Here is a 56090-nt window from a genome sequence, read left to right as displayed (position 1 = left end):
GGCCACCCTGCGCGCCCCGTCCCCCGCGGCGCTGCCCAAGGGCCTCAGCGCGCCGACCCTGGAGCGGGTGTCGGTGGCGCTGCGGGACTGCGCGGAGGGGCTGACCGCCACCGGCCTGGCGGAGTCGGTGGGCATCTCCCGGATCACGGCGCGGCGGTATCTGGAGCATCTGGTGGACGCGGGCCGGGCGGCCCGCAACCCGCAGTACGGGACCGTGGGGCGGCCCGAGTTGCAGTACCGGTGGGTGAAGGAGGAGCGAGGAGAGTCGGATCGGGCGCGATAGATCGCCGCACACTCATTGACCTGACTAGACCACTCCTCCTACGTTCACCGCACATCCATCGGCCGACAGTGTCGTAGGCCAGTAGGAGGTCGTGCTCGTGCGCCCCACCGCCGCTCGCCCCCGCTCAACCGCCCCTCTCACAGCGCTGGTTGCCCTCACCCTGTCCGCAAGTGCCCTCACGGCGTGCGGCAGTGGCTCCGGCAGCGACCCGGACACCGTGCGGGTCTCCTTCAAGCAGTCCACGGACAACTCGATCCGCGTGATGGACGGCTATCTCGCGGACATGAAGAAGCAGTTCGAGAAGAAGTACCCGGGCAAGAAGGTCGAACTCGTCCCGATCAAGGCCCCGGACTCGGAGTACTACACCAAGCTCCAGCAGATGCTCCGCTCCCCCAAGACCGCCCCGGACCTGGTCTACGAGGACACCTTCCTCATCAACTCGGACATCACCAGCGGGTACTTGAAGCCGCTCGACCCGTATCTCGCCAAGTGGCCGGACTGGAACCAGTTCATCGACACGGCGAAGACCGCCGCCAAGGCCGAGGACGGCAAGACGTACGGCGTCCCGGACGGCACCGACACCCGCGGCCTCTGGTTCGACAAGGGCATCTTCAAGAAGGCCGGCCTGCCCGCCGACTGGCAGCCGAAGAACTGGGACGAGGTCCTCGCCGCCGCCCGCACGATCAAGAAGAAGGTCCCGGGCGTCACCCCCCTCAACGTCTACACCGGCAAGCCCGCCGGCGAGGCCGCCACCATGCAGGGCTTCGAGATGCTCCTGTACGGCACCGGCGACGGCACCACGGACCCGCTCTACGACAAGTCCAGCAAGAAGTGGATCGCCGGGGGCCAGGGCTTCAAGGACTCCCTCGACTTCGTCCACACCGTCTACCAGGAGAAGCTCGGCACCGACGTCGCCACCGCCCTCGACCCCAACATCCAGACCATCGTGGCCGGCGAGATGCTCCCCAAGCACAAACTGGGCATCGCCCTCGACGGCTCGTGGCTGCCACAGGCATGGCTGAAGGGCAGCGGCCACGAATGGCCGCAGTGGTCCAGCGAGTTGGGCCTCGCCCACATGCCCACGCAGCACGGCCAGGCTCCCGGCAAGGTGAGCATGTCCGGCGGCTGGACCTGGGCGATCCCCGCCAAGGCCGGCAACCCCGACCTGGCCTTCGACTTCATCAGGACGATGCAGACGAAGGCGAACGCCGAGAAGTGGTACATCACCAACTCCGGCATCTCGGTCCGCAAGGACGTGGCCGCCGACCCCGCGTACGCCAAGGCGCAGCCCGGCATCAAGTTCTTCACCGACCTGGTCGCCAGCACCCACTACCGGCCCGCCTACCCGGCGTACCCGAAGGTCTCCACGGCGATCCAGGAGGCGATGGAGGGCGTGACGACGGGCGACACGTCCGTCGACAAGGCGGCGAGCGGCTACGACGACGCGCTCAAGGACGCCACGGACAACCAGGTCGTCAAGAAGTGATCGGCGGCCACCACCGATGACCGCAGCAACACCGCGCACCGGGGCGGGCCTCGAGACCACCGAGGTCCCCCCGGGCCCGCCGGCTCCCCGCCAGGCCCATGACCCGCGAACTCCCGTCGCACGCGGGCTGACCCGGGCCCTGCCGGTCGCCCCCGCCCTGGTCCTGCTGCTCCTGTTCCTCGCGGGACCGATCGCCTACTGCGCCTACATCGCCTTCACCGACCTCCAGCTCACCGGCCAGGCCCACTCGTCCTTCGTCGGCCTCGCCAACTTCCGCAGGGCCTTCGGGGACGCGGAGTTCCTCAACGCCGTATGGCTGACGCTGGTCTTCACCGTCGTCTCCTCCCTTCTCGGCCAGAACACCCTCGGCCTGGCGCTGGCGACGCTGATGCAGCGTGCCTCGAAGCCCGTCCGCACGCTGACCGGCGGCATCGTCATCACCGCGTGGGTCCTGCCGGAGGTCGTAGCCGGCTTCCTCCTCTACGCCTTCTTCCGCCGTGAGGGCACCCTGAACGCCGTCCTGGACTGGCTCCATCTCCCGTCCCAGAACTGGCTGTTCACCCTGCCGATCCTGGCGGTGTCGTTCGCCAACGTGTGGCGCGGCACGGCCTTCTCGATGCTGGTCTACTCGGCCGCCCTGAACGAGATCCCCCAGGAGATCACCGAGGCGGCGGAGGTCGACGGCGCGGGCGGCTGGCGCCGTATGTGGCACATCACGCTGCCGATGATCCGCCGCTCCATCGGCACGAACCTGATGCTCAACACCCTGCAGACCCTCTCGGTCTTCGGGCTGATCTGGGTGATGACGAGGGGCGGCCCGGGCAACAAGAGCCAGACCCTCCCCCTGTTCATGTACGAACAGGCCTTCCAGAACAGCATGATCGGCTACGGCACCGCGGTCGCCCTGCTGCTGCTCCTGGTCGGCTCGCTGTTCTCCCTCGTCTATCTGCGCCTGCTGCGGACGGAGGTCTGACCGACACCATGGCCCTCACACTCGCCTCCCGCCGCAGAAGCCGCCGGCTGGCCGCGGACATCGGCCTGCTGGTGGTGGCAGCCGCGTTCGCGCTGCCGCTCGCCTGGGTGCTGCTGTCGTCGGTGGACCCGCACGCGGACCTCCGCGTGAAGGCCCCGGACGGCGTCACCTGGTCCAACTTCGACGCGATCCTGACCCAGGACATCACCTTCACACCGCTGCTGAACAGCCTGATCCTGTGCGGCGGCGGGACGCTGCTGACGGTGGTGTGCGCGGCCCTGGCCGCGTACCCGCTCTCGCGCTTCCGCTCCCGGCTGAACCGCCCCTTCCTGCTGACCGTCCTCTTCGCCACCAGCCTGCCCATCACGGCGATCATGGTGCCGGTGTACGCGCTGTTCGTGCAGGTGGACCTGATCGACACCATGCAGGGCACGATCCTGTTCTTCGCCGCCTCCCAACTCCCCTTCTCCATCTGGCTGATGAAGAACTTCATGGACGGCGTACCGAAGGAGCTGGAGGAGGCGGCCTGGACCGACGGGGCGTCGTCGATGCAGTCCCTGGTCCGCATCGTCCTGCCCCTGATGGGCCCGGGCGTCGCGGTCGTCACCGTCTTCTCCTTCGTCCTGATGTGGGGGAACTTCTTCGTCCCCTTCATGCTCCTGCTCACCCCGGACCAGATGCCGGCGAGCGTGAGCATCAACGAGTTCTTCGGCAACCGCGGGATGGTGGCGTACGGGCAGCTGGCCGCGTTCTCGATCGTCTACTCGACGCCCGTGATCCTGCTGTACGTGCTGATCGCCCGGCGGCTGGGCAGCGGATTCGCGCTGGGCGGGGCGGTCAAGGGGTGACGCCCGGCGGCAGGACGTCGGAAATGAGCCGCGGGTCGCCGACCCCGCCACGGCCCATCGGCGGGCCGGCGGTGGCGTACTCGTCTTCGACGCCCGCCCGCACGGGCGACACCCGCGGCCTCCCGCCCGCGCCCCGCGCCGCGGGATCCCGAAGGTCGGAGGGCCCGCGGGCGTCCACGCATATGCCCTCCGAGCTTGACTTTCACACATGCGCCACCGCGCGGAGCGCCCGCCCCAAGGGCCCTTCGAGGCCACCCGCCCCACCGGAAGACGATCTTCGACCGAGTCCGCACGAGCCGCACAGGTGGCCGAATCCGTACGTTCCTACAATCCGTGATCCTGGCCGAACAGACCGTAGTCAGGGCGTCACGGCCCGCCTACGTTGGCCCGCGTGTTCCCACGTCCGACCCGCCCGAACCAGCCCGCCCCGCCCTTCGACGCCCTCGCCGCCCGCCGGCTGCGCTCCGCGCTCGCCATGGGCCCCGAACACGTCGCCCACGGCCTGCGCACCTCGTACGGACTGCCGTACGTCACAGCGGACCTGGTCGACGCCTGGGAGCGCGGGCAGATTCCCCCCACCGGCCCCGAACTCGGAGCTCTGGCCGGGGTGTTGTGGTGCTCCCCCGGTGAACTCATCGGAAAGCCGCGCACGTTGCGCGAGCACCGCATCGCCCGCGGCCTCGCCCCCGAGGACGTCGCCCGTGCCGCCGGGCTCGAACTGCCCGCCTATCTCCACATGGAGGACAGCGTCTGGCGCGGCAACGAGCGCCAGTCCACCGCCCTCGCCGAGCTGCTGGAGCTGTCGGTCCCGGACTTCGTCACCGTCACCGGACGTGCGGCGAAGCTCGCCGAGATGCTGCGCAGCGCCGTGACCACGCGCTGGCAGGCCTACGTCCGTCCCGTGGCGAAGACGGTGCCCCTGGACCGGCGGCTGCTGGAGGACTCACTCCAGCAGCTGCACCAGGACTACCAGGGGCAGATGGTCGCCTCGCTGAACTGGGGCGCCGGGAACTCGGCGAGCGACGCCGGCGACGCCGGGCGCGAGTTCCTGGACCGGATCGCCGACCACTTCTGGGCCGCCGTCCAGGACAACTCCGAGTAGGGCGGCGGGTCTAGAAGACCGACTCCGCCTCCTCCATCCGGTCCTTGGGCACCGTCTTCAGCTCGGTCACCGCCTCCGCGAGCGGCACCATCACGATGTCGGTGCCGCGCAGCGCGGTCATCCTGCCGAACTCGCCCCGGTGCGCCGCCTCCATCGCGTGCCAGCCGAAGCGGGTGGCGAGGACGCGGTCGTACGCCGTCGGGACGCCGCCGCGCTGGACGTGGCCGAGGATGACCGGCTTGGCCTCCTTGCCGAGCCGCCGCTCCAGCTCGTACGCCAGCGCCGTGCCGATGCCCTGGAAGCGCTCGTGGCCGAACTGGTCGATCTCGCCGTGGCCGTAGTCCATGGTGCCCTCGGCGGGGTGGGCGCCTTCCGCCACGCACACGACCGCGAACTTCTTGCCGCGGGAGAAGCGCTCCTCGACCATCTTCACCAGGTGGGCGGGGTCGAAGGGCCGCTCGGGCAGGCAGATGCCGTGCGCACCGGCCGCCATGCCGGACTCCAGCGCGATCCAGCCCGCGTGCCGGCCCATGACCTCGACGACCATCACGCGCTGGTGGGACTCGGCCGTGGTCTTCAGGCGGTCCATCGCCTCGGTGGCGACCCCGACCGCCGTGTCGAAGCCGAAGGTGCGGTCGGTGGAGGAGATGTCGTTGTCGATCGTCTTCGGGACGCCCACCACCGGCAGACCGGCGTCGGACAGCATGCGCGCGGCCGTCAGCGTGCCCTCGCCGCCGATCGGGATGAGCGCGTCGATGCCGAAGGCCTCGACCATGTCCTCGGCCCGCTCGCAGGCCTCGCGCAGCCGGTCCCGCTCCAGGCGGGAGGAGCCGAGGATGGTGCCGCCGCGGGCCAGGATGCCGCTGACCGATTCCAGGTCGAGGCCGCGGTAGCGCCCGTCCAGCAGTCCGGCGTAGCCGTCCTCGAAACCGATCACCTCGTCGCCGTAGTGGTCGACGGCGCGGTGCACGACCGACCGGATCACGGCGTTCAGGCCGGGGCAGTCGCCGCCTGCGGTGAGAACTCCGATGCGCATCGTGCTGTGTCTCCTGCTCGCTTTCGGTGCCGGTGAGCCAGTGCGATTGTTTCATGTCCGCCACATGGGTGCCGATGCCGCCGGGGCCGCCGCACAGGGGCGCAGGTCCCGGCCGCAGGGACCCGGGCTGGTGGGCGCCTTATCCAGCCACGGAGGTATTGTCAAGAACGTTCCGCTCACCCCGGTGGGCGATGTCGCGAGCCCTCGCCCGACGCCAGACGCCAGACGAAACGGAGAGCACGCGTGACGCGCAGCGTGTACGTGACCGGAATCGACCGCGGCGACGGCCGCCAGGTAGTCGAACTGGGGGTCATGGAGCTGCTGACCCGGCAGGTCGACCGGGTCGGGGTGTTCCGGCCGCTCGTCCACCACAACCCTGATCGCCTCTTCGAGCTGCTGCGCGCCCGGTACCGGCTGTCCCAGGACCCGGCCACGGTCTACGGCATGGACTACCACGAGGCGTCCGCCCTCCAGGCCGAACAGGGCACGGACGAGCTGGTGTCGACCCTCGTCGACCGCTTCCACGTGGTCGCGCGCGACTACGAGGTGGTCCTCGTCCTCGGCACCGACTACGCCCACACCCAGCTCCCCGACGAGCTGTCCCTGAACGCCCGGCTCGCCAACGAGTTCGGGGCGTCGGTGATCCCGGTGGTCGGCGGCCGCGGGCAGAGCGTCGAGTCCGCGCTCGCCGAGACGCGCAACGCCTACCGGGCGTACGACGGACTGGGCTGCGACGTGCTGGCCATGGTGACCAACCGGGTCGCCCCCGACGACCGGGACGAGATCGCGCGGAGCCTCGACGCCCGGCTCCCCGTGCCGTGCTACGTCGTCCCGGACGATCCCGCGCTCGCCGCACCCACCGTCTCCCAGATCGGCCAGGCCCTCGGCGCCAAGGTGCTGCTCGGCGACGACGCGGGACTGGCCCGCGATGCCCTCGACTTCGTCTTCGGCGGCGCGATGATGCCGAACTTCCTCGCCGCCCTGACCCCGGGCTGCCTGGTCGTCACCCCCGGCGACCGCGCCGACCTCGTCGTCGGCTCGCTGGCCGCGCACAGCGCCGGCACCCCGCCGATCGCCGGCGTGCTCCTCACCCTGAACGAGGTGCCGAGCGCGGAGATCCTCACGCTCGCCGCCCGCCTCGCCCCCGGCACCCCGGTGCTCTCGGTGGCCGGCAACAGCTTCCCCACCGCCGCCGAACTCTTCTCCCTGGAGGGGAAGTTGAACGCGGCCACCCCGCGCAAGGCGGAGACCGCACTCGGCCTCTTCGAGCGGTACGTGGACACCGGCGACCTCCTCAAGCGGGTCTCCGCGCCCAGCAGCGACCGCGTGACGCCGATGATGTTCGAGCACAAGCTGCTCGAACAGGCCCGCTCCGACAAGCGGCGGGTCGTCCTCCCGGAGGGGACCGAGGAGCGCGTCCTGCACGCGGCGGAGGTGCTGCTGCGCCGCGGCGTCTGCGACCTCACCCTCCTCGGCCCGGTCGAGCAGATCCGCAAGAAGGCCGCCGACCTCGGCATCGACCTCGGCGAAGCCCAGCTGATCGACCCCGCCACCAGCGAGCTGCGCGACTCCTTCGCCGAGAAGTACGCCGTCCTGCGCGCCCACAGGGGCGTCACCGTCGAGCTGGCGTACGACGTCGTCTCCGACGTGAACTACTTCGGCACGCTGATGGTCGAGGAGGGGCTCGCCGACGGCATGGTGTCGGGTTCGGTGCACTCGACGGCCGCGACCATCCGGCCCGCCTTCGAGATCATCAAGACCACGCCGGACACCGACATCGTCTCGTCCGTCTTCTTCATGTGCCTCGCCGACAAGGTCCTCGTCTACGGCGACTGCGCCGTCATCCCCGACCCGAACGCGGCTCAGCTGGCCGACATCGCCGTCCAGTCGGCCGCCACGGCGGCCCGGTTCGGGGTGGAGCCGCGGATCGCGATGCTGTCGTACTCGACGGGCACGTCCGGCACCGGCGCCGACGTCGACAAGGTGCGGGAGGCGACGGAGCTGGTGCGGCAGCGGCGCCCCGACCTCATGATCGAGGGGCCGATCCAGTACGACGCCGCCGTCGAGCCGAGCGTCGCGGCCACCAAGCTGCCGGGCTCCGAAGTGGCGGGCCAGGCAAGCGTGTTGATCTTCCCGGACCTGAACACGGGCAACAACACCTACAAGGCCGTGCAGCGTTCGGCCGGTGCCATCGCGGTCGGGCCGGTGCTGCAGGGCCTGCGCAAGCCGGTCAACGACCTGTCCCGGGGCGCCCTCGTCTCGGACATCGTCAACACCGTCGCCATCACGGCCGTCCAGGCCCAGAACTCGAGCGAAAGGGCAGCCGCCCAGTGAGCGCGTCCCGCGTCCTCGTCCTCAACTCCGGCTCCTCGTCGGTCAAGTACCAGCTCCTCGACATGCGCGAGGGGAGCCGGCTGGCGGCCGGCCTCGTCGAGCGGATCGGCGAGCAGACGTCGCGGCTGAAGCACACCTGTCTCACCTCCGGCGACACCCGTGAGCGCTCCGGGCCGATCGCCGACCACGACGCGGCCCTCAAGGCGGTCGCCGAGGAGCTGGACCGGGACGGCCTGGGCCTGGACTCGCCGGACCTGGCGGCCATCGGGCACCGGGTGGTGCACGGCGGGATGTTCTTCACCGAGCCCACGGTGATCGACGACGAGGTGCTCGCCGAGATCGAGCGGCTGATCCCGGTCGCCCCGCTGCACAACCCGGCGAACCTCACCGGCATCCGCACCGCGCGGGCGCTGCGCCCCGACCTGCCGCAGGTCGCGGTCTTCGACACGGCGTTCCACACGACCATGCCGGAGTCCGCGGCCCGCTACGCCCTCGACCCGAAGATCGCCGACCGGTACCGCATCCGCCGCTACGGCTTCCACGGCACCTCGCACGCCTACGTCTCCCGGGAGACCGCCCGGCTGCTCGGCAAGGACCCGTCCGAGGTGAACGTCATCGTGCTGCACCTGGGCAACGGCGCCTCGGCGTCCGCGGTCGAGAAGGGCCGGTGCGTGGACACCTCCATGGGGCTGACGCCTTTGGAGGGGCTGGTGATGGGTACGCGGTCCGGTGATTTGGATCCGGCCGTCATCTTCCATTTGGCCCGGGTTGGCAAAATGTCCATGGACGAGATCGACACTCTTCTCAACAAGAGGAGCGGTCTGTTCGGCCTGTGCGGTGACAACGACATGCGGGAGATCCGGCGCCGGATCGACGAAGGTGACGAAGAGGCGCAACTCGCCTTCGACATATACATTCACCGCTTGAAGAAGTACATCGGCGCCTATTACGCCGTACTCGGCCGGGTGGACGCGATCGCCTTCACAGCGGGAGTCGGGGAGAACGCGAGTCCGGTGCGGGAGGCTGCCGTCGCGGGCCTGGAGGACCTGGGCCTTGCGGTGGACGGGGAACTGAACACCGTACGCAGTGACGAACCGCGGCTGATCTCGCCCGCGCACGCGCGCGTGGCGGTCGCCGTGGTGCCGACCGACGAGGAACTGGAGATCGCCACACAGACCTACGAACTGGTCGCGAAGAACAGCTAGGCGACAACGGCTGAGGAATACACCGCAGTAACACGCCTGAGCGCGGACCCGCCCATTTGTATCTTCCGCCAGACGGAATATTCCGCGGCGAAACAAACCGATAGGATCGCCCCCATGCGCCGTTCGAAAATCGTCTGCACTCTCGGCCCCGCGGTCGACTCACACGAAATGCTGGTCTCGATGATCGAGGCCGGCATGAACGTGGCCAGGTTCAACTTCAGCCACGGCACGCACGCCGAGCACCAGGCGCGGTACGACCGCGTCCGGGCCGCGTCCAAGGAAACCGGCCGGGCCATCGGTGTCCTGGCCGACCTGCAGGGCCCGAAGATCCGTCTGGAGACCTTCGCCGAGGGCCCGGTCGAGCTCGAGCGCGGTGACGAGTTCGTCATCACCGCCGAGGACGTCCCGGGCGACAAGTCCATCTGCGGCACGACGTACAAGGGCCTGCCCGGTGACGTCGACCGCGGCGACCAGATCCTGATCAACGACGGCAACGTCGAGCTCAAGGTCCTGGACGTCGAAGGCCCGCGGGTCAGGACGATCGTCATCGAGGGCGGTGTCGTCTCCGACCACAAGGGCATCAACCTGCCCGGCGCGGCCGTCAACGTGCCCGCACTGAGCGACAAGGACGTCGAGGACCTCCGCTTCGCGCTCCGCATGGGCTGCGACATGGTCGCGCTGTCCTTCGTGCGGGACGCCCGGGACGTGGCCGACGTCCACAAGGTGATGGACGAGGAGGGCCGCCGGGTCCCCGTCATCGCCAAGGTGGAGAAGCCGCAGGCGGTGGACAACATGGAGGACGTCGTGATGGCGTTCGACGCCGTCATGGTGGCCCGCGGCGACCTGGCCGTCGAGTACCCGCTCGAGAAGGTCCCCATGGTGCAGAAGCGTCTCATCGAGCTGTGCCGCCGCAACGCCAAGCCGGTGATCGTGGCGACCCAGATGATGGAGTCGATGATCACCAACTCCCGTCCCACGCGCGCCGAGGCGTCCGACGTCGCCAACGCGATCCTGGACGGCGCGGACGCGGTCATGCTGTCCGCCGAGTCGAGCGTGGGCGCCTACCCGGTCGAGACCGTGAAGACGATGTCGAAGATCGTCACCGCGGCCGAGGAGGAGCTGCTGAGCAAGGGCCTGCAGCCGCTCGTGCCGGGCAAGAAGCCGCGGACGCAGGGTGGTTCGGTCGCGCGCGCAGCGTGCGAGATCGCCGACTTCCTGGGCAGCACGGGCCTGGTGGCCTTCACCCAGTCCGGCGACACCGCCCGCCGGCTGTCGCGCTACCGCGCGCAGCAGCCGATCATCGCCTTCACCACGGACGAGGACACCCGCAACCAGCTGACGCTCAGCTGGGGCGTGGAGTCGCACATCGTGCCGTTCGTGAACAGCACGGACGAGATGGTCGACATGGTCGACCAGGAGATCGCCAAGATCAACCGCTTCCACCCGGGCGAGATCGTCATCATCACCGCCGGCTCGCCCCCCGGCGTCCCCGGCACCACCAACATGCTCCGCGTCCACCACATCGGCGGCAGCGGCAACTGACGGACCCGCAAAGGGCCTTGACCGCCCTTCTACGGCGCTGAGGGCGCCCCCTGCGACAGGGGGCGCCCTCAGCGTTTGTGCGGCTCCCGAACGGGCCTGTGGCGGCGCTCAGCCGGTTCCGTCGGTCGTGTACACGTGCATACCGGGCACGTGCAGGGTTCCGCCGAACTGCGCGGCCTGGACGACCTTCACGTTGGTGAAGTAGATCAGCGGGATGTTCAGCGGCGGCGGGCTGTCCGGGCTGAACGTGATCGGGATCAGACCGAAGAGGTTCCCGGAGATGGACTCCGTGTACATCGTCGTGTCGCCGTCGCGGATCGTGGACGTCGTGCCCGAGCCGGCCTGCACGTGGTAGGTCTTGCCCTGCTGCTTGTCCTTGACCGTCTGGTGCAGGTCGCCGATGTCGGTGCCGCCGGAGATGACGTACTTCAGCACCTTCTTGGTGGTGCCGTTGGCCGTCTTCACCTCGACGACGCCCTTGTAGTCGGCGCCCTTCAGCAGCAGCGAGCTGGCGTTCAGGTACCAGGGGTCGTCCGCCACCGGCACCTTGTTGTCGACGCCGCTCTGGTCGTCCGTGGCGGTGGGGCAATTCCCCGCGTCGGCGCTGGAGCTCGGCGAGGGGCTGGCCGTGGAGGTGGCCGAGTCGGCCGCCTTCTGGGCCGCCTTGGTGGCGTCGTCGGCCGCCTTGGACACCGTGCCGGTCGTGTCCTTCACGGTGCTGTTCACCGTGTCGGTGACCTTCTTGGTCGTGTCCTTGACGGTGCCCGTGAGGCCGGTGTCCGAGGACGACGCGTCCTTGCTCGCGCTCGCACTCGGCGAGGCGGTCGCGGACGGCGTCGCGCTCGTGCTCGAGGACGAACTGTCGCCGCCCAGCAGGCTGCCGAGCGCGTCGCCGACGCCGCTCAGCAGGCCGCCGCCGCTGCTCGCGGAGGCCGAGGGGCTCGGCGAGGCGGTGTCACCGCTCGACGTGTCCTTCGAACCGTCCGTGGCGGACGGCGTGGGCGTCGCCGTACCGGCCGAACCCGAGTCCGGCGACGAGGACTTGTCCGAGGAGCCCGTGGAGCTCTTCGAGGAGTCCTTCGACGCGTCCGCGGTGGTCGAGGGCGACGGCGTCGCCGTGGCGTCCTTCGTGCTCTCCGAGGCGGACGGCGACGGCGAGGCCGACGCGCCGTCGCCCAGTGCGGCCACGCAGTCCTTGTACTCGTCCGCGGTCAGGCTCTTCGCCGTCGGGGACGTCGAGCCGCCGCTGTCCGCGAGCGCGAGCGAGGACGTGAAGCCCATGCCCACGAGGACCGCCGTCGGCATCGCCGCGATGGCTATCGCCTTGCCGGCCGGCATGTGGAACCTGGTGAACAGCGGCTTCCTGGGGGCCGCGTGGCGCGGCCCGGATCTCACACGGGACTCGTCCACATCAGCCCCGTGGATCACCTCGTCAGCCGGCACTGTGCCTCCCGTTCGCCCCGTTGGCCGGGCTCGTTCCTGACAGATCGTTCGGCTCGCCCACCACGGGCTTGAGGATGGTGGTGTCGGGGTCCATGGCCGCGGGGGCACCGCCCGTCGCCGGGGTGTCCTCCCGCGCCTCGTCGGCGGGCGGCTCGCCCGGGGCCCAGGCCACGGCCATCGCCCCGCCGATCAGCGCGAGCAGGAAGCCCATCAGGAAGCCGCCGATGTTGGACACCGGGATGGAGACCAGCCCCAGCAGGATCGCCGCGATGCCCGCGAACGTGCGCACGTGCTTCTGGAACCACAGGCTGAAGCCCAGGACGACGAGCAGTACGCCGATGATCAGGGATCCGGCACCCGCGGTGGTGGCCATCGCCAGCGTCAGGTGACCCACCTGGAGGTGGGCGTAGGGGAAGTAGGCGATGGGGAGTCCGGCGAGCATGACGAACAGACCGGCCCAGAACGGCCGCTCGCCCCGCCAGGCGCGGAACTGCACCCTCCGGCGACTGAACTGGCCGGCGGGCTCGGCAGGAGTCTCGGCGCTCATGGAATACAGCTCCCTGGTGCGGCTTTGCTGTGGTGGTGGTGCTGTGGTGGTGGGTTGTACAGCGTGTGAAGAAAGTGCTGGAAGGTTGACGGGCGGGGGCGCCATCGGCTCCCCCGCCCGTCACGACGTGCTCAGAAGCACTCGTGGGTGCCCGTCTGCACGGACATCTTCAGCCCACTGAGCTTGAAGGTTCCGGCAGTGGTGGCCCACGCCGTCTGCTTCACGCCGGTCAGCGTGGCCGAGTCGGCCTGCTGTGCGAACCCGTACGGGTTCGCGGTGTCACCGCTGTGAATGCCGGGACCCTTGCTGGCGTCCTTGGCGGCCACACCGATGTCGATGTTCTTGAACGTCGCGTCGGCGCTCAGGTCATCGAGGTCGATGTAGAGGTTGTCGGCCTCCACCGGCGTGCTGCCGCCGCCGGCCTTCAGAACGAGGCTGACACTGCCGATCAGCGGGATGTCCGGGGTGACCACGGACTGGCACAGGCCCTTGATGCTCGCGGACTTGAATGCCGAGACCGCGACCGGGTGGGCCGTCTTCTTGCCGTCGAGGGTGTACCCCGAGTCAATGGCACCGTACTGAGAGAAGCCGGTGCCGGTCAGCTGGTCGGCCGTCACCTTGAACTGCTGGCCGGACACGCTGAACGACGCGGCGAGAGCGCCCTGCGCGAGGGCGACACCTATCGCGGCCGTAGCGGCGACGCTGGGCACCATGACCACAGCGAACCGCTTCCATCTGGTCCCGCCACGCACCTGGGACTCCATATTTCCTCCTTCTCGGACGTACATCTCCTGCTCCCGACCGCCACTGGTCGGCGGCTCGGTCGGGCAGGGATGGGAGAAGTGCTACGTCCTCGGGAAGGAGAGCGCCCGACTCGGAGGCGCGAACCGCGCACCGATACCGGCGATCACCCCCGAGCGACAACCACTGGTCGCGCCTGACACGCATCACGCACAACCTTGCTGGACAGGCTTCGCCGGGCGGGCGAAGACCCCCCTGCCCAAGAGCCGGCGCCAGTGACGTCGGCTCTGCTCGGTGGGGACCCAGGGAACTCGCGCAACCCAACCGGCTGTCGGGGTACGCGAATGGACCGAGCGTCGCCGATCGTGGTGCATTCTCGCCGCCCGCACAAGGGGCTTCGTTACTCGGTAGTAACGGCCGGATAACCGATGGACGACCCACAGGTCTCGGGCGACGACGGAGGGTGCAGTCCGGGGCCGAGACAAAACCGTTGATCATTGGACAGAAACCGACAGATCAACGGCCTGAACTTACTGGCAGTAACAGCGGCCGCGTTTACCAAGATTTGGTAAAGCGCGGCCGCACTGACGTTCCATCGGCAAATCTTTCACTTGGGCATCACATGCCCTGGCGTTTAGCGACTGGTCAGAACCGGCCCGTCACGCTGCTAGAACAGTGCACGCGCGAGTGCTCTGCGTGACGTCGCCACCCTCGGATCATCAGTCCCAACGACCTCAAAGAGCTCCAGCAGTCGCACACGTACCGCGTCCCGGTCGTCACCGACCGTGCGCCGGATCGTGTCGATGAGCCGCCCGAAGGCGTCCTCCACATGACCGCCGACCAGATCCAGGTCCGCCGCGGTGATCTGCGCCTGGGCGTCGGCCGGCTTGTCCGCGGCGTCCCTGCGCACCTGCTGCGGGTCCAGCCCCTGCACCCGCTGGAGCAACTCGGCCTGGGCGAGCCCCAGTTTGGCCTCCGGGTTGCCCGGGTCGTCGCTCAGCACGTTCTTGTACGCCTGCACCGCGCCGGCGAGGTCCCCCGAATCCAGGGCCCGCACGGCGGCCTCGAGGAGCGCGTCGTACGGCCCCGCGGGCACGGCCTCGGCCGCGGGCTGGGCGCCGCCCGGCTCGGCGTCGGGGTCGACCGTCAGACCGGTCAGCCCGAAGCGCTGCTCGGCGACCTGCACCAGCTGGTCCAGGGTCTGGCGGATCTGGGACTCGCTCGCGGCCCCCTGGAAGAGCGGCAGCGCCTGACCGGCGACGACCGCGAAGACAGCCGGGATGCCCTGGATCCCGAACTGCTGCATCAGCATCTGGTTGGCGTCGACGTCGACCTTTGCGAGAAGGAAGCGACCGCCGTACTCGACGGCGAGCCGTTCCAGGACAGGGCTCAACTGCTTGCAGGGCTCGCACCACTCGGCCCAGAAGTCGATGACGACGGGCACCTCGGTGGACCGCTGCAGGACGTCGCGCTCGAAGCCGGCCTCGTCGACGTCGATCACCAGGTCGGCCGGGGAGACGGCGCCGGGGCCGCCGCCCGTCCGTACCGCTTCCGCGCGGGCCTGCTCCGCCTTCGCCTTGGCCTCCTGGGCCGCTTTCACCGCGGCGAGGTCGACGACTCCGCTCATGGACATGTTCCGTGGCTGCATGCGTCTATCCTCCCCCGTCCGCCCGCGGTGTGTGAAAAGCCGTGTGAAAGCCGGTCGTACTGCGCTGTGTCCGGCGCCGGGTCCCCACCCCGCGCCACGCCAGTGGTTTCGCTACGAGTCGTAGCGTAATGGCACCGGGTGCCTCTCCGCGACCGCCCCCCGGTGATCTCCCTCACGGCATCACAACAACCGCCGGTTATGGTCGATGGATGCAGAGCCGTACTCCCGCCCCACGCGCCTCAGGACGCCCGCGCAGCGCCGAGGCCGATACCGCGATCCTCGCGGCCACGCGGGAGGCGCTGGTGGAGCTGGGGTGGTCCAAGCTCACGCTCGGAGACGTGGCGACGCGCGCCGGGGTCGCGAAGACGACCCTCTACCGCCGCTGGGCGGGCAAGAACGAACTGGTGGTCGACGCGGTGGCGGAGCTCTTCGACGAGCTCGTGCTGCCCGACCGCGGCACCCTGGCCGCCGACATCGAGGGCGTGGTCCTGCAGTTCGCGGCGATCCTGGCCCGCCCGGAGGCCAGGAGCGGACTGATGGCGGTGGTCGCCGAGGCCACCCGTGACGAGGCCCTGCGCGAGCGCATCCGCGACTCGATCGTCACCCGCCAGAAACGGCTGGTTCTGGAGGGTCGCGCCCGCGCCCAGCTGCGCGGCGAACTCCCCCCGGAGACGGACCCGTCGGAGGCGGCCCGCACGGTCGACCTGATCTTCGACGTGGTGGCGGGCGCGGTGGTCCACCGCACGCTGGTCAGCGCGGAACCGGCGGACGAGGAATGGGTACGCAGCTTCACGCGCGTGCTCCTGCTGGGGCTGACGGGGGCGTCCTAGCCCCCGCCCGCCCCGAGTTGCCCGCGCGGGCCGCGCGGCCCGCGGGCACGGGCGCCGGGCGCCTCAGAACCCGGCGGGCTCCGTGTACACGCCCCACTCGTCCCGCAGCACCCCGCAGATCTCGCCCAGGGTGGCCTCCGCACGCACCGCGTCCAGCATCGGCGCGATCATGTTCGAGCCGTCCCGCGCGGCGGCCAGCATGCCGTCCAGCGCCGTACGCACCGCGGCCTCGTCCCGGGCGGACTTACGGGAGGCCAGCACCCGCACCTGCTCCCGCTCGACCTCGTGGCTGACGCGCAGGATCTCCAGGTCACCGGTGACCGACCCGTGGTGGACGTTCACACCCACGACCCTCTTGTCGCCCTTCTCCAGGGCCCGTTGGTACTGGAAGGCCGACTCGGCGATCTCCCCGGTGAACCACCCGTCCTCGATCCCGCGCAGGATGCCGGAGGTGATCGGCCCGATCGGGTGCTTCCCGTCCGGATGCGCCCGCAGGCCCCGCTCCCTTATCTGCTCGAAGATCTTCTCCGCGTCCGCCTCGATCCGGTCCGTCAGCTGCTCGACGAACCACGAACCACCCAGCGGATCCGCGACGTTGGCGACCCCGGTCTCCTCCATCAGCACCTGCTGCGTGCGCAGCGCGATCTCCGCCGCCTGCTCGCTCGGCAGCGCGAGGGTCTCGTCCAGGGCGTTGGTGTGCAGCGAGTTGGTCCCGCCGAGCACCGCCGCGAGCGCCTCCACGGCCGTACGCACGACGTTGTTGTACGGCTGCTGCGCGGTCAGCGAGACACCGGCGGTCTGCGTGTGGAAGCGCAGCCACTGCGCCTTCTCGCTCTTTGCCCCGTACACGTCCCGCATCCAGCGCGCCCAGATGCGCCGCGCCGCACGGAACTTGGCGATCTCCTCGAAGAAGTCGACGTGCGCGTCGAAGAAGAAGGACAGCCCGGGTGCGAACACGTCCACGTCCAGGCCGCGGCTGAGCCCCAGCTCCACGTACCCGAACCCGTCGGCCAGCGTGTAGGCCAGCTCCTGCGCGGCCGTCGACCCGGCCTCGCGGATGTGGTAGCCGGAGACGGACAGCGGCTTGTAGGCGGGGATGCCCGCGGCGCAGTGCTCCATCAGGTCGCCGATCAGGCGCAGATGGGGCTCCGGCTGGAAGAGCCACTCCTTCTGCGCGATGTACTCCTTGAAGATGTCCGTCTGGAGCGTGCCGTTGAGCACGGCGGGGTCCACGCCCTGCCGCTCGGCCGCGACCAGGTACATGCAGAAGACGGGCACGGCCGGCCCGCTGATGGTCATGGAGGTGGTCACGTCGCCCAGCGGGATGTCCTTGAACAGGACCTCCATGTCGGCCGCGGAGTCGATGGCCACCCCGCAGTGCCCGACCTCGCCGAGCGAGCGCGGGTCGTCGGAGTCGCGGCCCATGAGCGTCGGCATGTCGAAGGCGACGGACAGGCCCCCGCCGCCGTTGCCGAGGATCATCTTGTAGCGCTCGTTGGTCTGCTCGGCGTTCCCGAACCCGGCGAACTGCCGGATGGTCCACGTCCGCCCCCGGTACCCGGTCGGATACAGCCCGCGCGTGAAGGGGTACTCCCCCGGCCAGCCGATCCGCTCGAACCCGTCGTACGCGTCCCCCGGCCGGGGTCCGTACACGGGCTCCACCGGGTCCCCGGAGAGCGTGGTGAAGTCGGCCTCTCGCTTGCGCGAAGCGTCGTACCGGGCCTGCCAGCGGCGGCGGCCCTCCTCGATGGCGTCAGCGTCCATACGATCCAATTTACTTGGACGTCCTAATAAATGTCGAGGTAGTAGGACGTCCTAATAAATCGTCGAGGGCATCCGCCGTGCGCACCCAGGCGTACGGCGGGGTGGGGATCAGGCCTTGACGACCGCCGGAGCCTCGTCGGCGACCTTGGCCTCCAGCTCGTGGCTGACCTTCCGCTCGACGAAGAAGGCGGCCGTCGGGATCGTCCCCGCGAGCAGGACCCACAGCTGCTTGCCGACCGGCCACTTCGCCTTGGAGCCCAGGTCGAAGGCGAAGATCAGGTAGACCACGTAGAGCCAGCCGTGCGCGATGGCGACGACGCGGGTGAAGTCCGCGGCGCCGTCGATGCCCAGGCCGTACTTGGCGATCATGCTCAGGCACAGCAGGACCAGCAGGACACCGGTGACGTAGGCCATGACGCGGTAGCGGGTCAGCACGCTCTTCTTCATGCCGTCGAGCGTAACCGCACGTTCCGGGAGATCTTGGGCCGGGTCGGCTCGCGCCCCGGCCCGGGTCACTCCTCGTCGAAGTCGTGGGCGGCCACGCGCAGCGGCCGCAGCATCGCGAAGATCTCCCCGCACTCCTCGGCGTCGTAGGCACCGAGGCCGAAGTCCATCGACATCAGGTCGCGGGTGGCCGCCTCGACCACCTCGCGGCCCTTGGCGGTGATGGACGCGAGGGTGCCGCGACCGTCGTTGGGGTTGGGGCGCTTGGCCACCAGGCCCGACCTCACCAGCCGGTCGACGGTGTTCGTCACGGAGGTGGGGTGCACCATGAGGCGCTCGCCGATCTTCGACATCGTCAGCTCGCCCTCCTTGGAGAAGGTGAGCAGCACCAGCGCCTCGTACCGCGCGAACGTGAGTCCGTACGGCTTCACCACCGCGTCGACCTCGGCGAGCAGGATCTGGTGCGCGCGCATGATCGAGGTGATGGCCGCCATCGACGGCACGTTTCCCCAGCGCTGCTTCCAGAGTTCGTCGGCGCGGGCGATCGGATCGAAGGGAAGACTGAGCGGCTTCGGCACGGCACAGACCTTACCGGCCGGTCATATGGTGGTCAGCCCCGTCTCGCCTTTCGGTCCGCCGGGCCTGAAGGGCGAGCAGCGCGCAGCAGGCCGCACCCAGTCCGCCGGCCCCCGCGACGGTGGCCGGCACCCCCGCGAACTCCGCCACGACGCCCGCCAGCGCCATCCCGACGCCCTGGATGGTCATCAGCCCCGCGGTGAGCAACGTCATGGCCCGGCCGCGCAGTTCGCCGGGCACGGCCCGGACGAACCACTGGTCCAGGCCGAGGGTGTACGCCGACCCCGCCCCCGAGACCACGAGCAGCAGGAGGGAGGGGACCAGGCCGGGGTGGAGGGCGTAGCCGAGGTACGGGAGGAGGGCGAGGGCGACCAGCGGGAGGGCGATGCGTTCGCGGGTGGCCGGGCGCAGGCGGGAGCCCGCGCAGAGCTCGCCGGCGATCGTGCCCACCGGCAGCGCGCACATCAGCAGGCCGAGGCCCACGGAACCGGCGGCGAGGTCGCCGGCGTAGGGGGCGGCCAGCGCCTCGGGGACGACCGCGAACATCGGGGGGATCCAGAAGAGCAGGAGCAGGGCGCGGACGCGGCGGTGGGCGAGGACCTGGCGCGCGCCCCGGAGGGAGTCCCGCACCAGGGGGTTGGCGGTGCCGGTGCGGGCGGGCCTGCGGCGGGTGCCGAAGCGCAGGAGGGCGGCCGAGGCGCAGAAGGTGCCGACGGTGATCAGCAGGGCGCGCCGCGGCGACACGGCGATCAGCAGCAGACCGCCGAGGCCGAAGCCGGCGAGCAGCGCGCTCTGCGACACGATCCGCAGCAGGGACCGGCCGAGCACGAACAGGTCGCCGTCGCCGAGGATGTCGGCGAGCGTGGCCATGCGGGTGCCCTGGAAGACGGGTGAGACGACGGCGAGGCAGCAGCGCAGGGCGAGGAGTACGGCGATGCGGTCGCCGGAGGCCACCATCAGCGCGACGCACGCGGCCTGTGCCATGTCACACACCACCAGCACCCGCCGGGCCGGGAAGCGGTCGGCGACGCCCGCCAGCAGCGTGCCCCCGACGACGTAGGGCAGAAAGCCCACCGCGAAGGCGAGGGCGCTCATCAGCGGCGAGCCGGTGAGGTCGTAGACGAGGACGGTCAGGGCGACCTCGCTGACGATCACGCCGAGCAGGGAGAGGGCGTGGGCGGCGAAGACGGCGCGGAACTCGCGGACGGCGAAGACGTCGGCATAGCGGCCGTTGCCGGCCGGGGCGGCGGCAGGTGGTGCGGGCAGGGTGGTCGTGCCCTCGGACTCGTCTGGCATGGGCAGCAGCGTGCTCGGGCGGGACGAGGCATCCTAGAGATTCGGCACGGGCCGAATGTTCCGGCTCGTCGTCCGCCGGGGGTGGTCATGCCGTCACGTCTGCACTTCGGGGAGGACGACTTCCTCCGCTGCCGCTTCGCCGTGTCCCCGCTGTGGGAGACGCAGGAGGTCGTGCGCATGCTCAAGCGGCCCGAGCGGCAGGGTTACCACGCGCACTGGCTGCGCCGCATGGGCCGGATCGCGGCCGGGCTCGACCTCACGGACCTGTGGCTGCTGATGCCGCAGCCCGGCTACTGCCCCGACTGGCTGTGCCCGCCCCCGATCGGGCCGGCGGCGACCTTCGAGGAGGAGATCGCGGCGGTACGGGCGAGCGATCCGGAGGCCGCCCGCGAGGAGACGGCACAGTCGCTGGCCGACACTCCGGGCGCGCTCGAACTGCCGCAGGCCCGCGCCTGGCTACGGCATCCCGCCCGCATGATCGAGCACCTGTCGGACCTCATGGAGGAGGCGTACCGCGCCCTCGTCGCACCGGACTGGCCCCGGCTGCGGGCCCTGCTGGAGGCGGACGTCGCCTTCCACTCGCGGCGGCTCGCCGAGGTGGGCCTCGGCGGGCTGCTGCCCGAGATCAGCCACCGCTTCGGCTGGCACGCGGGCACGCTGACCGTCGAGCACCGGGGCCGGCACGAGCGCCGGCTCGGCGGACAGGGCCTGGTCCTGATGCCCAGCGTCTTCATCTGGCCCGACGTCGTCAGCACCTTCGAACCGCCCTGGCAGCCGACCCTCGTCTACCCGGCCCGCGGCATCGGCGCGCTGTGGTCCGAGGCCGGCGACCGCGCGGGGGAGGTTCTCGTGCAACTCCTCGGACGCGGCCGGGCGTCCGTCCTCGCCGCCCTCGACGAACCCGCCACGACGACCGCGCTCGCACACCGCCTGGGCCTCGCCCCGTCGTCGGTCTCCGCCCACCTCACTCTGCTGCGCCGGGCGGGCCTGCTCACGGCCCGCCGATACGGCCACCAAGTGCTGTACGAACGCACGCCGTTGGGGATCGCGCTGGCATCCGGCGGCAGCTGACGCCGAGCCCGGCGTCTACTCGGCGAGGTGCCGCTCCACCGTCTCCACCTTGGAGGTGAGCCCGTCGGTCACGCCGGGCCGGATGTCGGCCTTGAGGACCAGGGACACGCGCGGCGCCCGCTCCTCGACGGCGGCGACGGCGCGCCTGACGACGTCCATCACCTCCTGCCACTCGCCTTCGATGCTGGTGAACATCGCGTCGGTGCGGTTGGGCAGGCCGGACTCGCGCACGACGCGAACGGCATCGGCGACGTACTCCCCGACGTCCTCGCCGACACCCAGCGGCGTCACGGAGAAGGCGACGATCATGCGTTCACGACCCCTTCCTGGCGGGCGCGCGAGGCGATGACCTCGTCCTCGGCGACGCGCTTGAGCTTGCGCTCGGCGAAGAAGCCGCCGGTCGGCAGGACGGAGAGGACGAAGTAGAAGGCCGCGGTCCGCAGCGGCCACTTGGTGCGGTTCCAGGCGTCGGCCCAGAAGATCACGTACAGGATGAAGAGCACGCCGTGGACCATGCCCATCACCGGCACCGCGTTGAAGTCCGTGGTCCGCTTCAGCACGGAGCAGACCAGCAGGAGCAGGAAGGACACGGCCTCGGGGGCCGAGACGAGCCGCAGGCGGCGGAGGGCGGTGGCGGTCTTGAGGTCCACGGGTCACCTTCGGTGGGAGACGGTTCGCTCTTTGTGAACGGAGGCACAAGCGTTCACCCATTCTGGCAAACACCCGGGCGGACATCGGCCGAGGGGTCGGACGACCGGGTGTGACATGCGTCCCCTAGGGGTCCGGACAGGGCTTTCTCCACCCGTCGGGCTCTGTTCGGTCCACCCGCGCGGCGGCTACCTTCGCAGCGTGGCGATGTTCCGACTTCAAGGCAGCAAGGTGCTCGCCGTCGACATGACCGGGGACGCCGTGAAGGCGAAGAACGGCTCGATGGTCGCGTACGACGGTCAGATGGCCTTCAAGAAGCTGAGCGGCGGCGGTGAGGGGCTGCGCGGCATGGTGACGCGGCGGCTCACCGGCGAGCAGATGACGGTGATGGAGGTGAAGGGGCACGGCACGTGCTGGTTCGCGGACCGCGCCTCCGAGATCAACCTGGTCGGTCTCCAGGGGGACAAGCTGTACGTGGAGTCGAGCAATCTGCTCGCGACCGACGCCGGCCTGCGGACCGGCACGACCTTCACCGGACTGCGCGGCGCCTCGCAGGGCAACGGCCTGTTCACGACGACCGTCGAGGGCCACGGCCAGGCGGCGATCATGTCGGACGGCCCGGCGGTGGTGCTCCGGGTGAGCGCGCAGTACCCGCTGACCGTCGACCCCGGCGCGTACATCGCGCACCAGGGGAACCTGCGGCAGTCCTTCCAGTCCGGTGTGACCTTCCGCACCTTCCTCGGCGAGGGCGGCGGCGAGGCATTCCAGATCAGGTTCGAGGGGGACGGGCTGGTGTACGTACAGCCGAGCGAGCGGAACACGATCGCGGGGGACGTCTGACATGCCCTTCCGTGAGATCAACTCCAAGATGGTCGAGGCGACGGTGCTGCCGGGCCAGCGGCTGTTCAGCCAGCGCGGCGCGATGCTCGCCTACAAGGGCGAGGTGTCCTTCACCCCCAACCTCCAGGGCGGCCAGGGCGGCATCATGTCGATGATCGGCCGCCGGGTGGCCAACGAGGCGACGCCGCTGATGAGCGTCGAGGGCAGCGGCACGGTGCTGTTCGGGCACGGCGGCCACCACGTCCAGGTCATCAACCTCACCGGGGACACGCTCTACGTGGAGGCGGACCGCCTGCTCGCCTTCGAGGGCACGCTCCAGCAGGGCACGATGTTCATGGGCTCGCAGGGCGGCGTCATGGGCATGGTGCGCGGCCAGGTCACCGGCCAGGGCCTGTTCACCACCACCCTCAAGGGACACGGCTCCGTGGCGGTGATGGCCCACGGCGGCGTCTTCGAGATCCCGGTCACCCCGCAGCACGCGGTCCACGTCGACCCGCAGGCGTACGTCGCCCACCACGGCGACGTACGCAACAAGCTGTCGACCGCCCTGGGCTGGCGGGACATGGTGGGCCGCGGCTCCGGCGAGGGCTTCCAGCTGGAGCTCAGCGGCAACGGCACGGTGTACGTCCAGGCCTCGGAGGAGAAGCTGTGAGCATGTACGGGGCTCCGGGCGGCCCGACGGTCCACGACCCCATGACTCTGCCGGTCGACGACAACGTGAACAAGTACACCTTCTGCGTGGAGCTCAAGGGGAGCCAGTGGTTCCTGCAGAAGGGGAAGATGATCGCCTACTACGGCTCGATGGAGTTCAACGGCATCGGGCACGGCCGACTCGACCGACTTGTCCGTACGTCCTTTCATTCGCCACTGCACGCCAGCGAGTGGGTCGTGGCGGAGGGCTCGGGCAAGATGCTCCTCGCCGACCGGGCCTTCGACGTCAATTCCTTCGACCTCGAGGACGGCAACCTGACCATTCGCTCGGGCAACTTGCTCGCTTTTCAGCCAAGTCTCGCTCTCAAGCAATCGATCGTGCCGGGTTTTCTGACCCTCATCGGAACCGGAAAGTTCGTGGCCGCATCTAACGGTCCGGTGGTGTTCATGGAACCTCCGATCCGGGTGGACCCGCAGGCGCTCGTCGGCTGGGCCGACTGCCCGTCGCCGTGCCACCACTACGACCACAGCTACTTGACAGGTGTAATGGGCGGTCTACGTGCGATGACAGGCCTCGGCGGCGCCTCCGGGGAGGAGCACCAGTTCGAGTTCGTGGGGGCCGGCACGGTCCTGCTCCAGTCCTCGGAAACCCTCATGGCCGAGCAGGCTTCGGGGGTGCTCCCGTCCGAGCCCGGGGTACCTGGTGGCGGTGGGGCACACACAGGTCCTTCACAGCAAGCCGGCGCACCGCGCCTTCCCGGACAGCTGGGGGACCTCCAGCGTCGCTTCGGGCTGTGAGCGGTAGTCTGCGGAGTGTGACGTCGAACGTATGCGCGCCGTCACGCCACCCCTCACTAGTTCGCCTTTCAACATTTTAGGTAGACTTCATTCATGGAGACCGAGACGGCCACGCCCTGGCTGACCGATGCGGAGCAGTGCGCCTGGCGCACCCACCTGGAGGTCAACAGGTTGTTGACGTACCAGCTCGAGCGGGACCTGCAGCCATTCGGCCTGACTATGAACGACTACGAGATCCTGGTGAACCTCTCCGAGTCGGAGGACGTACGGATGCGGATGAGCGACCTCGCGTCCGCCACCCTCCAGTCCAAGAGCCGCCTCTCCCACCAGATCACGCGGATGGAGAACGCGAACCTGGTCCGCCGCGAGAACTGCGAGTCCGACCGGCGCGGCCTCTACGCGGTCCTGACCGAGCACGGCATGGAGACGATGCAGAAGGTCGCGCCGCACCATGTGGCGTCCGTACGGCGGCACTTCATCGACCTGCTGTCCCCCGAGGCCCTGGCGGAACTCGACAAGGCCCTGAAGCCCATCGCGGAACACCTGCGCGGGCAGCGGGGACGCCCCTGACTCCGTCGACCACACCCTCGACGGGACCGACACAGCAGGCGGAGTCCGCACCGGACGCCGCCTGCGGGCGTTTCGGGGGCGGCAAGGAGCCCGAAGGATCCCGCCCCCTTCTTGCCTCTCCGTCACGCCGCCGGCACGGCCTCCTGGCTCTCCCGGTCGGTATGGGCGGCGCCCCATGCCGTCACCAGGGCGGTGAGCAGGGCCGCCGCGGCGGCCGCCGTGAAGCAGAGGGCGGTGGACAGACCGCCCAGGAGGACGCCCGCTCCGGCGGCGCCCGCCGTACTGCCCGCGTTCACACCGGTGTTGACCCAGGCGCCGGCCCGTACCCGCGCCTCGGGGGCCGCCGCCTCGTCGGCGGTCAGGTAGGCGGTGGTCAGGGCCGGGGCGACGAAGAACCCGGCGGCCGCGAGGGCGAGGGCCAGGGTGCCGAGGCCGGGGGCGAGGGCGGCCCCGAGCAGTGCCGGGGCGAGGCCCGCGACCGTGAGCGGCAGACGCGCGCGTGCCGGGGCGCGCCAGGCGACGGCCCCGTTGAGCAGCCCGCCGGCCGCGCTGCCGGCCGACAGCGCCGCCAGCGTCCAGGCCACGGCGTCGTCGCCGTAGTGCCGTTGCCCGGCGAAGGCCACGACCACGAGGTCCACCGCTCCGAGCGCGAGCCCGACCCCGGCCGCGGCGAGGACGGGCCGAAGGACGCCGCGCAGCGCACCCCGCGGTGCGGCGGCCCGGCGCCCGCGCGGCTCCCGCCCGGCGTGCCCCGCCGCCCGCACGGCCGGCGACCGCACGAACCCGGCGGTCCCGGCCGCCATCAGGCACGTACCGAAGACGATCCCGGCCGTCGGCGGGGCGAACCCCACCAGCACACCGACGATCAACGGCCCCGAGACGAACAGCAGTTCCTCGGCGACCCCGTCCAGGCTGTACGCGCGCTGCAACAGCGCCCGGTCCTGGATGAGTTGCCCCCACACGGCCCGCATGGTCGGGCCCAGCGGAAGGGTGCAGGCGCCGGCCGCGGCGGTCACGGCGCCCACGAGGAACGGCGGGACGGCGCCCGGGCGCCACACGAGCGCCGTCAGCAGACCCAGCAGGGCCGCGTAGGCCGCGGCCATCGGGACGAGCGCGCGGCGCGGCCCGTACCGGTCGATCAGGGCCGCCCGCGCGGGCGACAGGAAGACGCTGGTGCCGCCGAACAGCGCCATGGCGGTACCCGCCACGGCGTAGGAGCCGGTGGCCCGGGTGACGGCGAGCATCACGGACAGGGGGACGATCCCGTACGACAGCCTGCCGAGCAGGGCGGCCGCGAAGGTGCGGCGGGCGTACGGGAGATGGAGGACGACGGCATACGTCGGCCGTGCAACTGACTTGGTGGACACGGGAGTTCCTCGACTCAAGGCGGGAAAAGGGGACGCCTGATCGCCGCGCCGGCCATTTCCGCGGCCGCGCGGGCTCGGGCGAGCCCTATGCCAAGAGGAGGTACATACCGGTCAACGTACCAGCGGCACCGGGACGTTGACCACGCCGTCGACCGGCGTCAGCTCTCCGTGAGTCCCGCCACCAGCTCGTCCGCCGCGCGGTACGGGTCCAGCTCGCCGCCCACGATCCGCTCCGCCAGCGCGCTCAGCCTGCGGTCGCCGTGCAGGTCGCCGATGCGTTCGCGCAGGGCCGTGACGGCGATCGTCTCGACCTCGCGGGAGGCGCGGGCCAGCCGGCGCTCGGCGAGGACGCCCCGCTCCTCCATCCAGGCGCGGTGCTTCTCCAGCGCCTCGACGACCTCGTCGATGCCCTCGGCGCGCGCCGCGACCGTCTTGACGATCGGCGGGCGCCAGTCGCCGGGGCCCCTGGACTCGCCGAGCCCCAGCATGTGGTTCAGCTCGCGCGCGGTGGCGTCGGCGCCGTCGCGGTCGGCCTTGTTGACGACGTAGACGTCGCCGATCTCCAGGATTCCGGCCTTCGCCGCCTGGATGCCGTCGCCCATGCCGGGTGCCAGCAGGACGACCGAGGTGTCGGCCTGGGAGGCGATCTCCACCTCCGACTGGCCCACACCGACCGTCTCGACCAGGATCACGTCGCAGCCGGCCGCGTCCAGCACGCGGATCGCCTGCGGGGCGGCCCAGGCGAGGCCGCCCAGGTGGCCGCGGGTCGCCATCGAGCGGATGTAGACCCCGGGGTCGGAGGCGTGCTCCGACATGCGGACCCGGTCGCCGAGCAGGGCGCCGCCGGAGAAGGGCGAGGACGGGTCGACGGCCAGGACGCCGACCCGCCTGCCCTGCTTGCGATACGCCGTCACCAGCGCCGAGGTCGACGTCGACTTGCCGACGCCCGGGGAACCGGTCAGGCCGACCACGTACGCGTTCCCCGTCAGCGGCGCCAGCGCCTCCATGACCTCCCTGAGCTGCGGGGACGCCCCCTCGACCAGCGAGATCAGCCGGGCCACGGCCCGCGGCCGGCCTTCCCTGGCCTGGGTCACCAGGGTGGAGACGTCCTGCATCACAGCTCCGTTCAGAGGTTCACGTGCAACAGAGGGTTCAGGCCTTGGGTACCCGCACGACCAGCGCGTCACCCTGACCGCCGCCGCCGCACAGCGCGGCGGCGCCCACGCCGCCGCCCCGCCGCTTCAGCTCCAGCGCCAGGTGCAGCACCAGGCGGGCGCCGGACATGCCGATGGGGTGGCCCAGGGCGATCGCGCCACCGTTGACATTCACCATTTCCGTGGAGACACCGAGGTCCTTCATTGACTGGACCGCGACGGCGGCGAAGGCCTCGTTGATCTCGATGAGGTCGAGGTCGGAGACCTCCAGGCCCTCCTTCTTCAGGGCGTGCAGGATGGCGTTGGACGGCTGCGACTGCAGGGAGTTGTCCGGGCCCGCCACGTTGCCGTGGGCACCGATCTCGGCGATCCACTCCAGACCCAGCTCCAGCGCCTTGGCCTTGCTCATCACGACCACGGCCGCCGCACCGTCCGAGATCTGCGAGGCGGTGCCGGCGGTGATGGTGCCGTCCCTGGTGAAGGCCGGGCGCAGCTTGCCCAGGGACTCCGCGGTGGTGTCGCCGCGGATGCCCTCGTCCTTGCTGAACAGGACCGGGTCGCCCTTGCGCTGCGGGATCTCGACCGGGGTGATCTCGGCCTCGAAGATGCCGTTCTTCTGGGCGGCGGCCGCGCGCTGGTGGGACAGGGCGGCGATCTCGTCCTGCTCGGGACGCCCGATGCCCAGACGGGTGTTGTGCTTCTCGGTCGACTCGCCCATCGGGATGTTCTCCCACGGGTCGGTCAGGCCGTCGTAGGCCATCGCGTCGAGCATCTCGATCGCCCCGTACTTGAAGCCCTCACGGGACTTCGGCAGCAGGTGCGGCGCGTTGGTCATGGACTCCTGGCCGCCGGCGACGATCACGTCGAACTCGCCGGCGCGGATCAGCTGGTCGGCCAGCGCGATGGCGTCGAGGCCGGACAGACAGACCTTGTTGACGGTCAGCGCCGGGACGTTCATCGGGATGCCGGCCTTGACGGCGGCCTGGCGGGCCGGGATCTGCCCCGCCCCGGCCTGCAGCACCTGACCCATGATCACGTACTGGACCTGGTCGCCACCGATCCCCGCACGGTCGAGGGCGGCCTTGATCGCGAAGCCGCCGAGATCGGCTCCGGAGAAGGACTTGAGCGAGCCGAGCAACCGTCCCATGGGCGTACGCGCGCCCGCGACGATCACCGAGGTGTTCGTTCCAGATGACATGAGCTGCGATCCCCTTACCGGCTGCACAGCCGAGGAGTGAACGAGGGTTTACATCGAATGTACTGAGTGGCACTCCGTGCCGTCACCCGGCCGTCGATGTGATCGCTGGCACGTTGCGCAACCATGCCAGGCGCGCTGCACTGTCAAACATGCTGACGCGAATCGACCACATCGGGATCGCCTGCTTCGACCTCGACAAGACCGTCGAGTTCTACCGGGCCACGTACGGCTTCGAGGTGTTCCACTCCGAGGTCAACGAGGAGCAGGGCGTACGCGAGGCCATGCTCAAGATCAACGAGACGTCCGACGGCGGCGCCTCCTACCTGCAGCTCCTGGAGCCGACGCGGCCGGACTCGACCGTCGCGAAGTGGCTGGACAAGAACGGTGAGGGTGTCCACCACATCGCCTTCGGCACCGCTGACGTGGACGGCGAGGCCGCCGGCATCAAGGAAAAGGGCGTCCGCGTGCTGTACGAAGAGCCGCGACGCGGTTCCATGGGGTCACGGATCACCTTCCTGCACCCCAAGGATTGCCACGGCGTACTGACAGAACTGGTCACTTCGGCGCCTGTTGAGTCACCTGAGCACTGACCCTCGTACATATGGGCCGGTAGGGTTGGGGGCGGTCGCCTCTCGAACCGGGGTGGCCGGGTCCTGCCGTCAGGGAGGACAAACGCCGGGGTCCGGGTTTCGGGGGGCGAGCATCGGGGCAGCAGCCCGTGCTCCGCCGTTGATCTGACACCATTCCCCGGGGGCCCCGTTCGGCGGATGGACGGAGCTCGTTTGGCCAGACTTGCGACCAGGGGACGGATGGGACCGCGCAGTGCGGGGCTACGAACGCCAGGAGCGAGAGCCGGCGGCTGACGTCGACCACCTCTCTCGGTTCGAGGCCGAGATGGAGCGGCTGAAGACCGAGCGGGAAAAGGCGATCCAGCACGCCGAGGACCTCGGCTACCAGGTCGAGGTGCTGCGCGCCAAGCTGCACGAGGCGCGCCGCACTCTCATGTCCCGGCCCTCCTTCGACGGCGGTGACATCGGCTATCAGGCCGAACAGCTGCTGCGCAACGCGCAGATGCAGGCCGACCAGCTGCGCCAGGACGCCGAGCGCGAGCTCAGCCAGGTGCGGGCGCAGACCCAGCGCATCCTGCAGGAGCACGCCGAGCAGGCCGCGCGCCTCCAGGCCGAGCTGCACCAGGAGGCGGTCACCCGCCGCCAGCAGCTGGACCAGGAGCTCGCCGAGCGCCGCCAGACCGTCGAGTCGCACGTCAACGAGAACGTGGCGTGGGCCGAGCAGTTGCGCGCCCGCAGCGAGTCCCAGGCCCGCCGGCTCCTCGAGGAGTCCCGCGCCGAGGCCGACCAGTCCATGGCCGCCGCGCGTGCGGAGGCCGAGCGGCTGACCACCGAGGCCCGGGAACGCCTGACGAGCGACGCCGAGGCGGCCCGTGCGGAGGCCGAGCAGATCCTGCGCCGGGCCCGCACGGACGCCGAGCGGCTGCTGAACGCCGCCTCCACGCAGGCGCAGGAGGCCACCGACCACGCCGAGCAGCTGCGCACCTCCACCGTCTCGGAGTCGGACAGTGCGCGCCGCCAGGCGCAGGAGATGAGCCGGTCCGCCGAGCAGCGGATGGCCGAGGCCGAGGAGGCGCTTCGCAAGGCGCAGACCGAGGCCGACAAGCTGATCACCGAGGCGACCGCGTCGGCGGAGAAGGCCCTCGCCAGCGCCGAGTCGGCGAACGAGCAGCGCACGCGCACGGCGCGGGAGCAGGTCGCCCGGCTGGTCGAGGAGGCCACCAAGGACGCCGAGGCCACCAAGGCCGCCGCCGAGGAGGCCGTGGCGGACGCGCGCGCCGAGGCCGAGCGGATCGTCGCCGAGGCCTCCGAGAAGGCCCGCACGATCACCGCCGAGGAGAGCGCCACCCAGCTCTCGAAGGCGGCCAAGACCGCCGAGGACGTCCTCAACAGGGCGCAGGAGGACGCGAGGAACACCACCAAGGCCGCCGCCGAGGAGGCCGAGCGGATCCGCTCCGAGGCCGAGGCCGAGGCGGACCGGCTGCGCTCCGAGGCGCACGACATCTCCGAGCAGCTCAAGGGCGCGGCGAAGGACGACACCAAGGAGTACCGCGCCAAGACGGTCGAGCTCCAGGAGGAGGCCCGCCGGCTGCGCGGCGAGGCCGAGCAGCTGCGCGCCGACGCGGTCGCCGAGGGCGAGAAGATCCGCGCGGAGGCCCGCAGGGAGGCCGTCCAGCAGATCGAGGAGGCGGCCAAGACCGCCGAGGAGCTGCTCGCCAAGTCCCGGCAGGACGCCGACGAGCTGCGCCAGAAGGCCACCGCGGACAGCGAGAAGGTCCGCACCGAGGCCATCGAGCGGGCGACGACGCTGCGCCGGCAGGCCGAGGAGACGCTGCAGCGCACCCGCCAGGAGGCCGAGCGGCACCGCGAGGAGGTCGTCGAGCAGGCCGAGGGCATCAAGGCCGACGCCGAGCGGGCCGCGAGCGAGCTGCACGAGGAGACCGAACGCGCCATAGAGGCACGCCGTGCCGAGGCCGCCGAGGACTTGACGCGGCTGCACGCGGAGGCCGAGGAGCGGCTCACCGCGGCCGAGCAGGCACTGGCCGACGCCCGTGAGGAGGCCTCACGCATCCGCCGCGAGGCCGCCGAGGAGACCGAGCGGCTGCGCGCCGAGGCCGCCGAGCGGATCCGCACGCTCCAGCAGCAGGCCGAGGCGGAGGCCGACCGGCTGCGCGACGAGGCCGCGTCGGACGCCTCCGCGTCCCGCGCGGAGGGCGAGGCCGTCGCCGTACGGCTGCGCTCGGAGGCCGCTGCCGAGGCCGAGCGGCTGAAGACGGAGGCGCAGGAGACCGCCGACCGGGTCCGGGCGGAGGCGCAGGCCGCCGCGGAGCGGCTGGCGACGGAGGCTTCGGAGACGCTGGCCGCCGCGCAGGAGGAGGCCGTACGGCGCCGCCGCGAGGCCGAGGAACTCCTCGGCTCCGCGCGCACCGAGGCCGACCAGGAGCGCGAGCGGGCCCGCGAGCAGAGCGAGGAGCTGCTGGCCTCGGCGCGCAACCGCGTGGAGGAGGCACAGACCGAGGCGGTCCGCCTGGTCGAGGAGGCCGACCGGCGCGCGAACGAGATGGTCTCGGCGGCCGAACAGCACGCCCAGCAGGTACGGGACTCCGTGTCCGGGCTGCACGAGCAGGCGCAGGAGGAGATCACCGGGCTGCGTAGCGCCGCCGAGCACGCGGCGGACCGCACCCGGCGCGAGGCGCAGGAGGAGGCCGACCGGGTCCGCGCCGACGCCTACGCCGAGCGGGAGCGGGCCAGCGAGGACGCGGGCCGGGTCCGGCGCGAGGCGGCCGAGGAGTCGGAGGCGGCCAAGTCGCTTGCCGAGCGGACCGTTTCGGAGGCGATCGCGGAGGCGGAGCGCCTGCGGTCGGAGGCGACCGAGCACGCCCAGCGGGTGCGCACGGAGGCCTCGGACGCGATCGCGGAGGCCGACCAGGCGGCGGCCCGCACCCGCGCGGACGCCCGCGACGACGCCAACCGCATGCGGTCGGACGCCGCCACGCAGGCGGACACCCTCATCACCGAGGCGCGCAGCGAGGCCGAGCGACTGACGTCCGAGACGATCGCGGACACCGACCGGATGCGCACCGACGCGGTCACCAAGGCCGAGAAGCTCATCGCGGACGCCACCGGGGACGCGGAGCGGCTGCGGGCCGAGGCCGCCGAGACGGTCGGCTCCGCCCAGCAGCACGCCGAGCGGATCCGCAGCGACTCCGAGCGCCTCAAGGCCGAGGCGGAGGCGGAGGCCGAACGGCTCGTCAACTCCGCCCGCGAGGAGGCCGACCGCACGCTCGACGAGGTCCGCAAGGACGCCAACAAGCGGCGCCAGGACGTGGCCGAGCAGGTCGACAAGCTCATCACGGAGACCACGGCCGAGGCCGACAAGCTGCTCACCGAGGCGCAGCAGCAGGCCCACAAGACCACCGCCGACGCCGAGGCACAGGCGGACACCATGGTGGGTGCGGCCCGTACGGAGGCCGACCGGCTGGTCGCGGAGGCCACGGTCGAGGGCAACACCCGCGTGGAGAAGGCCCGTGCGGACGCGGACGAGCTTCTCGTTGGCGCCCGCCGGGACGCCACCTCCATCCGCGAGCGGGCGGAGGAGCTGCGCGACCGCATCACGGGCGAGATCGAGGCGCTGCACGAGCGGGCCCGCCGGGAGTCGGCCGAGACGATGAGGTCGGCGGGCGACCGCTGCGACGCGCTCATCAAGGCGGCCGAGGAGCAGCTGGCCAAGGCTCAGGCGAAGGCCAAGGAGCTTGTCTCGGAGGCCAATTCGGAGGCCGGCAAGGTCCGTATCGCCGCGGTGAAGAAGGCCGAGGGACTCCTGAAGGAGGCCGAGCAGAAGAAGTCGGCCCTGGTCAGGGAGGCCGAGGAGCTCAAGGCCGAGGCGATCCGCGAGGCCAGGCGCACGGTCGAGGAAGGAAAGCGCGAGCTGGAGATCCTGGTGCGCCGGCGCGAGGACATCAACGCCGAGATCTCCCGGGTCCAGGACGTGCTGGAGGCGCTGGAGTCCTTCGAGGCCCCGACGGGGGGCAAGGACGGCGGCGTCAAGGCCGGAGCCACGGTCGGCGCCCCTCGTTCGGGTAAGCCGTCGGACAGCTGATCGACAGGCCCACATCGGGTCCACTCTGGGGCCTTTGACCATTTTTCTGGCAAGAGGTCTGGCCGACAGCCACTCAAAAGGGGTGTCATTCTCCAGATCAAACACGTATCCGCTCGATGACACACCGCTTCGGCCCCTAGGATTCCCCCTATCACCTCACCGGTCTCAGTTGACAGGAACCCCATGAGCGACACTTCCCCCTACGGCTTCGAGCTTGTGCGGCGTGGGTACGACCGCGCTCAGGTGGACGAACGGATCTCGAAGCTCGTCTCCGACCGTGACAGTGCTCTCGCCCGCATCACCGCTCTGGAGAAGCGCATCGAGGAACTCCACCTCGAGACGCAGAACGCCCAGGCCCAGGTGACCGACGCCGAGCCGTCGTACGCCGGTCTCGGTGCACGCGTCGAGAAGATCCTCCGCCTCGCCGAGGAAGAGGCCAAGGATCTGCGCGAGGAAGCCAGGCGCGCCGCCGAACAGCACCGCGAACTCGCCGAGTCGGCGGCCCAGCAGGTCCGCAACGACGCAGAATCGTTCGCTGCGGAGCGCAAGTCCAAGGCCGAGGACGAAGGCGTCCGGATCGTCGAGAAGGCCAAGAGCGACGCCTCGCAGCTGCGTTCCGAGGCCCAGAAGGACGCCCAGTCCAAGCGTGAGGAGGCGGACGCCCTCTTCGAGGAGACCCGCGCCAAGGCGGCCCAGGCCGCCGCCGACTTCGAGACGAACCTCGCCAAGCGCCGCGAGCAGTCCGAGCGCGACCTGGCGTCCCGTCAGGCCAAGGCCGAGAAGCGCCTGGCCGAGATCGAGCACCGCGCCGAGCAGCTGCGCCTGGAGGCCGAGAAGCTGCGCACGGACGCCGAGCGCCGCGCCCGCCAGACGGTGGAGACGGCCCAGCGCCAGGCCGAGGACATCGTGGCCGACGCGAACGCCAAGGCCGACCGGATCCGCTCGGAATCCGAGCGCGAGCTGGCCGCCCTCACCAACCGCCGCGACAGCATCAACGCCCAGCTGACGAACGTCCGCGAGATGCTCGCGACGCTCACGGGCGCCGCGGTGGCCGCCGCCGGCACTCCCGCCGAGGACGAGCCGATCTCCCGTGGGGTTCCCGCTCAGCAGTCCCGCTAGCCGGTAGCGCACAGCTCGGCAGCGCGTACAGAGGCCCGTGCCGTCTCCCCCGGAGGTACGGGCCTCCGTCGTGCCGGGGCGTGGGCCGCGGAGCGCGAACCGCCCGTTCCCGGCGCCGCCGCACGCTGTTCGCCGGTCCGGCTGGCAGTGGCCCGAACGGCGTCTTAGCGTGGCCGCATGATCGAGCTCGAGGGCCTGACCAAGCGCTACGGCGACAAGCTGGCGGTCAACAACCTCACGTTCACCGTCAGACCCGGGATGGTGACCGGCTTCCTCGGGCCGAACGGGGCCGGCAAGTCCACCACGATGCGCATGATGCTCGGACTCGACCGGCCCACCGCCGGGGACGTGCGGATCGACGGCGAGCACTACGACCGCCTCAAGGACCCGCTGACGTACATCGGCGCCCTGCTGGACGCCAAGGCCATGCACGGCGGCCGCAGCGCCTACAACCACCTGCTCTGCCTCGCGCAGAGCAACGGCATCCCCAGGCGCCGGGTGGCCGAGGTCCTGGACACGGTGGGCCTCACGGCCGTCGCGCGCAAGAAGGCCAAGGGGTTCTCGCTCGGCATGGGCCAGCGGCTCGGCATCGCGGGCGCCCTGCTCGGCGACCCGCGGATCCTGATGTTCGACGAGCCCGTCAACGGCCTCGACCCCGAGGGCATCCACTGGATCCGCAACCTGATGAAGTCCCTCGCGGCGCAGGGCCGTACGGTCTTCGTCTCCTCCCATCTGATGAGCGAGATGGCGCTGACCGCCGAGCACCTCGTCGTCATCGGGCAGGGCCGGCTGCTCGCCGACACGTCCATGGCGGACTTCATCGCGCAGAACTCGCGGTCCTACGTCCGCATCCGCTCCCCGCAGCGCGAGCGGCTGCTCGACGTGCTGCACCAGGCCGGGATCACCGTCGTCGAGTCCGGCGCCGGGGCGCTGGAGACGGACGGCGGCACGGCCGAGCAGATCGGCGAGCTGGCCGCGCAGCACCAGATCGTGCTGCACGAGCTGAGTCCGCAGCAGGCCTCCCTGGAGGAGGCGTTCATGCAACTGACCGCGGAGTCGGTGGAGTACCACGCGCACACGGACGCGCCCCCGCAGGCACCGGCCACGAGCCCATGGGGCGACAGCTGGGAGAGGAGCCGGTCATGACGGGGGTCCAGGTCGTACGGTCCGAGTGGACCAAGATCCGGTCGGTGGCGTCCACGGTGTGGACGCTCTCGCTCGCCGTGGTCGTCACCGTCGGGCTCGGCATGCTGATCGCGGCGCTGACCAGCCACCAGTTCGACGACATGAGCCGGAAGGACCGGCTCTCCTTCGACCCGACCTTCATCAGCTTCGCCGGGATGAGCCTCGGCCAGCTCGCGATGATCGTGTTCGGGGTGCTGGTCGTCTCGAACGAGTACAGCACCGGCATGATCCGCACCTCGCTGGCCGCCGTGCCGCAGCGCGGCACCTTCCTGTTCAGCAAGATCGCCGTGGCGACCGGCCTCGCCCTGGTCGTCGCCATGGTCACCAGCTTCGTCGCCTTCTTCCTCGGGCAGGCGGTGCTCGGCTCGCACCGCGCCTCCATCGGCGATCCGCACGTGCTGCGCGCCGTGATCGGCGGCGGTGTCTACATGACCCTCATCGCCGTGTTCTCGATGGGCGTCGCCGCGATGCTGCGCTCACCGATGCTGTCCCTGGGCATCCTGATGCCGTTCTTCTTCCTGATCTCCAACATCCTGGGCAACGTCTCCGCGACGAAGAAGATCGGCCGGTTCCTGCCCGACCAGGCCGGCAGCAAGATCATGCAGGTGGTCACGCCGATCGACGACGACACCCCGTACGGGCCCTGGGGCGGCCTCGGCATCATGGTCCTGTGGGTGCTCGCGGCCGTGATCGGCGGGTACGTGTTGCTGAAGCGGCGGGATGCCTGAACGGGGCCGGTCTTTTACTTCGTCTTGAGCGGAACCGTCAGCGCCTCGATATCCTCCTAACCCTTACGGGGGCGTGTGCCCTGCTGTCCTGATCCTTTCGATGGGTGCGGAGCATGATCGAGGCTGTCGGCCTGACCAAGCGCTACGGCGACAAGACCGCCGTCTACAACCTTTCCTTCCAGGTAAGGCCGGGCGCCGTCACCGGCTTCCTGGGGCCCAACGGCTCCGGCAAGTCGACGACGATGCGCATGATCCTCGGCCTGGACAACCCCACGGCGGGGCAGGTGACGATCGGCGGCCACCCGTACCCCAAGCTGCCGAACGCCCCGCGTCACGTGGGTGCCCTGCTCGACGCCAAGGCCGTGCACGGCGGCCGGTCGGCCCGCAACCACCTGCTGAGCCTCGCCCAGCTCTCCGGGATTCCGGCGCGCCGGGTCGACGAGGTGCTGGGTGTGGTCGGGCTCCAGGAGGTGGCCAGGAAGCGCTCCAAGGGCTTCTCCCTCGGCATGGGCCAGCGCCTCGGCATCGCCGCCGCGCTGCTCGGCGACCCGCAGGTGCTCCTCTTCGACGAGCCGGTCAACGGCCTCGACCCGGAGGGCATCCTCTGGGTGCGCAACCTGATGAAGGCGCTCGCGGCCGAGGGCCGTACGGTCTTCGTCTCCTCCCATCTGATGAGCGAGATGGCGGTGACCGCCGATCACCTCATCGTGATCGGGCGCGGGCAGCTGCTCGCCGACATGAGCATCAAGGACTTCATTTCGGCCAACTCCGCCGACTTCGCGCGCGTGCGCACGCCCGACACCGAGCCGCAGCTGCGCGAGAAGCTGACCTCCGCGCTGACCGAGGCGGGCGGGCACGTGATGCCCGAGCAGGACGGCGCGCTCAGGATCACGGGACTGCCGCTCCCCCGCATCAGCGACATCGCGCACGACGCCGACGTACGCCTGTGGGAGCTGTCGCCGCACCAGGCCTCGCTGGAGGAGGCGTACATGCGGATGACGCAGGGGGCCGTCGACTACCGCTCGACGACGGACCAGAAGGAGGGGCTGATGCAGCCCCTGCCGCCCGGCGCGCGGCCGCCGGTGCCGGTGCCCGGGCAGGGGCAGCCCGACTGGTACGCCCCGCCGCCGCCCCAGCAGGACGGCCAGGCGTTCGCGATGCCACAGGGGCAGCCGGGACCGTACGGCGGCCCCGGGCAGCCCCAGCCGGGGCCCTGGGGCGCTCCGGCGGCGCCCGGCGCGGGCACGCCCAACCCGTACGTCCAGCCGCCCGCCGCGGCGTCGCAGGCACCCGCGCAGCCCGCACCCGCCGCCCACGCCGACCTGACCAAGCCCGAGGACGCCCGATGAGCACGCCCCAGCACCCGATGCCGCAGGCCGCCGCTCCCGACTGGCAGGCGCCGGCGCCCGGTTCGCCGTACCCCACCTACACCTCGCCGATCCCCGTCACACGCACGCACCTCGGGAACGCCATCTCCTCGGAGTGGACGAAGATCAGATCGGTGCGCTCCACGATGTGGACGCTCGGCGTCTTCGTGCTGCTCGTCGTCGGCATCGGGCTGCTGACCGCCTCGCTGGTCGCCGCCAACGAGTCGGAGGGCAGCCTGACGGGCGAGAACCCGCTCTCCTTCGGCGTCTTCGGGCTGCTGCTCGGCAGCATGTGCATCATCACGCTCGGCGTGCTGACCACCGCCTCCGAGTACGGCACCGGGATGATCCGGACCACGATGACCGCGTGCCCGTCCCGCGCGCGGGTGCTGGCGGCGAAGGCGATCGTGTTCTTCACGGTGGCGTTCAGCGTCACGTTCGTCTCGGCGCTGCTCGTCGCGCTCGCCGACGTCGCCATGCTGGACGGTGCCAGGGAGCCGAGCACGTCGGAATGGCTGAAGGGCACGCTCGGCATCTCGCTCTACATCGCGCTGCTCGGCCTGCTCTCGCTGGTCGTCGGCTCGATCATCCGGCACTCGGCGGGCGCCATCACCATCATGATCGGCCTCGTGCTGGCGCCGCTGGTGATCGCGCTGTTCATGGTCTCGTCGGCCCTGGAGGACCTGCGCCAGGCCCTGTTCGACTACTCGATCCCGAACCAGCTGGGCGTCTTCTACACCAACTCCCTCAGCAACTCCGGCCCGTCGGGCTGGGACCCGCTGTGGATCGCCCTGGGCGTGACGGCCGCCGCGTTCGCCGGCGCGGTCGCCCTGCTGCAGAAGCGCGACGTGTAGCGCGAATTCAGAACTTCGGCGCGTTCCGGGACCGCTGCACCCTCGTGGTGCGGCGGTCCTTCGCGTTCCAGCAGGCCTTGTGCCAGTGCCGGCGGTCGTCGACGCCCGCGTGCTCCGGCCAGGCCACCACGTGCGGGACGCCGGAGGGGATCATCTGGTCGCAGCCCGGGCAGCGGTAGGTCTTGCCGACGGCACTCGCACCCGCGACATGCCGCACGTTCCACTCCTCGCCCCGCCAGCTCTCGGTCGACTGCCAGCCACCGTAGCGGCCGGACCGGTCGTCCTCGGCGCCTTGGCCGGACGAACCCGACGAGCCGGCTCCCTTGGGCCGGTTGCGACGCGGGGACACAGGACACCTCACGGGGCTATACAGGAAGCGGGTCGTGTCCAGCCTACGGGCCCCGGACAGGGGTAGGCGGGAAGGACCGGCCGACCGGTCCTTCCCGCCTCGCGCACCCATTCTGCAGAAAATCCGGAAATCTCTCCGCCAGGCCGTGTCCTCGGCACGTGTCAGACGGTTATGCGGGTGTGGGGGAGCTCCGCGTCGGGGCCAAGGAAGCAGGAAAAGCAATGCACGTAGGAACGTTCGTGTTGGCGGCCCAGTTCCCGGGACAGGGCCAGGGGGAGGCACTTCACCGCGCGGTCCGCTCGGCCGAGGTCGCGGAGGAAGCGGGTCTGGACTCGGTCTGGCTGGCCGAGCACCACTTCGTGCCGTACGGCACCTGTCCGTCGGCGATCACGCTGGCCGCGCTGCTCCTGGGCCGGACGCGGCGGATCCGGGTGGGCACGGCGGTCACCGTGCTGCCCACCGCCCACCCCGTGTCGGTCGGCGAGCAGGCCGCGCTGCTGCACATCACCTCCGGCGGGCGGTTCTCGCTGGGCGTGGGGCGCGGCGGGCCCTGGGTCGACCTGGAGGTCTTCGGTTCGGGCCTCGAGGCGTACGAGCGGGGCTTCCCGGAATCACTCGATCTGCTGCTGCGCTGGCTGCGCGAGCCGTCGGTCGCGGGTTCTGGCGGCCGCTTCGCCTTCCGTGAAGTCCCCGTCGTACCAAGGCCGTCGGAGTCCCTGTCGGACGCCACGGGCCCTGAGGTCGTCGTCGCGTGCACCTCGCCGTCGAGCGTGCGGCTGGCCGCCGAGCGCGGGCTGCCGATGCTGCTCGGGATGCATGTGGGGGACGAGGAGAAGGCCGAGATGGTCGCCCTGTGGGGGCGGCTTGCCCGCGCCGCCGGGCATCCGGCGCACGTCGTCCGCGGCGCGGCCCATGTCTCGGCCGGCGTCTGCCAGATCGCGGACCGGCGCACGGACGCGGTGGAGGCACTGACGAAGGCGATGCCGGGCTGGCTGAAGCACGGGCTGGAGGCGCATGTCACGGTGGACGGCCGGAGCCGGCAGATGCGCGACCCGCTGGCGTACACCGAACTGCTCTGCGGGCTGCATCCGGTGGGAACCCCGCGGCTGTGCGCCGACCGGCTCGCGGCGACCAGCGAACGGACCGGCATCTCCCGTTTCGCCCTGCTGGTGGAGGGCTCGGGAGACCTGGCGGCCACCGAGGAGAACGTACGGCGGCTGGGCGCCGACGTGCTCCCGCACCTCGGTTGAAGGGACGAACCTGCCGAGAGCCCGGCGGGGAGCTTGCCGCTCCGGTACTTAAGCACCTCCCGCGTACGGAGCGGCAAGCAGCGGCTTCCTCTCAGCAGTCCCTGAACTCCGGTGACTGGTTGAGCAGTTGACTGCGGACCGAGGTGAAGCGAGCCAGTGTCTCGTCGACCGAGGCGTCCAGCGGGAACACCGCCACCCGGTGGCAGTTCTGGAAGGCCAGCCGTACACCGAAGTGCCTCTGCAGCGCGCCGCGTATCGCGTCACTCGCGAGCGCACGCAGCAGCTGACCGCGTGCCTGCTCGTCCGGCGGAGGCGTCTGGTTGTCGGCGAACGTGCCGCCGTCGACCTTCAGCTGGGCCACCAGGGAGCTGATCATCTCCCATGCGTAGGGCAGGGAGGTCCGGACGCAGTCGACGAATTCCGCTTCGTCGACCTCGCCTCGCTCGGCCTTTTCGAGTAGGGCCGGTGAGACGTCGAGCGACATGGGTTCTCCTCTCGCACCCCTGTGGTCGACAGGGGTTGCCGGACAGATGAGGGAGTCCGCGATACCGAACACGCTCAGTACCCGTCTCGCGACCTCCCGTTTACTACGGTAAGCAGCCGACGGGGGCCGCACCAGGAAAATGCGTACATGTGGCGCCCTCATTGGGCCCACAATCAGCCACGAATGAACAAGGGTTGTCTCGGGTGTTCCCGGACAACAGGGGCGGCCCGCCGGGACCGTGCCGAGGGCATCTGCCTCTGCCGGAGGGCGAATCGCGTCGAGGTGCGTCCGTCGAGTAGCGTTGCCGACCATGCGTCTCGTCATTGCCCGATGCTCCGTCGACTACGCGGGCCGGCTCACCGCCCATCTCCCCTCGGCACCCCGCCTGATCCTGGTCAAGGCGGACGGCAGCGTCTCCATCCACGCGGACGACCGCGCCTACAAGCCCCTGAACTGGATGTCCCCGCCCTGCACGCTGAAGGAGGGCGCGGACGCGGAGGAGGGCGTCTGGACCGTCGTCAACAAGGCGGGCGAGAAGCTGATCATCACGATGGAGGAGATCCTCCACGACTCCTCGCACGAACTCGGCGTGGATCCCGGCCTGATCAAGGACGGCGTGGAAGCACACCTTCAGGAGCTGCTCGCCGACCGCATCGAGACCCTCGGCGAGGGCTACACGCTCATCCGCCGCGAGTACATGACGGCCATCGGCCCGGTCGACATCCTGTGCCGGGACGCCGACGGGCAGACCGTCGCGGTCGAGATCAAGCGGCGCGGCGAGATCGACGGCGTGGAACAGCTCACCCGCTACCTCGAACTGCTCAACCGCGATCCCCATCTCGCCCCGGTCCGCGGCGTCTTCGCGGCCCAGGAGATCAAGCCGCAGGCACGCGTCCTCGCCACAGACCGCGGAATCGGCTGCGCCGTGCTGGACTACGACGCCCTGCGCGGCATCGAGGACGACAAGCTCCGGCTGTTCTGACCCACGGTTCCACGACGAAGAGGGCCGGGTCCGTCGAACGGACCCGGCCCTCCTGCGTGCGCAGACCCTCAGATCACCGCGCCCGTGCCGCTGCTCGCCGGCGCGCTCGCCGAGGTGCTGTTCGACGTCGCCGGGGCGCTCGACGAGGCGGGGGCGCTGGAGGCCGGGCCGCTGGCCGAGTCGGAGGTCGACGGTGACGTGCTCGCCGACGGCGACGGCGAGGTGGGCGGCGGTGAGGTGGGCGGCGGCGACGTCGGCGGCTTGGAGCTCGTCGGCGGCTTCGACGTCGGGCTCTTCGTCGGCGGCTTCGTCGTCGGGTGCGAGGACGAGCCGGTCGAACTGCCGCCGCCCGAGCCCTTGGTGCCGCTCGGGGAGTCCGACGGCCGCTGCGTGTCGGACGGCGGGGTCGGGTCGTCGGACGTGCCGTACGTGCCGTCGGGACCCGGGTCCGTCGGACGGCTCGTCGCCGTGCCGGTGTCGCCCTTGCCGGTGTCGCTCTTCGGTTTGTCGGCGCCGAGGCTGCCGTCGTCGAGGCCCTGGCTGGCGGACGGGTTGACGCCGACCTTGTCGGACGGGTTGTTGGCGTCGTTGTTCGACGTCGCGCCGAGCGTCACGACCGTGCCGAGCACCGCCGCGAGCAGCGCGCCCGCACCGGCCGCGACCAGGTTGCGCCGGGCCAGGCCCCGGATGCCGGCGCGGTGCGCCTTGGGCGTGGAACCGGACGCGGCCCGGTGCACGACCAGGGTCGAGTCGTCGGCGGACGACGGCGGCGGGACCCCCGGCAGCGCGGCGGCCACCACTCCCCCGGGCGGCGACTGCGACTCCTCGGAGCGCGCGTCCGGTACCTCCTCGGCCGATGCCGAACCGAGCCCCGGCGCCGTGCCGGTGCGGTCGGCGACCAGGGCGAGGGCGCGGCGGCCGGACACGGTGCCGTGCTTCTCGGCGAGCGCGGACCGCAGGCCGATGGAGGTCTCCAACTCGCTGCGGGAGCGGTCGAACTGCCCGCCGCAGAGCGCGAGGATGCCCAACTCGTGGTGGAAGTAGGCCTGTTCGGACACCTCGCCGGCGAGCCGGGCGGCCTCGGCGCCGGACCGCAGGGCCCGCTCCCAGGCGCTCCAGTGCAGGCCCGCGGCGAACGCGGGCGCCGCCGTGCGGGCCAGCTGCACGGTGACGCTCTCCTCGCCCTCGGCCGGCGCGGTCGTACCCGGGACCAGGACGCCGAGGGCGGCGAGCACGGCGTCGGCCTCGGCGCACACCCGCTCCGGGGTGACCGACGGGTGCCCGGCCCACCAGGTGTAGTGCTGGGCGGCGGTCAGCGCGCGGGCATCGACGTCGTCGCCGTATCCGGCGGTCTCCAGCTGCTGGACCACGCCGGCCGCGAGGCGGTAGCGGGAGCCGACGGGCGAGACGAGTCCGCAGGAGGCGAGCTCACCGAGGGCGGCGTCCGCGTGGGTGTCGCCGACGAGCGCGGGCAGATGGGCCTGATGCGGCACCTCGCCGCCGAGCGCGACGGAGAAGCGCAGGGTGGCGCGTGCCGAGGAGCTGAGCCGCGAGGCGAGCAGCGGCGCGGGCGCGGCGGCCTCGCCCAGCGAGGGCAGCGGTACGTCGTCGCCCGCCTCGGTCTCGAAGGGGGCGTCGACGGGGAGCGCGTCCTCGAAGACCCCGAACTCGTCCACGGCGTTCGTGCCGGCCCGCAGCTGGTCGCGCCGCCGCAGCAGGGCGCCGGCCTGCACGAAGCGCAGCGGCAGGCCCTCGGACTCGAACCAGAGGTCGCCCGCCCAGTTGGCCTCCTCCTCGCTGAGGGCCCGGCCGACGGTGCGCTCGATGATGTCCACGCCGCCCGCGCGCTCGAGACCGCCGAGGAAGACCTCCTCGACGGCGGAGTCGGCGGAGGGCGCGGGGACGTCGGGGGTGGCGCCGATGACGAAGGCGCACTCGGGCGTCGCGTCCAGCAGCTCGTCCAGCCCGGCGCCGCCGAACTCGATGTCGTCGAGGACGACGACCGCGCCGATCTCCCTCACGTACTCCAGCAGTTCGTCCCGTTCCGGACGGTGCAGGGGCGCGTTGTGGACGGCGTAGAAGAGGTCGTACAGCAGATCGCCGGGGGTGCGGCGGAAGCCGCTGAGGCGGACCACGCCGTCGGGGGCGAGGTCCCCGCAGTCCTCGGCGACGAGGTTGAGGAGGCTGGTGCGGCCGGAGCCGGCGGGTCCGGTGAGCCGGACCGAGCGGCCTCGGGCGAGGAGCCGGACGAGCCGCTCGCGCTCCTCCTGGCGCTCCAGGAGCGGCAGCGACGGCAGGGCCGGACCGGGCGGGACGGGCGGTCTGGCCGCGCGTTCCACCTCGGCGCGCTCGGCCGCCGTGAGCTTCTGAGGCCGGCCCGGGCGCTCGCCCGGCGGGCATGCCTCTATCTCGCTGCCGTCGACGGGATTGACCGTGAGCAGGTAGTCGCCCGTGACGAGCTGCACCGTGCGCGCGAGCGTGGGCGTGTGCTGTCCGAAATCGGGTGTGAGCGGGTCCCTGGGCGGACGCTGGCGCGGCGAACCACCTCCCCCACGCTCGAATTCGCTCGCGCGGGAGGTACCCCCATCGTCATGGCCGTACTCCTCGGGTCCCCGGCTGTTCGGGTCCATAGGTTTCAAGCCCCCCAAAAGCGTCGTGTGTGCCTCGAGCCCCTCCCGGCCTTGCTGCACACCGCGCTGTCGCTTCTGGTCCGGACCCGCTTGCAGGGACTGTCGGGCAGCGGGCGACCGAACCCTAAACCTTCGCTCAGTATCTACGACAGCCCGGGGTACCGCTCCGTGCGTGACGTCACAGTCTCGTGAGGATCGCACCCGGCCTGTTCCGCGCCGCGATGCGGCCTGGACTCCCCCGCATCCCGGACCACACCCGGACGAAGGGTCACACGCGGGGCAGTGACTCCACCCCGATGCCGCCCTCGATCGCCAGGATCCGGTGCAGACGGGTGGCCACGAGCAGGCGCTGCATCTGCGGCGGCACCTCGCGCAGCACCAGGCGCCGGCCGCAGCGGCCGGCCCGCCGGTGGACACCCATGATCACCCCGAGTCCGGTGGCGTCCCAGGAGGCCAGTTCGGACAGGTCCAGCACCAGGTCGCCGACTCCGTCGTCGACGGCCGAGTGCAGGACCGTACGGGCGTCCGCCGCGCTGCGGACGTCGAGGCGGCCCCCGACGACCAGCTCGGCGTGGTCGCCCCTGATGTACATATGTCGCTCCCCGTGAGTGCGGTGGCGTACTCCGTGACGGTGGCTGTGCAACGTCTGACTGCTTCAGCGGCAACGAGGTTGCCGTCTGTAAGCGAACCGATACCGAATTCACCCTGGAGAGTGATAATCCAGGGGTCTGTGCGGTCTCAGTGGCTGTACGTACTGGTGTTTCAGTACGTGTAGAAGCCCTGCCCGCTCTTGCGTCCGATGTCACCGGCGTCAACCATCCGGCGCATCAGCTCCGGCGGCGCGAACTTCTCGTCCTGCGACTCGGTGTAGATGTTGCTGGTGGCGTGCAGCAGGATGTCGACGCCGGTCAGGTCCGCCGTGGCCAGCGGGCCCATCGCGTGGCCGAAGCCCAGCTTGCAGGCGAGGTCGATGTCCTCGGCGCTGGCCACGCCCGACTCGTACAGCTTGGCCGCCTCGACGACGAGCGCCGAGATGAGACGGGTCGTCACGAAACCGGCGACGTCGCGGTTGACGACGATGCAGGTCTTGCCGACGGACTCGGCGAACTCCCGCGCGGTGGCGAGGGTTTCGTCGCTGGTCTTGTAGCCGCGAACGAGCTCGACGAGCTGCATCATCGGCACCGGCGAGAAGAAGTGCACGCCGACGACGCGCTCGGGGTGCGCCGTGGCCGCCGCGATCTTGGTGATCGGGATCGCGGAGGTGTTGGAGGCGAGTACGGCGTCCTCGCGCACGATCTTGTCGAGCGTGCGGAAGATCTCGTGCTTGACCTCGAGCTTCTCGAAGACGGCCTCGACGACGACGTCGGCGTCGGCGACGGCGTCCAGGTCGGTGGTCGTGGTGATGCGCGCGAGGGACGCGTCGGCGTCATGCGCCTCGAGCTTGCCCTTGCCGACGAACTTCGCGTACGAGGCCTGGATGCCGCCGACGGCGCGGTCCAGCGCCTCCTCGGTGACGTCGCGCAGGACGACGTCCCAGCCCGCCTGGGCGGAGACCTGGGCGATGCCGGAACCCATGAGGCCGGCTCCGATGACGGCAAGCTTCCGTGCCACGTCTGCGACTCCCCTTTGAAGCGCCTTACACGCTGTTTACGTATGCTCTTCGGCGGACCTTAGCGCTCCGTCGCTGCCCTGTGACCGGTAAGTAATGCGCGTCACGTCTCATCTGACGGACATCACACCGGCAGGGGCCATCCCATGCCTCGGACGGCGTAGTTGAGCACCTTCTCGCCCAACAGGTGCTCGATGCCGTCGAGGAGGCCGCCGCCGGTCCCGCGACACTCGCCGTGACAGTGGGCACACGCGTGTTCCGCACGGCCGGAGCGTAACTACGCTGGTCACATGGTCAATCTGACGCGTATCTACACCCGGACCGGCGACCAGGGCACCACCAACCTCGGCGACATGAGCCGGGTCGCCAAGACCGACCTCAGGATCTCGGCGTACGCCGACGCCAACGAGGCCAACGCGGTCATCGGCACCGCGCTCGCGCTCGGCAGCCTGGACGAGGAGGTCGTCAAGGTCCTCACCCGCGTCCAGAACGACCTGTTCGACGTGGGCGCCGACCTGTCGACGCCGGTGGTGGAGAACCCCGCGTTCCCGCCGCTGCGGGTCGAGCAGTTCTACGTCGACAAGCTCGAGGCGGACTGCGACCGGTTCAACGAGCAGCTGGAGAAGCTGCGCTCCTTCATCCTCCCCGGCGGCACCGCGGGCGCCGCCCTGCTGCACCAGGCCTGCACGGTGGTACGGCGGGCCGAGCGCTCGACATGGGCGGCACTGGAGGCGCACGGCGAGACGATGAACCCGCTGACCGCGACATACCTGAACCGGCTGTCGGACCTGCTGTTCATCCTGGCCCGCGTCGCGAACAAGGACGTGGGCGATGTCCTGTGGGTGCCGGGCGGGGAGCGCTGAGGACGGCAGAGGGCGGGGAGCACCAGGTTCGTGTGCTCCCCGCCCTCATCCCCTCTTCTCAGCGGCTCGTGCCGTCCGAGTCGTCCTGGGCCGCGTCCTTGTCCGCCTGTGCGAGCGCGGACTCGGCCGCGGCCACCTTCTTCTCCATCTCCGGGTAGCCGGAGGGGCTCGCGGACGAGGAGGGCGTGGTGGCCGCCGAGCCGTGCTCCCGGGCGCAGCCCGCGAGGAGCCCGACGGCCAGCAGCGCCGCGGCCGCCGCCGCCCGGGCACGCATCACTTGCCTCCCGCGCCGTTGCCGTTGTTCGCGCACCACGTCTTCACGCCGGCCAGGTCCGTCTCGCGCTGCTTGAGCGTGGTGACCAGGGACTTGCGGAAGGTCAGCCGGTCCTGCAGGAACGTGGCGATCTCGTCGTGCCCCGCGCTCTTGGCGTTGTCCACGCGCTGCTGCAGCCGCGCGACCGAACCACGCCTGCCCGCCCCGGCGTTGAGCCGCTTCAGGGCCCGGTCGATGCGTCGGTCGATCTTCGGCACCCGCTTGCACAGCTTCTGCGCGCCGTCCCCGGTCGGCCCCGGTGCCGGAGAAGCCGTGGAAGTCGCGGCGGTGGTGGAAGTCGTGTTCTCCGCCATCGCCACGCCGGTGCCGGTCGCGAGGACCGCCGTCGTGGCCAGCCCCACGAGGAGCGTGCGCCTGTGTCGTCGTACGTCCATCTCAGCCTCCGTCTTCGCCGGACGGCCTGCTTCGTCCGTCCGTACGCCGTGGAGGCTAGGAAGGCTCTTTGGGGAAACTCTGTGACCGGTTTGTCCCGGCCGTGGTGATCAGCCAGTCGCGGTGCGCGGGCAGCGTCCCGCCCGTGGACGGCAGCCGTACCTCGAAGCGGGAGCCGGTTCCGCCGGGGCCGCCCGCGACCGTGACGGTGCCCCGGTGAAGCGCCGCCTGCTGGGCCACGAGCGTCAGCCCGAGACCGGTGCCGGAGCTGCCGGGGCCGCGCTCGAAGCGCTCGAAGATCCGGGCGCGGGCCTCGGACGGCACCCCGGGACCACGGTCGTCGACCGTCACGACGATCTGCTCGCCTGCGCGCCGCACACCGACCGCCACACTCGCCCGGCCCGCCCTGTCCCGCCCGTGCGCCAGGGCGTTGGCCACCAGGTTGTCCAGAAGCAGCCGGAGTCCCGGCTCCCAGCCGTGCACGGTGAGCCCGGGTGCCGCGTCGAGCGTGATCCGGGCGTCGGGGACGCGCCGGCGGGCCTCCGCCACCGCGGCGTCCGCGGTCTCGGAGACGTCCACGGTCCGCAGGGCCTCCGCCTCGACCAGGTCGCCGCGGCCCAGTTCGCGCAGCATCACCAGCTGGTTCAGCAGCCGGGCGTGCTCACCGCGCAGATCGGCCAGGACCTCGCGGCGCTCCGGCTCCGGCAGGTCCGGGTGGCCGGCGAGGATGTCGAGGTTGGTGCCCATGCTCATCAGCGGGGTGCGCAGTTCGTGGGAGGCGGCCGCGGAGAAGGAGCGGGCGGTGTCCAGGGCCTCGGCGGTGCGGGCGGCCTGTTCGTCGTAGCGGGCGAGCGCCTTCTGCAGGGTCGCCGCCAGTTCGTCGACCTCGGTCACCCCGGTCGGCTCGTGGTGCAGCCGGGCGCTGCTGGTGCGCGGGTCGATTCCCGCGGTACGGCGGCCGAGGCGGCGCAGGGGGCCGGTCGCTCCGGTGGCGATGCCCCAGGCGAGCAGGCCGGACAGCGGCACGGCGAGCAGGGTCGTCCACGCCACCCGCCGCCGTACGAGCCGGAGTTGGGCCTGATCGGCGGCGTCGGGCGAGAAGACCCACAGGGTTCCCGGGCCGCGTCCCGTCCTGACCGGCACGGACAGCGCGCGCCAGCTGGTGCCGCCGTCCCGGACCGTGACCGGCCTGTTCCGGCGCGCCGGAAGCGGTACCGAGGCGTCCGGCTGCGGGCCGCCGCTGAACGTGCCGTACGGGCCGACGACGCGTACGCCGACGTCGAGGGCGGCGGTGTAGAGCTGCCGTTCGCGGTTGTCGGCCGCCTTGGGCCGGCCGTTCGCGCCGGCCCGCAGCAGGGCGCGGGCGTCCGGGGCCACGGCGGTCGCGCGGGCCCGCAGGTGGTCGTCCTCGGCGCTGTGCAGATCGTGGTTGACCAGCCGGAGCAGCAGCCAGCCGGAGGCCAGCACCAGCAGCGGCACGGTGACGCCGACGGCGAGCCCGATGCGGGTGGACAGCCTCACGGCTCGTCCCGGAGCACGAAACCGACACCGCGCACGGTGTGCACGAGCCGGGGCCGCCCGCCGGCCTCCAGCTTGCGCCGCAGATAGCTGACGAAGGTGTCGACGGCGTCGGTGCGCACGTCGAAGTCGTAGCCCCACACCCGTTCCAGGAGCTGGTCCCGGGTGAGGACCAACCCGGCGTTGCGGGCGAGGACTTCGAGGAGCTCGAACTCGCGCCGGGTCAGCTCCAGCGGGTGCCCGTCCCGCTCGGCGGTGCGGGCCGCCGGGTCGATGACCAGGCCCGCGACCCGCAGCACCTCTCCCGCCGGCGGGCGGCGGCGCAGCAGCGCCCGCAGCCGCAGCACCAGTTCCTGCAGGGCGAACGGCTTGACCAGGTAGTCGTCGCCGCCCGCCTGCAGCCCGGCGATGCGGTCGGCGGTCTCGTCGAGCGCGGAGAGCATCAGGACGGGCAGGTCCTGGCCGTCGCCGCGGAGCCGTTCGCAGACCTCGATGCCGCTCATGCCGGGCATCGACACGTCGAGGACGAGGACGTCCGGGGGTGTCTGCCCGATCACCGCGAGTGCCTCGCGGCCGTCGTCCGCCGTCCGCACCCGAAAGCCGCTCAAGCGCAGCCCGCGCTCCAGCGAACGACGGATGGCCGGGTCGTCGTCCACGACCAGTACCGCTCCGGGACTGCCGGTCTCGCTCATGCGCCCTCCCCTCACCGCCCGGCCAGGGTACGGCCCTCCTCCCCGGCTCGTACGGCGGCACCCGCGGTGGCCGTGGGCGACGGTGAAGAGGCACGCGACGATGCCCGCACGGGAGTTGAGGATCCGACGCGGTCAACCGCCCAGTGGTACAGACCTATTGACCGGTGGTCCAGACCTTTCTATTCTCGCGGCACCGTGGGTGCGAAGGCTCAGTCGCGCCCTCATCCCCTTAGACGAGGGAGGCGCAGCATGCGCTTCAGACACAGAGCCGCGGCAGGTTTCGCGACACTGTTGCTCCCCCTGGCCGGTCTGGTCGGCCTCGCGAGCCCCGCACAGGCCGCGACGAACGCCACCGCCACCTACACCAAGACCCAGGACTGGGGCACCGGCTTCGGCGGCCAGTGGACCGTCAAGAACACCGGCAGCAGCAGCATCAGTTCCTGGACCGTGGAGTGGGACTTCCCCTCCGGTACGTCCGTCACCTCCGCGTGGGACGCGGACGTCACGAACTCCGGCACCCACTGGACCGCCAAGAACAAGTCCTACAACGGCACCCTCGCCCCCGGCGCCTCGGTCTCCTTCGGCTTCAACGGCGCGGGCTCCGGCTCCCCGTCCAACTGCAAGCTGAACGGCGACAGTTGTGACGGCACCACGGTCCCCGGCGACGCGGCGCCCACCGCGCCGGGCACCCCCACCGCCTCCTCCGTCACCGACACCTCGGTGAAGCTCTCCTGGGGCGCGGCCACCGACGACAAGGGCGTCAAGAACTACGACGTCCTGCGCGACGGCAAGACGGTCTCGACGGTCACCACGACCTCGTACACGGACACCGGCCTCACCGCCGGCACCGACTACTCCTACACCGTGCAGGCCCGTGACACCGCCGACCAGACCGGTCCGGTCAGCGGCGCCGTCGCCGTGCACACGACCGGCGGCACCACCGACCCGCCCCCGACCACCGGCGACAAGGTCAAGCTCGGCTACTTCACCGAGTGGGGCATCTACGGCCGCAACTACAACGTCAAGAACCTGGTGACCTCGGGCTCGGCCGCGAAGATCACGCACATCAACTACGCCTTCGGCAACGTCACCAACGGCCAGTGCGCGATCGGCGACTCGTACGCCGACTACGACAAGGCGTTCACCGCAGACCAGTCGGTGAGCGGCGTCGCGGACACCTGGGACCAGCCGCTGCGCGGCAACTTCAACCAGCTGCGTGAGCTGAAGGCCAAGTACCCGAACATCAAGGTGCTGTGGTCCTTCGGCGGCTGGACCTGGTCCGGCGGCTTCGCCCAGGCCGCGGCCAACCCGGCCGCGTTCGCGCAGTCCTGCTACAACCTGGTCGAGGACCCGCGCTGGGCCGACGTGTTCGACGGCATCGACATCGACTGGGAGTACCCGAACGCCTGCGGCCTGTCCTGCGACACCAGCGGGGCCGCGGCCTTCAAGAACGTGATGTCCGCGCTGCGCGCCAAGTTCGGCTCGAACAACCTCGTCACGGCGGCCACCACGGCCGACGGTTCGGCGGGCGGCAAGATCGAGGCCGCGGACTACGCGGGCGCCGCCCAGTACGTCGACTGGTACAACGTGATGACGTACGACTTCTTCGGCGCCTGGGACGCGCAGGGCCCCACCGCCCCGCACTCCCCGCTCTCCTCGTACTCCGGCATCCCGAAGGCCGGCTTCACCACGGCCGACGCGATGGCCAAGTTCAAGGCGATCGGCGTACCCGCGAAGAAGTTGCTCATCGGCATCGGCTTCTACGGCCGCGGCTGGACCGGCGTCACCCAGGACGCCCCGGGCGGCACGGCCACGGGCCCGGCGGCCGGCACGTACGAGCAGGGCATCGAGGACTACAAGGTGCTCAAGACGTCGTGCCCGGCGACCGGCACGGTCGCGGGTACGGCGTACGCGCACTGCGGCAGCAACTGGTGGTCCTACGACACCCCGTCGACCATCGCCGGAAAGATGAGCTGGGCCAAGACCCAGGGCCTCGGCGGCGCGTTCTTCTGGGAGTTCAGCGGTGACACCAGCAACGGCGAGCTGGTGAGCGCCATCAGCAGCGGAATGAGCTGATCACCGCTCCCTCCGCCCCACCTCCGCCGCGGGTGGCCCTCGGGCCGTCCGCGGCGGGCTTTTTGCCCGCCCTGCACGCCCCCCGCACGCCCCCGGCGTGCACTGCGAGGGGACGTTCGGCCCTTCGCGGCTGGTCCGAACGGCAGGTGGGGGACGCCCGGTGACCGGGAAAGATGTACATCTCAGCCAGCAAGTGCAAGTGCGCGACCAGGGGGATGAGATGTCACGGGGGAACCGAACGAGTCGAAGGACCAACAGGCCCAACAGGGTTGCGGCAACAGGGGTGTTCACAGGGACCGCGGTCGCGGCCGTCCTGGCCGCGCTGCCGCTGCACGTCACGGTGAGTCTGAGCCCGGAGCCGCCCACCGTCGTGGTCGGTCAGGCCGATTCCCCGAATCCGGTGTGTCAGGCGACGTTGACGCGCTGACCGGGCGGAGCCGCCTCCAGCCAGGCCAGGAACCCGGTCAACGCGTCATCGCTCATGGCGAGTTCGAGACGCGTGCCCCGGTGCAGGCAGGTCAGGATGACAGCGTCGGAGAGCAGCGCCAGCTCCTCCTCGCCCTCGGGGAGCCGGCGGCCCGCGACCTCGATCGCGGCGCGCTCCAGGGTGCGGCGCGGGCGGTAGGCGTAGGAGAAGACGCGGTACCACTCGATGCGGTCGCCGTTGTAGCGGGCGACGCCGTAGCTCCAGCCTTTTCCGCTGGTGTCGGCCTTCTCCGGGACACCCCAGCGCAGCGAGCAGTCGAAGGTGCCGCCCGAGCGCTGGATGAGTCTGCGGCGCAGGCCGAAGACGAACAGCCCCACCACCACCAGGGCCACGACGATTCCGCACACAGTCAGAGCGAGGACCATCGACACCGACCTCCTCGTCTCCTAGGTACCGAAAACAGGTAACGGAACGGAAAAAACATCCAGATCTGCCTCAGCCGCGGTCGGCCCCGGATTGCTCCGGTTCCGACCGCGGCTGAGTGACGTCATCACGCTCCGCGCGGGTTCAGCTCGTCGTCGCCGCACGCAGTCGTACGTCCGCGCGACGCTCGGCGGAGGCGTCGGCGTCCGACTTAGCGCGGTCGAGCGCCCGCTCCGCCCGCTGGACGTCGATCTCGTCCGCGAGCTCGGCGATCTCCGCCAGCAGCGACAGCTTGTTGTCCGCGAACGAGATGAAACCGCCGTGCACCGCGGCGATAACCGTTCCACCATCGCTCGTACGAATGGTCACCGGGCCCGACTCCAGCACGCTGAGCAGCGGCTGGTGACCGGGCATGACGCCGATGTCGCCGGACGCGGTGCGAGCGACGACCAGGCGGGCCTCACCGGACCAGACCTGGCGGTCGGCAGCGACCAGCTCGACGTGCAGCTCAGCAGCCAAGGGTGGCTCCTCGGGTCACCACCCGGCGCTCTCGCCGGGTGTTGGTTACAAGTCTAGTAGGCGTGGCAGAGGGGGCGGGACGCGCCCGCCCCCTCAAGCCACGGACACCGGGGTCAGGAGACGCCCAGCTCCTTGGCGTTGGCCTTGAGGTCCTCCAGGCCACCGCACATGAAGAACGCCTGCTCGGGGAAGTGGTCGTAGTCGCCGTCGCAGATCGCGTTGAACGCGGCGATCGACTCGTCCAGCGGAACGTCCGACCCGTCGACGCCGGTGAACTGCTTGGCGGCGTGGGTGTTCTGGGACAGGAAGCGCTCCACACGACGGGCACGGTGGACGACGAGCTTGTCCTCCTCGCCGAGCTCGTCGATACCGAGGATCGCGATGATGTCCTGGAGGTCCTTGTACTTCTGCAGGATCGTCTTGACGCGCATGGCGGCGTCGTAGTGGTCCTGCGCGATGTAGCGCGGGTCCAGGATGCGGGACGTGGAGTCCAGCGGGTCCACGGCCGGGTAGATGCCCTTCTCGGAGATCGGACGGGAGAGAACCGTCGTCGCGTCGAGGTGGGCGAACGTGGTGGCCGGGGCCGGGTCGGTCAGGTCGTCCGCGGGGACGTAGATCGCCTGCATCGAGGTGATCGAGTGACCACGCGTCGAGGTGATGCGCTCCTGCAGCTGACCCATCTCGTCGGCCAGGTTCGGCTGGTAACCCACCGCGGACGGCATACGGCCGAGCAGCGTGGAGACCTCGGAACCGGCCTGCGTGAAGCGGAAGATGTTGTCGATGAAGAACAGCACGTCCTGCTTCTGGACGTCACGGAAGTACTCGGCCATGGTCAGGCCGGCCAGCGCGACGCGCAGACGGGTGCCCGGGGGCTCGTCCATCTGGCCGAAGACCAGGGCGGTCTTGTCCAGAACGCCGGACTCTTCCATCTCCGCGATGAGGTCGTTGCCCTCACGGGTGCGCTCACCGACGCCCGCGAAGACGGAGACGCCCTCGTGGAGGTTGGCGACACGCATGATCATTTCCTGGATCAGCACGGTCTTGCCGACACCGGCACCACCGAACAGACCGATCTTGCCGCCCTTGACGTACGGGGTGAGAAGGTCGACGACCTTCAGGCCCGTCTCGAACATCTCGGTCTTCGACTCGAGCTGGTCGAACGCGGGGGCCTTGCGGTGGATGGACCAGCGCTCGCCCTCGTAGGTCTCGTCGACGTTCAGCACCTCACCGAGGGTGTTGAACACCTTGCCCTTGGTGAAGTCGCCGACCGGGACGCTGATGCCCGTGCCGGTGTCGGTCACGGTGGTCTGGCGGACCAGACCGTCGGTGGGCTGCATGGAGATGGTGCGGACCAGGCCGTCACCCAGGTGCTGGGCGACCTCGAGGGTCAGCGTCTTCTTCTCGCCGGCGTTGGCCGGGTCGGCCACCTCGACGTGAAGGGCGTTGTACATCTCCGGCATGGCGTCGACGGGGAATTCCACGTCGACGACCGGGCCGATGACCCGGGCGACGCGGCCCGTGGCAACGGCCGTCTCAACTGTCGTCGTCATTACCTGTCACTCCCCGCGGTCGCGTCGGCCAGGGCTGCGGTGCCACCGACGATCTCGCTGATTTCCTGGGTGATTTCGGCCTGGCGGGCCGCGTTGGCAAGTCGGGAGAGCGTGGTGATCAGGTCTCCCGCGTTGTCGGTCGCCGACTTCATCGCGCGGCGGGTGGCGGCGTGCTTGGAGGCAGCCGACTGGAGCAGCGCGTTGTAGATACGGCTCTCGACGTAGCGCGGCAGCAGGGCGTCGAGGACGTCCTCCGCCGACGGTTCGAACTCGTACAGCGGACGGGGCTCGCCCTTGGCGGGCGCGTCCGTACCGGCGGCCGCCGACGACTCGGTGGCCACGTCCTCAAGGCGGAGCGGCAGCAGCCGGCCGTCGACCGCCGTCTGCGTCATCATCGAGACGAACTCGGTGTAGACGATGTGGAGTTCGTCCACTCCGCCGTCCGCCGTGTCCTTCTCTATGGCATCGATGAGCGGCCCCGCGATCTGCTTCGCGTCCGCGTACGAGGGCTCGTCCGTGAAACCGGTCCACGAGTGCGAGATGGTGCGCTCACGGAAGTTGTAGTGGGCGATGCCACGGCGGCCGACGATGTACGTGTCGACCTCCTTGCCCTCCGCCTCGAGGCGAGCGGTCAGCCGCTCCGCCGCCTTGATGGCGTTCGAGTTGAAGGCGCCGGCCAGGCCACGGTCGCTCGACAGGAGCAGAACCGCGGCGCGGGTCGCCGACTCCACCTCGGTGGTCAGCGGGTGCTTGGTGTTCGAACCGGTACCTACGGCCGTGACCGCGCGGGTGAGCTCGGTCGCGTAAGGGGTGGAGGCCGCCACCTTGCGCTGCGCCTTGACGACGCGCGAGGCGGCGATCATCTCCATCGCCTTGGTGATCTTCTTGGTCGCGGTGACGGATCGGATGCGACGCTTGTAGACCCGGAGCTGGGCTCCCATGAGTCAGGTCCCTTCCTTACGTCACTTGGCGGCAGCGGCCGGAGCGTCCTCGCCGAGCAGCTTGCCGTCGGCGGTCTCGAACTGCTTCTTGAACTCCGCGACCGCGTCGGCCATGGCCTGCAGGGTGTCGTCCGACATCTTGCCGCCCTCCTTGATGGAGGTCATCAGGCCCTGCTCCTTGCGGTGCAGGTACTCGAGGAGCTCCTTCTCGAAGCGGCGGATGTCGCCGACCGGGACGTCGTCCATCTTGCCGGTGGTGCCGGCCCAGATGGAGATGACCTGGTCCTCCGTGGCCATCGGCTGGTACTGCGGCTGCTTGAGCAGCTCGACCATGCGCTGACCGCGCTCCAGCTGGGCCTTCGACGCGGCGTCCAGGTCGGAACCGAAGGCGGCGAACGCCTCCAGCTCGCGGAACTGGGCGAGGTCGACACGGAGCCGGCCGGAGACCTGGCGGATCGCCTTGTGCTGGGCGGAGCCACCGACACGGGAGACCGAGATACCGACGTTCAGGGCCGGGCGCTGGCCGGCGTTGAACAGGTCGGACTCCAGGAAGCACTGGCCGTCGGTGATGGAGATGACGTTGGTCGGGATGAACGCCGACACGTCGTTGGCCTTGGTCTCGACGATCGGCAGACCGGTCATCGAGCCCGCACCCATCTCGTCGGAGAGCTTCGCGCAGCGCTCCAGCAGGCGGGAGTGCAGGTAGAAGACGTCACCGGGGTAGGCCTCGCGGCCCGGCGGACGGCGCAGCAGCA

Annotated in this window: 54 protein-coding genes (2 of these 54 cut by a window edge); 25 read left to right on the top strand and 29 right to left on the bottom strand. The window is 70.7% G+C overall.

All coding sequences use genetic code 11. The annotated features are described in order from the left end of the window. The 4 genes from ACIBN2_RS17160 to ACIBN2_RS17145 all read left to right on the top strand — a co-directional run. Positions 1–283 carry the final stretch of a response regulator gene (locus ACIBN2_RS17160; protein ID WP_399135224.1) on the top strand. The gene continues 428 nt to the left of window position 1, outside the view, so only the last 283 of its 711 coding nucleotides appear in the window; its start codon lies off the left edge, out of view; its stop codon occupies positions 281–283. Positions 284–374: 91 nt separating this feature from the next. After that, positions 375–1769 (top strand): extracellular solute-binding protein, encoded by a 1395-nt coding sequence (locus ACIBN2_RS17155; protein ID WP_399135222.1) that lies wholly within the window; start codon positions 375–377, stop codon positions 1767–1769. 16 nt (positions 1770–1785) lie between these two features. After that, positions 1786–2742 carry a carbohydrate ABC transporter permease gene (locus ACIBN2_RS17150; RefSeq protein WP_399135219.1) on the top strand — a complete coding sequence of 319 codons (957 nt, stop codon included), beginning with the start codon at positions 1786–1788 and terminating at the stop codon, positions 2740–2742. Positions 2743–2750: 8 nt separating this feature from the next. After that, positions 2751–3590, top strand: a complete 840-nt coding sequence (locus ACIBN2_RS17145; RefSeq protein ID WP_399135217.1) for a carbohydrate ABC transporter permease — start codon at positions 2751–2753, stop codon at positions 3588–3590. Here ACIBN2_RS17145 and ACIBN2_RS17140 read toward each other — a convergent pair. After that, positions 3580–3702, bottom strand: a complete 123-nt coding sequence (locus tag ACIBN2_RS17140; protein ID WP_399135216.1) for a hypothetical protein — start codon at positions 3700–3702, stop codon at positions 3580–3582. The two genes, ACIBN2_RS17145 and ACIBN2_RS17140, sit on opposite strands and share 11 nt — an antisense overlap. Positions 3703–3981: 279 nt before the next feature. Between ACIBN2_RS17140 and ACIBN2_RS17135 the strand changes: the two genes are divergently transcribed. After that, entirely contained in the window at positions 3982–4692 is a 711-nt protein-coding gene (locus ACIBN2_RS17135; protein ID WP_399135214.1) for an XRE family transcriptional regulator, read from the top strand. Between the two features lie 10 nt (positions 4693–4702). Here ACIBN2_RS17135 and ACIBN2_RS17130 read toward each other — a convergent pair whose 3' ends face one another. Further along, positions 4703–5728, bottom strand: a complete 1026-nt coding sequence (locus ACIBN2_RS17130; protein ID WP_399135213.1) for an ATP-dependent 6-phosphofructokinase — start codon at positions 5726–5728, stop codon at positions 4703–4705. Positions 5729–5971: 243 nt separating this feature from the next. Here ACIBN2_RS17130 and pta point away from each other — a divergent pair, with 243 nt between their 5' ends. The 3 genes from pta (at position 5972) to pyk (ending at position 10809) form a co-directional block, all read left to right on the top strand. Next, the gene (gene pta, locus ACIBN2_RS17125; protein ID WP_399135212.1) at positions 5972–8062 is read left to right on the top strand and encodes a phosphate acetyltransferase; all 2091 of its coding nucleotides are present in this window, start codon (positions 5972–5974) and stop codon (positions 8060–8062) included. Further along, the gene (locus tag ACIBN2_RS17120; RefSeq protein WP_399135210.1) at positions 8059–9267 is read left to right on the top strand and encodes an acetate kinase; all 1209 of its coding nucleotides are present in this window, start codon (positions 8059–8061) and stop codon (positions 9265–9267) included. The genes pta and ACIBN2_RS17120 overlap by 4 nt, the downstream gene beginning before the upstream one ends. A gap of 114 nt (positions 9268–9381) precedes the next feature. Further along, positions 9382–10809: a pyruvate kinase gene (gene pyk, locus ACIBN2_RS17115; protein ID WP_399135208.1), complete on the top strand. Its 1428-nt coding sequence runs from the start codon at positions 9382–9384 to the stop codon at positions 10807–10809. Between the two features lie 108 nt (positions 10810–10917). Here pyk and ACIBN2_RS17110 read toward each other — a convergent pair whose 3' ends face one another. From ACIBN2_RS17110 to ACIBN2_RS17095, 4 genes are all read right to left on the bottom strand, one after another. After that, positions 10918–12252 carry a hypothetical protein gene (locus ACIBN2_RS17110; protein WP_399135207.1) on the bottom strand — a complete coding sequence of 445 codons (1335 nt, stop codon included), beginning with the start codon at positions 12250–12252 and terminating at the stop codon, positions 10918–10920. Next, positions 12242–12799, bottom strand: a complete 558-nt coding sequence (locus tag ACIBN2_RS17105; protein WP_399135206.1) for a DUF6114 domain-containing protein — start codon at positions 12797–12799, stop codon at positions 12242–12244. The genes ACIBN2_RS17110 and ACIBN2_RS17105 overlap by 11 nt, the downstream gene beginning before the upstream one ends. 131 nt (positions 12800–12930) lie before the next feature. Then, positions 12931–13563, bottom strand: coding sequence for a DUF6230 family protein (locus tag ACIBN2_RS17100; protein WP_399135204.1), 633 nt, complete (start codon positions 13561–13563; stop codon positions 12931–12933). Positions 13564–14207: 644 nt separating this feature from the next. Further along, positions 14208–15188 (bottom strand): tetratricopeptide repeat protein, encoded by a 981-nt coding sequence (locus tag ACIBN2_RS17095; RefSeq protein WP_399135203.1) that lies wholly within the window; start codon positions 15186–15188, stop codon positions 14208–14210. Positions 15189–15397: 209 nt separating this feature from the next. Between ACIBN2_RS17095 and ACIBN2_RS17090 the strand changes: the two genes are divergently transcribed. Further along, positions 15398–16018 (top strand): TetR/AcrR family transcriptional regulator, encoded by a 621-nt coding sequence (locus tag ACIBN2_RS17090; protein ID WP_399135202.1) that lies wholly within the window; start codon positions 15398–15400, stop codon positions 16016–16018. Between the two features lie 63 nt (positions 16019–16081). Here the strand turns inward: ACIBN2_RS17090 and ACIBN2_RS17085 are convergent, their stop codons facing one another. From ACIBN2_RS17085 to ACIBN2_RS17070, 4 genes are all read right to left on the bottom strand, one after another. Beyond that, a complete protein-coding gene (locus ACIBN2_RS17085; protein ID WP_399135201.1) occupies positions 16082–17782 on the bottom strand; it encodes a methylmalonyl-CoA mutase in 1701 nt (566 codons plus the stop codon). 108 nt (positions 17783–17890) lie between these two features. Continuing rightward, on the bottom strand, positions 17891–18229 hold the full coding sequence (locus ACIBN2_RS17080) for a DUF3817 domain-containing protein (RefSeq protein ID WP_399135200.1): 339 nt from the start codon (positions 18227–18229) through the stop codon (positions 17891–17893). Between the two features lie 65 nt (positions 18230–18294). Then, a complete protein-coding gene (locus ACIBN2_RS17075) occupies positions 18295–18804 on the bottom strand; it encodes a MarR family winged helix-turn-helix transcriptional regulator (protein ID WP_399135199.1) in 510 nt (169 codons plus the stop codon). 10 nt (positions 18805–18814) lie between these two features. Then, positions 18815–20098 (bottom strand): MFS transporter, encoded by a 1284-nt coding sequence (locus tag ACIBN2_RS17070; protein ID WP_399135198.1) that lies wholly within the window; start codon positions 20096–20098, stop codon positions 18815–18817. 87 nt (positions 20099–20185) lie between these two features. Here ACIBN2_RS17070 and ACIBN2_RS17065 point away from each other — a divergent pair, with 87 nt between their 5' ends. Next, on the top strand, positions 20186–21169 hold the full coding sequence (locus ACIBN2_RS17065) for a DUF5937 family protein (RefSeq protein WP_399135196.1): 984 nt from the start codon (positions 20186–20188) through the stop codon (positions 21167–21169). 15 nt (positions 21170–21184) lie between these two features. Here the strand turns inward: ACIBN2_RS17065 and ACIBN2_RS17060 are convergent, their stop codons facing one another. Further along, a complete protein-coding gene (locus ACIBN2_RS17060) occupies positions 21185–21478 on the bottom strand; it encodes an MTH1187 family thiamine-binding protein (RefSeq protein ID WP_399135194.1) in 294 nt (97 codons plus the stop codon). After that, positions 21475–21819: a DUF3817 domain-containing protein gene (locus ACIBN2_RS17055; RefSeq protein WP_399135193.1), complete on the bottom strand. Its 345-nt coding sequence runs from the start codon at positions 21817–21819 to the stop codon at positions 21475–21477. The genes ACIBN2_RS17060 and ACIBN2_RS17055 overlap by 4 nt, the downstream gene beginning before the upstream one ends. A gap of 205 nt (positions 21820–22024) precedes the next feature. On the opposite strand from ACIBN2_RS17055, the gene ACIBN2_RS17050 reads away from it, so the two are divergent. The 4 genes from ACIBN2_RS17050 (at position 22025) to ACIBN2_RS17035 (ending at position 24676) form a co-directional block, all read left to right on the top strand. Continuing rightward, complete coding sequence (locus ACIBN2_RS17050; RefSeq protein ID WP_399135275.1) at positions 22025–22657, top strand: AIM24 family protein; 633 nt, start codon at positions 22025–22027, stop codon at positions 22655–22657. A gap of 1 nt (position 22658) precedes the next feature. Next, the gene (locus ACIBN2_RS17045; RefSeq protein ID WP_399135192.1) at positions 22659–23309 is read left to right on the top strand and encodes an AIM24 family protein; all 651 of its coding nucleotides are present in this window, start codon (positions 22659–22661) and stop codon (positions 23307–23309) included. 2 nt (positions 23310–23311) lie between these two features. Further along, positions 23312–24106, top strand: a complete 795-nt coding sequence (locus tag ACIBN2_RS17040; RefSeq protein ID WP_399135274.1) for an AIM24 family protein — start codon at positions 23312–23314, stop codon at positions 24104–24106. Positions 24107–24199: 93 nt separating this feature from the next. Continuing rightward, positions 24200–24676: a MarR family winged helix-turn-helix transcriptional regulator gene (locus ACIBN2_RS17035; RefSeq protein WP_399135190.1), complete on the top strand. Its 477-nt coding sequence runs from the start codon at positions 24200–24202 to the stop codon at positions 24674–24676. Positions 24677–24798: 122 nt separating this feature from the next. Here the strand turns inward: ACIBN2_RS17035 and ACIBN2_RS17030 are convergent, their stop codons facing one another. The 3 genes from ACIBN2_RS17030 to ACIBN2_RS17020 form a co-directional block, all read right to left on the bottom strand. Continuing rightward, the gene (locus ACIBN2_RS17030) at positions 24799–26043 is read right to left on the bottom strand and encodes an MFS transporter (protein WP_399135189.1); all 1245 of its coding nucleotides are present in this window, start codon (positions 26041–26043) and stop codon (positions 24799–24801) included. A gap of 158 nt (positions 26044–26201) precedes the next feature. Beyond that, on the bottom strand, positions 26202–27158 hold the full coding sequence (gene meaB / locus ACIBN2_RS17025) for a methylmalonyl Co-A mutase-associated GTPase MeaB (protein ID WP_399135187.1): 957 nt from the start codon (positions 27156–27158) through the stop codon (positions 26202–26204). A 37-nt stretch (positions 27159–27195) separates the two neighbouring features. Then, positions 27196–28395, bottom strand: coding sequence for an acetyl-CoA C-acetyltransferase (locus ACIBN2_RS17020; RefSeq protein ID WP_399135185.1), 1200 nt, complete (start codon positions 28393–28395; stop codon positions 27196–27198). Positions 28396–28544: 149 nt separating this feature from the next. Between ACIBN2_RS17020 and mce the strand changes: the two genes are divergently transcribed. From mce to ACIBN2_RS16985, 7 genes are all read left to right on the top strand, one after another. Next, a complete protein-coding gene (gene mce, locus ACIBN2_RS17015) occupies positions 28545–28985 on the top strand; it encodes a methylmalonyl-CoA epimerase (RefSeq protein ID WP_384264093.1) in 441 nt (146 codons plus the stop codon). Between the two features lie 232 nt (positions 28986–29217). Beyond that, complete coding sequence (gene scy / locus ACIBN2_RS17010; protein WP_399135183.1) at positions 29218–33063, top strand: polarized growth protein Scy; 3846 nt, start codon at positions 29218–29220, stop codon at positions 33061–33063. A gap of 183 nt (positions 33064–33246) precedes the next feature. Further along, complete coding sequence (locus tag ACIBN2_RS17005) at positions 33247–34182, top strand: cellulose-binding protein (RefSeq protein WP_393870168.1); 936 nt, start codon at positions 33247–33249, stop codon at positions 34180–34182. Positions 34183–34359: 177 nt separating this feature from the next. Continuing rightward, complete coding sequence (locus ACIBN2_RS17000; protein WP_399135182.1) at positions 34360–35328, top strand: ABC transporter ATP-binding protein; 969 nt, start codon at positions 34360–34362, stop codon at positions 35326–35328. Continuing rightward, positions 35325–36095: an ABC transporter permease gene (locus tag ACIBN2_RS16995; protein WP_399135181.1), complete on the top strand. Its 771-nt coding sequence runs from the start codon at positions 35325–35327 to the stop codon at positions 36093–36095. The genes ACIBN2_RS17000 and ACIBN2_RS16995 overlap by 4 nt, the downstream gene beginning before the upstream one ends. 113 nt (positions 36096–36208) lie before the next feature. Continuing rightward, complete coding sequence (locus ACIBN2_RS16990; protein WP_399135179.1) at positions 36209–37444, top strand: ABC transporter ATP-binding protein; 1236 nt, start codon at positions 36209–36211, stop codon at positions 37442–37444. Continuing rightward, positions 37441–38316: an ABC transporter permease gene (locus ACIBN2_RS16985; RefSeq protein ID WP_399135178.1), complete on the top strand. Its 876-nt coding sequence runs from the start codon at positions 37441–37443 to the stop codon at positions 38314–38316. Before ACIBN2_RS16990 ends, ACIBN2_RS16985 begins: the two co-directional genes overlap by 4 nt. 7 nt (positions 38317–38323) lie before the next feature. Here ACIBN2_RS16985 and ACIBN2_RS16980 read toward each other — a convergent pair whose 3' ends face one another. Then, a complete protein-coding gene (locus ACIBN2_RS16980) occupies positions 38324–38665 on the bottom strand; it encodes an ATP/GTP-binding protein (protein ID WP_399135176.1) in 342 nt (113 codons plus the stop codon). A 221-nt stretch (positions 38666–38886) separates the two neighbouring features. Here ACIBN2_RS16980 and ACIBN2_RS16975 point away from each other — a divergent pair, with 221 nt between their 5' ends. Then, positions 38887–39915, top strand: coding sequence for an LLM class flavin-dependent oxidoreductase (locus ACIBN2_RS16975; RefSeq protein ID WP_399135175.1), 1029 nt, complete (start codon positions 38887–38889; stop codon positions 39913–39915). A 91-nt stretch (positions 39916–40006) separates the two neighbouring features. Here the strand turns inward: ACIBN2_RS16975 and ACIBN2_RS16970 are convergent, their stop codons facing one another. Continuing rightward, entirely contained in the window at positions 40007–40399 is a 393-nt protein-coding gene (locus ACIBN2_RS16970) for an SCO5389 family protein (RefSeq protein ID WP_399135174.1), read from the bottom strand. A gap of 310 nt (positions 40400–40709) precedes the next feature. Here ACIBN2_RS16970 and nucS point away from each other — a divergent pair, with 310 nt between their 5' ends. Then, positions 40710–41381, top strand: a complete 672-nt coding sequence (gene nucS / locus ACIBN2_RS16965) for an endonuclease NucS (RefSeq protein WP_393870160.1) — start codon at positions 40710–40712, stop codon at positions 41379–41381. 68 nt (positions 41382–41449) lie between these two features. On the opposite strand, the gene ACIBN2_RS16960 is transcribed toward nucS, so the two are convergent. From ACIBN2_RS16960 to ACIBN2_RS16950, 3 genes are all read right to left on the bottom strand, one after another. Next, entirely contained in the window at positions 41450–44011 is a 2562-nt protein-coding gene (locus tag ACIBN2_RS16960; RefSeq protein ID WP_399135172.1) for an ATP-binding protein, read from the bottom strand. Between the two features lie 268 nt (positions 44012–44279). Continuing rightward, positions 44280–44603 carry an STAS domain-containing protein gene (locus ACIBN2_RS16955; RefSeq protein ID WP_399135170.1) on the bottom strand — a complete coding sequence of 108 codons (324 nt, stop codon included), beginning with the start codon at positions 44601–44603 and terminating at the stop codon, positions 44280–44282. 170 nt (positions 44604–44773) lie between these two features. Beyond that, a complete protein-coding gene (locus tag ACIBN2_RS16950; protein WP_399135169.1) occupies positions 44774–45622 on the bottom strand; it encodes a 3-hydroxyacyl-CoA dehydrogenase family protein in 849 nt (282 codons plus the stop codon). 288 nt (positions 45623–45910) lie between these two features. Between ACIBN2_RS16950 and ACIBN2_RS16945 the strand changes: the two genes are divergently transcribed. After that, on the top strand, positions 45911–46483 hold the full coding sequence (locus ACIBN2_RS16945; RefSeq protein WP_399135167.1) for a cob(I)yrinic acid a,c-diamide adenosyltransferase: 573 nt from the start codon (positions 45911–45913) through the stop codon (positions 46481–46483). Positions 46484–46541: 58 nt separating this feature from the next. On the opposite strand, the gene ACIBN2_RS16940 is transcribed toward ACIBN2_RS16945, so the two are convergent. Genes ACIBN2_RS16940 through ACIBN2_RS16925 form a run of 4 tightly spaced genes read right to left on the bottom strand, consistent with a single transcriptional unit; the run spans position 46542 to position 49399 of the window. Next, on the bottom strand, positions 46542–46757 hold the full coding sequence (locus ACIBN2_RS16940; protein WP_399135166.1) for a hypothetical protein: 216 nt from the start codon (positions 46755–46757) through the stop codon (positions 46542–46544). Then, complete coding sequence (locus ACIBN2_RS16935; RefSeq protein WP_399135165.1) at positions 46757–47191, bottom strand: hypothetical protein; 435 nt, start codon at positions 47189–47191, stop codon at positions 46757–46759. Before ACIBN2_RS16935 ends, ACIBN2_RS16940 begins: the two co-directional genes overlap by 1 nt. Positions 47192–47246: 55 nt before the next feature. Then, positions 47247–48710, bottom strand: coding sequence for a sensor histidine kinase (locus ACIBN2_RS16930; protein WP_399135163.1), 1464 nt, complete (start codon positions 48708–48710; stop codon positions 47247–47249). Continuing rightward, positions 48707–49399 (bottom strand): response regulator transcription factor, encoded by a 693-nt coding sequence (locus ACIBN2_RS16925; RefSeq protein ID WP_399135161.1) that lies wholly within the window; start codon positions 49397–49399, stop codon positions 48707–48709. The genes ACIBN2_RS16930 and ACIBN2_RS16925 overlap by 4 nt, the downstream gene beginning before the upstream one ends. Positions 49400–49648: 249 nt before the next feature. On the opposite strand from ACIBN2_RS16925, the gene ACIBN2_RS16920 reads away from it, so the two are divergent. After that, entirely contained in the window at positions 49649–51475 is a 1827-nt protein-coding gene (locus ACIBN2_RS16920) for a glycosyl hydrolase family 18 protein (protein ID WP_399135159.1), read from the top strand. Between the two features lie 405 nt (positions 51476–51880). Here the strand turns inward: ACIBN2_RS16920 and ACIBN2_RS16915 are convergent, their stop codons facing one another. The 5 genes from ACIBN2_RS16915 to atpA all read right to left on the bottom strand — a co-directional run. Continuing rightward, positions 51881–52327: a DUF2550 domain-containing protein gene (locus ACIBN2_RS16915; protein WP_399135158.1), complete on the bottom strand. Its 447-nt coding sequence runs from the start codon at positions 52325–52327 to the stop codon at positions 51881–51883. Between the two features lie 142 nt (positions 52328–52469). After that, positions 52470–52844, bottom strand: coding sequence for a F0F1 ATP synthase subunit epsilon (locus tag ACIBN2_RS16910; RefSeq protein ID WP_399135156.1), 375 nt, complete (start codon positions 52842–52844; stop codon positions 52470–52472). Between the two features lie 113 nt (positions 52845–52957). Further along, complete coding sequence (atpD, locus tag ACIBN2_RS16905; RefSeq protein WP_399135154.1) at positions 52958–54394, bottom strand: F0F1 ATP synthase subunit beta; 1437 nt, start codon at positions 54392–54394, stop codon at positions 52958–52960. Then, positions 54394–55335, bottom strand: coding sequence for a F0F1 ATP synthase subunit gamma (locus ACIBN2_RS16900; RefSeq protein WP_399135153.1), 942 nt, complete (start codon positions 55333–55335; stop codon positions 54394–54396). The genes atpD and ACIBN2_RS16900 overlap by 1 nt, the downstream gene beginning before the upstream one ends. 21 nt (positions 55336–55356) lie before the next feature. Continuing rightward, a protein-coding gene (atpA, locus tag ACIBN2_RS16895) for a F0F1 ATP synthase subunit alpha (RefSeq protein WP_128801917.1) crosses the window boundary here: on the bottom strand, positions 55357–56090 show its 3' end. It continues 859 nt past the right edge of the window; the window shows 734 of its 1593 coding nt (coding positions 860–1593); its start codon lies beyond the right edge, outside the window; it ends in the stop codon at positions 55357–55359.

The sequence above is a fragment of the Streptomyces sp. NPDC050534 genome (assembly GCF_044457745.1).
Classification (GTDB): domain Bacteria; phylum Actinomycetota; class Actinomycetes; order Streptomycetales; family Streptomycetaceae; genus Streptomyces.
The sequence above is the reverse complement of the archived record's forward strand: the minus strand, read 5'-3'. Positions and strand labels throughout refer to the sequence as shown.

Bases quoted from the DNA above. Each gene is read 5' to 3' on its own strand.
- ACIBN2_RS17150 (WP_399135219.1), top strand. From the start codon at position 1,786: ATGACCGCAGCAACACCGCGCACCGGGGCGGGCCTCGAGACCACCGAG.
- ACIBN2_RS16900 (WP_399135153.1), bottom strand. From the start codon at position 55,335: ATGGGAGCCCAGCTCCGGGTCTACAAGCGTCGCATCCGATCCGTCACC.
- ACIBN2_RS16955 (WP_399135170.1), bottom strand. From the start codon at position 44,603: ATGTACATCAGGGGCGACCACGCCGAGCTGGTCGTCGGGGGCCGCCTC.
- ACIBN2_RS16945 (WP_399135167.1), top strand. From the start codon at position 45,911: ATGGTCAATCTGACGCGTATCTACACCCGGACCGGCGACCAGGGCACC.
- ACIBN2_RS17060 (WP_399135194.1), bottom strand. From the start codon at position 21,478: ATGATCGTCGCCTTCTCCGTGACGCCGCTGGGTGTCGGCGAGGACGTC.
- ACIBN2_RS16990 (WP_399135179.1), top strand. From the start codon at position 36,209: ATGATCGAGGCTGTCGGCCTGACCAAGCGCTACGGCGACAAGACCGCC.
- meaB (WP_399135187.1), bottom strand. From the start codon at position 27,158: ATGCAGGACGTCTCCACCCTGGTGACCCAGGCCAGGGAAGGCCGGCCG.
- ACIBN2_RS17070 (WP_399135198.1), bottom strand. From the start codon at position 20,098: ATGCCAGACGAGTCCGAGGGCACGACCACCCTGCCCGCACCACCTGCC.
- ACIBN2_RS17000 (WP_399135182.1), top strand. From the start codon at position 34,360: ATGATCGAGCTCGAGGGCCTGACCAAGCGCTACGGCGACAAGCTGGCG.
- ACIBN2_RS17145 (WP_399135217.1), top strand. From the start codon at position 2,751: ATGGCCCTCACACTCGCCTCCCGCCGCAGAAGCCGCCGGCTGGCCGCG.
- ACIBN2_RS17090 (WP_399135202.1), top strand. From the start codon at position 15,398: ATGCAGAGCCGTACTCCCGCCCCACGCGCCTCAGGACGCCCGCGCAGC.
- ACIBN2_RS17005 (WP_393870168.1), top strand. From the start codon at position 33,247: ATGAGCGACACTTCCCCCTACGGCTTCGAGCTTGTGCGGCGTGGGTAC.
- ACIBN2_RS17035 (WP_399135190.1), top strand. From the start codon at position 24,200: ATGGAGACCGAGACGGCCACGCCCTGGCTGACCGATGCGGAGCAGTGC.
- ACIBN2_RS16995 (WP_399135181.1), top strand. From the start codon at position 35,325: ATGACGGGGGTCCAGGTCGTACGGTCCGAGTGGACCAAGATCCGGTCG.
- ACIBN2_RS16940 (WP_399135166.1), bottom strand. From the start codon at position 46,757: ATGCGTGCCCGGGCGGCGGCGGCCGCGGCGCTGCTGGCCGTCGGGCTC.
- ACIBN2_RS17045 (WP_399135192.1), top strand. From the start codon at position 22,659: ATGCCCTTCCGTGAGATCAACTCCAAGATGGTCGAGGCGACGGTGCTG.
- pyk (WP_399135208.1), top strand. From the start codon at position 9,382: ATGCGCCGTTCGAAAATCGTCTGCACTCTCGGCCCCGCGGTCGACTCA.
- ACIBN2_RS17040 (WP_399135274.1), top strand. From the start codon at position 23,312: ATGTACGGGGCTCCGGGCGGCCCGACGGTCCACGACCCCATGACTCTG.
- ACIBN2_RS17065 (WP_399135196.1), top strand. From the start codon at position 20,186: ATGCCGTCACGTCTGCACTTCGGGGAGGACGACTTCCTCCGCTGCCGC.
- ACIBN2_RS16915 (WP_399135158.1), bottom strand. From the start codon at position 52,327: ATGGTCCTCGCTCTGACTGTGTGCGGAATCGTCGTGGCCCTGGTGGTG.
- ACIBN2_RS17130 (WP_399135213.1), bottom strand. From the start codon at position 5,728: ATGCGCATCGGAGTTCTCACCGCAGGCGGCGACTGCCCCGGCCTGAAC.
- ACIBN2_RS16925 (WP_399135161.1), bottom strand. From the start codon at position 49,399: ATGAGCGAGACCGGCAGTCCCGGAGCGGTACTGGTCGTGGACGACGAC.
- ACIBN2_RS17050 (WP_399135275.1), top strand. From the start codon at position 22,025: ATGTTCCGACTTCAAGGCAGCAAGGTGCTCGCCGTCGACATGACCGGG.
- ACIBN2_RS16960 (WP_399135172.1), bottom strand. From the start codon at position 44,011: ATGGACCCGAACAGCCGGGGACCCGAGGAGTACGGCCATGACGATGGG.
- ACIBN2_RS17105 (WP_399135206.1), bottom strand. From the start codon at position 12,799: ATGAGCGCCGAGACTCCTGCCGAGCCCGCCGGCCAGTTCAGTCGCCGG.
- ACIBN2_RS16975 (WP_399135175.1), top strand. From the start codon at position 38,887: ATGCACGTAGGAACGTTCGTGTTGGCGGCCCAGTTCCCGGGACAGGGC.
- ACIBN2_RS17085 (WP_399135201.1), bottom strand. From the start codon at position 17,782: ATGGACGCTGACGCCATCGAGGAGGGCCGCCGCCGCTGGCAGGCCCGG.
- ACIBN2_RS16985 (WP_399135178.1), top strand. From the start codon at position 37,441: ATGAGCACGCCCCAGCACCCGATGCCGCAGGCCGCCGCTCCCGACTGG.
- ACIBN2_RS16920 (WP_399135159.1), top strand. From the start codon at position 49,649: ATGCGCTTCAGACACAGAGCCGCGGCAGGTTTCGCGACACTGTTGCTC.
- nucS (WP_393870160.1), top strand. From the start codon at position 40,710: ATGCGTCTCGTCATTGCCCGATGCTCCGTCGACTACGCGGGCCGGCTC.
- ACIBN2_RS17100 (WP_399135204.1), bottom strand. From the start codon at position 13,563: ATGGAGTCCCAGGTGCGTGGCGGGACCAGATGGAAGCGGTTCGCTGTG.
- atpD (WP_399135154.1), bottom strand. From the start codon at position 54,394: ATGACGACGACAGTTGAGACGGCCGTTGCCACGGGCCGCGTCGCCCGG.
- ACIBN2_RS16935 (WP_399135165.1), bottom strand. From the start codon at position 47,191: ATGGACGTACGACGACACAGGCGCACGCTCCTCGTGGGGCTGGCCACG.
- ACIBN2_RS16970 (WP_399135174.1), bottom strand. From the start codon at position 40,399: ATGTCGCTCGACGTCTCACCGGCCCTACTCGAAAAGGCCGAGCGAGGC.
- ACIBN2_RS17095 (WP_399135203.1), bottom strand. From the start codon at position 15,188: ATGCAGCCACGGAACATGTCCATGAGCGGAGTCGTCGACCTCGCCGCG.
- mce (WP_384264093.1), top strand. From the start codon at position 28,545: ATGCTGACGCGAATCGACCACATCGGGATCGCCTGCTTCGACCTCGAC.
- ACIBN2_RS17020 (WP_399135185.1), bottom strand. From the start codon at position 28,395: ATGTCATCTGGAACGAACACCTCGGTGATCGTCGCGGGCGCGCGTACG.
- ACIBN2_RS17080 (WP_399135200.1), bottom strand. From the start codon at position 18,229: ATGAAGAAGAGCGTGCTGACCCGCTACCGCGTCATGGCCTACGTCACC.